Below are 57,671 nucleotides of genomic sequence, written 5' to 3' on the forward strand. Positions count from 1 at the left end.
AATGTTTTGCCGTTGAAGACATTAATCCACTCGTCGGTTTGCTTCAGATAAGTTTGTGCTTGAATCGGTTTGTTGTATTCCGACGGGAGAGCCGTACTTTTGTTCTTTCGCCAGTAACAGTAATATTTCCATGAGAAATTAGCGGACGGGGCATTCACGAACATTTTAATCTCGTAGCGGGTGAGGGCTTCGACGGGAACATCTTGGTATAGATAAGTCTTTCCTTGCAGGAATACCGCTTGTTTTCCCGAGCGTGTTTTATCCCCGTTTACTTTTATTGCGCAGCTATCCCGCCCGTCTCTAAAGAAACGCCAGTGGTCGGGTTCTTTGTCGGGAGCTTTCCATGATTCAAATCCCCCGTTTTCCAATAGATTGATGCCATTTCCTTGCAATCCTCCTTCTTCCAATTCAAGAAAACTGCTTTCCACCCGGATGATTCGGTTCGTGTCTATGCTTTCCGTGAACGGGATGATTTTGCGTTTTTCTTTATCTCCCGTGCGATAGGTGACGGACAGGGTTGCTTCTCCTTTTCCGGCGGGAAAAGTCAAGAGTTCGACATGCCCTTGATTTGCTTCCCGATGCATCGGTTTCGTGATTGTCCCGAATGTATTCGTGTTTGAGCCTGTAAAATTGATGGCGGAGGGGACGAATGACAGTTCAAAATTCACATTATCGACCTCTTCGGGTATATTTTCCAGCCTCACTTGCAATTGAGCCACCCTTCGATAAAGATTTACGGTAAAGACGGCGTCTTTATTTTCCGAGATACTTACACTTTGGAGAGATGTCAGTATATCATCCGCCTCTTCAAAAATCTCTCCTTTTTGAGGTAAACGGAGTAGTATATTTTCCAGTGTTTCTCCTGTATCAAAATTTATATCCGGGCAGTTAGCCACGCAAGCGAGGCGATAGCGTCCGAAGGGAAGTTTTGCCCGTAGCGTGTTTTCATGCAAATCATTTCGGGTGAAATGTTCGTGACGGACAACACGGTTATCCCGGTCTATGGCGAACAGAGCCAGCGTTTCGAAAGCCGGGGTATGGAGAGATGCGTTACCGGGCGTGTAACTTTGGAACAAAAGTTGTGTTTCTTTTCCCGTGATTTGTTCGTCCCGGTTACAAGAAAAAAACAGCAATAGCCCAAAGAAGATGATTTTCCTCATAAACGCTAATTTATCCTTACTTAACAAAAGTAAGGAATAAGCGCGAGAAAATCAAGAATTATATATCTTGATTAGAAAATAGAAATCCCGATATTCGTGGTGAATCTTTCGAGTGTTTCTATACCCATGTACGAGTTCCCGTGTTCGTTTAGTTCAGGGCTCCACACGGCGATACTGAGTTTACCCGGGATAATGGCGACCACTCCCCCGCCTACGCCACTTTTACCCGGCATACCAACCCGGAACGCGAAATCTCCCGATTCGTCGTAGAAACCGCAGGTAAGCATTAAGGCACTGAGGCGCTTCGAGCGGCTGACCGTCAGGATTTGTTCGTCGTTGTGCGGGTTCACCCCGTGATTTGCCAGAAAGAGAAAAGATTTTGCCAGATCCTCGCAAGTCATGGCAAGGCTGCATTGATTGCAATACACGTCAATAAGCGAATCCACGTCGTTGTCGATGTTTCCGAAACTTTTCATGAAATATCCCAAGGCTTGGTTACGGCTGGCGTGTTCCTGTTCCGATTGGGCTACAATTTTGTCAAAATAAATATCTTCCGAGCCGGCGACTCCCCGCACGAACTGGAGTATCGCTTCTTTGGGACGGTGGTAGAGGTTCATCAATTTGTCCGTGACCACGAGAGCCCCGGCATTGATGAACGGGTTACGGGGAATGCCGTGTTCATGTTCAAGCTGGACGAGCGAATTGAAAGGAGTTCCCGACGGTTCCCGTCCCACGTATTGCCACAGGTCACTTCCCATGTGGCGCACGACCATGGCGAGCGTGAATACTTTAGATATACTTTGGATGGAAAACTTGGTCTGGTAATCTCCCGTGCCGATGATTTGCCCGTCCATGGTAGCTATGGCAATCCCGTACTGTCGCGGGTTCACGTTTGCCAGTGCCGGTATATAATTGGCGACTTCTCCTTTCCCGAAGAAAGGTTTTACCTCGTTATATATATTTTCGATAACTTCCTTGTAGTTCATAAGTTCAAAAACTTTGTTTTTGAGTTACAGGTTGCAAGTTGGCAGGTTACAAGTTGAGAAACCGGAAACTCGCTGGATTGCAACTCTAATTTGTATGTTTTTTGTGCGGCAAAGATAGAAAAGTTTTTGTTACATTAGTTTTCGGATGACTTTTCCCGAGTAAGTTTCCGTGAAATGTTCCCGGAAGTAAATCTTTTTAGGTACTTCGTATGGGTGTAATAGCTGTTTCAGTTGTTCCTGAAGTCGTTTTTTTCCTGCCTTATCCCATGGTATATCTTCAATGACGAGAACGGTTCGTTGTCCCAGTCGGGTATCCTCCTCGGGCATAATAAAGAAACGTTGTTTCACGAGGAGGGCAATCTTTGCTTCGATTTTCTCGGGGAATAATTTTATGCCTCCGGAATTAATCACGTTGTCATGACGTCCCAGCCATTCGAAACGTGTCGTGTCGACGAGATTAACAATGTCATTAGTGGTAAAGGTTTGTTGATGCAAATGTGGGGCGTGGATGATTAGGCACTGCCTTTCGTCTGTTTCGAAATGCACGTCGCCTAAGGCAAAGTAGTCGGGTGATTTCTTTACGCCGTTAATATCCCGCAGGGCAACGTGTGACACGGTTTCAGTCATGCCGTAGGTGGAATAACAACGTGTGGGGACTTGTTGCAGGCGTTCTTCCAGTACCGGGGAAAGGGCTGCACCCCCGATAATTACTTGTTTGATTCGGGAGAATTTTTCTGCTGTTTCCGGGGTGGCAAGACAGGTTGCTACCTGCATGGGAACCATGGCGGCAAAGTCAATGTCTTGTTCTAAATTCTTCAACGGGGATGACGAGGGGGGAACTACAATTAAATCGGCTCCCGCGAGAATACTGCGGACAATCATCATCTTCCCGGCGATATACGACGGGGAGAGGCATAATAATAAACGGGATTCGGAATGGATATCGAAGTATGCGTTTGTAATTTTAGCTGACGCCAGCATGTCCTGCTTTGACAACCGGATAGTTTTCGGTGTTCCCGTGGAGCCGGAAGTATGTCCGGTCACGTGGTCTTTATCGTCATACCATTCTTGCAGGAATGTGACTACATCCGGATTGTTGATAGCCTGCAATGCTTCCGGCATGGTGTAGCGAATACCGTTTATTTTGATTGTCATAATCTAAAATTCTATCGGGGTTACATCCCATGAACATTGCGGGTTATACCGGATAGTCGAACCGGTTTGTTCCAGCGGGGCGGGAATATTATTCGTGTAGAGTTGTCCGGTTCCCAGTCCTTGGGGCATACCCGTCGGGTGGAAATTCAATATATAAGCAGTCCATTGTGCGATGGCGTTGAGTCCGATATTGGATTCCAGCGCGGAAGTAATCCACCAGCCGATACCGCGTTCCCGAGCACGTGCTATCCATTCCCATGAGCCGGAGAAACTTCCTGTTAAAGATGGCTTTATTACAACATATTGGGGATGAATCATGTCAAGTAACTCACCTTTTTCACCTGTTTTGTTAATTCCTATCAATTCTTCATCCAGAGCAATCGGGATAGGGGTATTTCGGCATAAAGCAGCCATCTCTTTCCACTGTCTTTGGCGGATAGGTTGCTCTATTGAATGGATGTCATAGCGTGACAGTTCTTCCAGTTTACGGGGAGCCTCCCGCGGGGTAAAAGCCCCGTTCGCGTCTACTCTCAACTCGACGGTTTCTTTGCTGAATTGTTTTCGGATATAGCGTAATAAATCTAATTCCTCCTCGAAACCGATAGCCCCGATTTTCAGTTTGACACAATGGAATCCGGCATCCAGTTTTTCGATAATCCGTTGGCGCATGGTATCCTTATCACCCATCCAGATTAAACCGTTAATCTCGATGTCTTTTTGTCCTTCGGTAAAAAGACCGGGATAGATAATGCGTTTGCCTCCGTTTTTTAAATCCGACAGGGCGGTATTCACTCCGAAGCTGATAGAACTCCAGTTTCGGAAGTAGTGTATATGGCGTATTTTGCCAATATCCCGGCAGGTTTCTTGTAGTTTCCTCTCGTATTCGGGGCGGTCGTCTGCGCTTAATCCTCGGAATAAAGCACATTCCCCCAGTCCGTATATTTCGGGGTGTTCCGAATCCCAGATTTTAATGAACCAAGTCTCTTTTTCCGTGAGAATGCCGCGGGAGGTTCCCGCGGGTTGTTTGAATTTCAGAATATATCTCGTGTACTTTGCTTGTAACATATCATTCTTCGGTTTTGTACAAGCAAAAGTAAGATATTCTGTAAATGAAAGCAAGGAAGAGGCTAAAAAGTCGGTTTGTACGAGCTCCCCCCTCCAACACCCCCTTACACAGGGGGAGAGAAACCGCTTCGGTAATTACTTCTCTTCGTGAATAATAATTAACCAAGCTGTTTTCCCACCTGTGGAGGGAGGCGTTAGGGTTAAATATTAGGAAGAGCGTTTAAAATCTTTTCGGCGTCCGGGGAAGAAGGACGGACAGCTTTGGGGGTAATAATCTTGCCATCCGGATCAATAAGAATGAAATGAGGGATGCCGTTGATATTATAATCCCGTTGGAATTGACTCCCTCGCCCAAGCAAAAGTTGAACGCCGGAGAGTTCTCCCGATTTGACCATTTTTTCCCATGCCGCTTTGTCCTCGTCAGTGGAAAGACCGAGGAAGGTGATGTTTTTCCCTTCCATTTTCTTTTCCAGTTCTTTCAGGTAGGGCATTTCTCTTTTGCAGGGACCGCACCACGTTGCCCACATATCGATATATAAATACTTCCCTTTGAAATCCTTCAAGGAGTAAGTTTTGCCGTTAATGTCTTTTGCTTTGAAGTCCGGGGAAAGTTTTCCGGCAACGGCAATATTCCATTTGTCGTACTCTGTTTTATAGGCAGCCCGTAAAGTCGGGTCTGTCACGTAGGTATTGTAAATATTTTCCATTTCGGTGATATTATTAATACCGTTTTTCTTTATCTGTCTGACTGCAATCTCGTTAAGAAGAGATTGTTTTAGCTTGTCATTTTTGAAATGTTGAGCGATATATTTCATTCGGGCAACATTTTTATTGTAAATGTCGGAGATTTCTTTATCCTTGCTTCCAAGTATAAGAGCGGACTCTATAATAAATTCCCTGTAAATGTCGAGGTCAATCAAACTCTCATCCTCTTGTACATATTGTTCCAACGTTGAATAATACTCCTCGTTCGGGCGATAAGTCGTGTCGAACATGACATGCCCCATGGGATACATAACCAAACTAACCAGATATGAATATTTAATTCGTCCCTCTTCCAGTTTTACAAATTCGGGATTTGTCGTTTCCAGTTTTCGGGCTTTCAGTAAGGCGGTAGCCTCGTCTATCTTCTCGTTGGCAAGACTCATAATCCCGTCCAATGAACGCTCGTAATCGGGGGGATTTATCGGGGCATAAGTGATAGAATTAAGGTATTCTATCGCCGGAGCATTCTTTCCCTCGAATTTCATGCCGTCCTTAAAATTGTTGGCATCAAAAGAAATCGTTACACGATCGCCTTTCCGGAAAAAAACATTCTTGGATTCCTCGCCATAAAACAGCCGGGCATATATCACATTGCCCTGCAATGTACAGGTGGCTTTCCCGTGTTTGTCCAGATCCATTTCCTTGATTATTTCCGGGCTGACAACAATGGCGATCTTGGAATAGGTCATGTTTTGCACTTTGAAGTCCACGACAATATCGTCGTTGTTCTTCTGTGAACAAGAGCAAGCGAGCGAGAGTAAAATAATAAATATAAAGCTTCTCATTTCAAGTATATATTAATAATTAATCATAGATTTCCTGCATGGCAGCATCCAGCCATCCGCCTCTTGCGTTTACGTTAATAATCTTTCCCTTGTCGTCTACAAGGATAGAGGAAGGGACTCCGGTCAGGTTATATCCTCGGAATGCCGTTCTGTCTTGATCCAGTAATTGTCCCCAAGGCATTTTTTCCTCTTCCATGGCTTGAAGCCAATTCTTGGGCTCACTGTCAATGGAGATACTCACGATATTTAACCCTTTGGGATGGTATTTACTGTACGTGTTACGCATGTGGGGAATTTCCGCACGACAGGGATTGCACCAAGATGCCCAAAATTCGATCAATGTAGTACATCCGGGTTTCACGAAATCCGATATCTTCTTTTTGCTTCCGTCCGGTGCCGTGAGTTCCATATCGATGAAAGCACTTCCGATAAATACCTGTCTGCCTTGAATTGTTGCCCGAAGAGCCTGCCCCATTTCCGAATTTTGCATTTCGGGCGATAGGCTGGTGAACAATCCTTCAATTTCTTTCAGGGAAAGGTCGGAATTTCTGTCGGAGAGTTCTTGCGCTATCTTAACGCTGATGGCGGATTCGGGGTGCGCTTTCAGGTATTTCATTTTAGCCTCTCTGATCGCGAGTCTTTTTTCCGTGACAAGTTTGGCAAGGTCAATCGCTTTCGCTAAATCCTTCGTGCTGTAGTAGGCTTCCCCGTAAGCGTGGAACGTTTTACTCCGGTCATCTTCCATGGGTTGTATTTCGCTCAGGTAGTTCTGGTATTCAGTTTGTGTGCCGCTTCCGGAGATTTGGAACACGGGGTGTTTGCCGGAATAGTCGCAAGTGGCTTCTACCGCTGTGCTGTCGATAAATAACGAGAAGTTTATAATTTTACTACGGGTCTGTCGGTCATTGGGATCAAGGTAAATGTTAATCGTGCAATAATGCGGAACTTCGAATTTACCTTGGAATTTGAATTTGCCTCCCGATATTTTCGTGCTGTCGATAAAATGAGGTTGATTTGTATCATCCAGTGCCAGAAAAACGGGTTTCCCTTCCCATGCTTCGGGGACGTGTCCCGTGAGGGTATATCCGTCGTGTTTTGCACAACTGACGACGGATAGAATGAACGCGATAAATAAAATGTATTTCATTTTTTATTCTTGAGTTATAGGTTCTTTATAGATAATATCCACGATTCTGCCGAAACCGGAATGATATTCTTTGTAATCGGTTATTTGTGCAAGGTTATCAATGGCTTCGTACACTCTGAGTTCACCTCCGTCAGTACCGCCCTTGTCGCTGCCCACGATCAGATCGTAAGAACGTCTGGCATTTTCTGCGTTCCTGTATAGATAGAATTTCAGACAAGTAATTTCTCCCGGTACGTCAAACTGGAATTCGGCAGAAGGGGAACTCGTGTCCAAGTTCACCCGATAAACCTTTCCGTCCACGGCATAAAACATCTGATTGTTCAAGGGGCTGAATGCAAAATGTTTTGCTCGTGTGATATCGGTACAATTGGAGAGGTCTGCGTAGTGGGTTTTTGTGTAGGGGGCTGTCGCCATTCCCACCATGAACATATAATAATCGTTTAACGAGATCCCGTAGAGATGATAAATGCCGTTATTCTCCAGAATCGTAAAAGTGATGTTATTAAAGCCGCCCATGGCGCCTTCCGTATATTGACGTCCGGTATTTTCCATGTAGATGTAGTTGTATCCTATTGGGAATGAAAAAGAAGCATCTATTCCGGCTTCATCATCGCTCATGTTCACGCAACCGACAGTCAGATCTTGGATCAATGCCCCGTACATACCTCCCGGATGGTAAACAAATCGTTTATGGTCTAAATCATAAAACATGAAAATAGGAGCCATTTGTGCCGGATTCGTGATATTACATCCCACGTATGGTGCGACTTGTATATACTCTTTCGTGTTATCGCCATTACGGAGATAATTCAATTTTGATTCCCACAATGCTTCGGTTCCTGAACCGAAATTACTACTATGTATTCCATCCGGTGTTACCATCATCCGAAAATATCCTGCTGATGTGATATGAGTAGGTTTGGCATCGCTCATGTCCCCCATTTCGTATTTCATAAGATACTCTTCTTTCCATTCGAAAGCATCTTTATGCAACCGGGTAGTTCCTTCTTCGGTAAGCAAATAAAATGGAGATATAGGGTCTACTTGCGGGGAACTTTCTTCGTTTCCGGGGGCAAGAGCGATGAACGCCAATGGCCCTTTCTTGAAAGGCATATCCGAATCGGCAAGCATATCTTTTGAATGTACCTCTTCTCCTAACACGGTAGAAATCATATCCAGACGGACATTGCCATTCTCGGAACAAAGAAGAACCCATCCTTCGGAAGTTGTCGTGACAACGGAAAGATTAGCCTGTTGTTGGTAAAATACGTCCAGTTGCTTGTCCTTTACCGTGTAAATCAATTTATAAGGACCGGGGCGTAAAGATATAATATCATTAAATTCTTTTGTGGTTGCCAACACTTCGCTTGCGGCATCATTTTCATCTTCTGCCCTGAATTGGCGGATAGCCTGCCACTCGTATTCATATCGGTTTTCATCGGCTTGCAAGCCGTCTAACTGCACGGGGATAGACAAATTCTGGTATGCCAAAGCCGTAATGGAATTACCGATACCTTCAATTTTCACTTCCGGGATATCATGGTAATTGTAATTACCTTTATCATCCGCACAAGCACTGATTCCACCTGCTATTGCAACAAGTAAAAAAAGTGATTTTATTCTATATAATATCTGTTTCATAATCTGCTTTTTTTATGTTGTTAAAAAATCGTATTTCCGTCCTCGTCAAAGATTTCCGGATCGGGATTCTCCAGTAACAATTGTTCTCCTACATATTTTACCATTTCAGATATAAAATATCGGAATCGGGCGGTCGGGATTTTTGATCTATCATTGAAATCGGCTCTCGGTACATCCATTACCCGGCAGGTTAAAAAGAAACGCTGAGGGGTAAAATCAAATATTTGAGTAACCCAAGCGGCAGGCGCTGCAGTGAATAATTCCGAAAACTCTATTTTATGGCGCATGGTCGTGACATCCGTACCGCTTTGGATATCCGTGATCTCGTGCGTGATAATCGGTCTGAAATACTCGTTCTCTTCAATGGCAATCTCGATTGTTTTTGCTTCTTCCTGCAGGATAGTCGAACGCTTTAACGTAATCTCATAATTGAACGAACTGGCACCCGCGGGTAATACCGGGTTGACGGGTAACACGAAATCGTCCCCTTCCTTTGCACTTCCCCCGACAACTTTAATGTTTACCGGGCGAGGTTCATCGGTAGCCCTCCCGACTAATTGAACCGGAATAGATACGGTTGCCTCGTTCTGTGATTCCTCGATATACACGAACGTGAAATTCGTGCTGTCCGTCAGTATATTCCCCACTCTTATACGTTGGTTGAAATAGATACCTTCCTCTGCACTATAGGTATTAACTTCTTCTTCTGAACAAGCGGTTAATCCTAGAATGAGCATAATCCATATAAATATATTTCTTGTTTTCATGATTCGCGTATTATTGTCTGTTATTGATTTCAGTGTCGGGTAAAGGCACCACGAAAACTTGAGTAGATGCCGCTTGGCCTGCAGGTTTACTTCCACTGCTGTTCGTTTTGTTTAAGATTGTTGTAAACGTCCGTTTATAGAAATAGAATAATTGTCCTTCACCATACAACTCGCGCATGTATTCGTAGGTCAGGTTCGTTACGGTTAGTGAACCCAAATTCGTGATACCTCTTTTATTTCTCAACGTGTTGATATATGGAAGTCCGTCATCCAAAGTTTCCGATTCGCTTTCCGCGGCGATCAGATACATCTCTCCCAACCTTAACATCGGAATCATCGTGTTCTGTATCAGTCCGGTGGTACTCATATCATTGTATTTATAGAAATACCGGGCACCGCTTGTCAATCCGGGAAGAGTAGCCTGTTCCCAGTTGGCTTCAAAACGAGTGTCGCTCGTGGTAGAGGAACCCGACGCCGAGTACAGGAAATTCAATAATTTTTCATCCATGGTAAATATAAACGACGGGTTACGGGACGGGTCGTAGTAATTCTTGAATAACAAAACCCGATTCGTGTTCGTTAAGGCAAACAATACCTCTGACGAGAAAATCCGGTCACTCTTTGCTTCCGTCCTTTCCGTGAACGGGAATGTCCCCGCTTCTGCCGCCGTGATCACTTTCTTGGCGTAAGTGGAAGCATTGGTTTTATCCCCGGCATAGAGATAAGCCCGTGCCATGAGCCCTTGTACCGCGTAGTAATTCATGCGCAATGCCCGGTAACGCAGGAAATTGGATTCATTCTCGGCAGACTCCATCAAAGTACCTTTCGTGATGATCGGGTCATTTGCCAACGCTTTCTCCGCTTCCTGCAAATCGCCGATGATATATTCCATTACCTTGTTCGCGGGTAACAAATCATTCACGTTCGGTGATTGGTGCAGATAGTAGGGGATACACACGTTTTCCGGGTTATTCATGTAAACCGGTCCGAACAGGCGCAACATATCGAAGTGCAACATGGCACGCAGCGCCAAGGCTTCCCCCCGGATAATATCGTAATTGATCCCCGTGAAGAGTGATTCCCGTCCTTCTATGTTATCGAGAATCTTGTTACAGTTCATGATCAACGCGTAAGCCTTCTCCCAAACTTTATCCAAACGTCCCCGCCAGTATTCCGTGCTGTATTTGTAACTGTTCAAATCAATATAATCCCCCCATTTCGCTTGGTCGTCGCCGATCTTGTAGGCTCCGCCCATGAGTTCGAGCATCTCCACCATGAGGGTACTTCCGTAAAGGTTCTCGTCGTTCAACTCGATGTACACGCCGTTCAGTAATTTCTGGAAACCGGCTTCCGAGTTTAACAGGTCTTCTTCCGCTATCTGGTCGTAAGGCTTTACGTCCAACCAACTGTCACAAGCCCCGAAAACAAGGGAGCAACATATAAGCGTGATTAATTGTATTTTTCTTTTCATAATTCTTCCGTTTAAAAGGTTGCAGATATAGAGAATGACATCGTGCGCGCAAACGGGTAGTCAATGCCTCGCTCGCTCTTTACCGACGAAACTCTGAAAATATCGTTCATGTTAGCTTGCACGGTTAATGTGGACAACCCGACATGCTTGATGAAAGGTTGGGAAAACTCGTAACCGACGTTGAAAGACTCTCCGCTCAGCGTGTTCTCGTCCATCACGAATCGGGAAGAAGTTTCGGTCGTTTGGAAAAGAGAGATTCTTTTGAATTTAGCCTCTTGTCCCGGGGTACTCCAACGGTCGTACAAAGCCCGTTTATCCTGATTATAATTGATCCCTTCCCGGTTGATATTTTCCACTTTTTCGTAGAGAGCGCTATTGAAAACCTGACCTCCTAACCGGTAACGCAGGTAACATCCGAACGAGAAACCTTTATAGTAAAGGGTTGTGCCGAGCACTCCTTCCAGTTTCGGTTCGGTATTTCCGACCACCACCTCGTCATTCTTGTCATACGCAAAGGTGTAAGTCCCGTCTTTCTTGATAAATAAATCCTGACCTGTTGCCGGATCGATACCTGCCGATCTTACTGCCCAAATATCGGTAGGACTACCGCCGTCATAGTATCTGGTCGTGTTCAGGTTCTCTTGATTCTGTTCGTTCATCGACTGTAACCTATTCCCTATCTTGGAATATTTTGATTTGGCGTGCGTCCCGTTGAGGCTGATATTCCATACAAAACGCTCTTGCGGGCGGTAAATGGGAGAAACTTTTAACGTTACTTCAATACCGTCTGTTTTCAGTTGTCCCATGTTCATCATAACACTCTTCACCCCGATAGAGCTCGGTGTCGTGATGGCTGCTACCAGCGGATCGGTCTTTTTCCGGTACAAATCCAAGGTGAGGTTCACTCGCTCGTTGAACATCGTGATATCGGTTCCCAAACTGTAATTGATAGTTTCCTGCCATGCCAGATCGGGATTGCCCAAGCCTTCGAGAATAACCCCCGTGCCGAAAATATTGCTCATCCAATGCGTGAAAGCGTAGGTCGAGAATGCTTGGTAAGAAGCGAAATTCTGGTTCCCCGGGTTTCCGACCGAGCCTCTGAGTTTTAATAACTGGAAGAAATCGCAATTCTCCATGAATTTCTCGGCATGTATGTTCCAGCCTAAACCGACAGACCACGTGTTCCTGAAACGGTTGTTTGTCCCGAACACGGAAGTACCGTCACTGCGGTAGTTGAAATCAAACAGGTAACGGTTGTCATAAGCGTATCCCCCGTTGATATAGAAACTGGCGGCACGTGTTTTGCTTTCCGTGTAAGTCGGTTTAGAGCCTGCCGGGTAACTGTTCGTGAAAGACGGGGCATCAAATTCATCTTCCGTGAAACCGATAGCCTTATAACCGTTTTTGGAATTTTCCTTGGTGCTGAAATTGAATCCGGCAACAGCATTTACCATGTGTTTTCCCGCGAATAGGCGTCCGTAGGTAACCGAAATATCTCCTTCGTAATTTAGTTTTTTCGTTTGAGCATTCGTGTAAAGTCCTTTCTCCGTCTCGCTCATCTCATCAAAATCACTGTGTTGCGGGGAAAGACGTACCTCGGCTGTCGAATTGTTTTTAGTAATTCCGAACTTGGCTCTTGCACGCAAGTCATTCGTGGCAAACCATTCGAGGATAAAATTATTCGTGAACCCGAATTGATCCTGCACGTCGTAATTATTCAAGTGAGCGTTCCACAAGGGATTGGGTACGGAATATTCTTCGGGATCTTCCGTGTAGTATAAATATTTGTCGATACCGCCTTCGCTGTTGTATTTTCTGAAATAAGGGTTGGCCTTCGCGTATTCAGAGAAAGGAACAGCCGGGTTATTCGTTTTCATGTAATCCAGTATAAATTTATTGCTGAACTGGAATTTCCCGGTACGGTAAACCAAGTCGATATTTCCGCTTATCGTTTGACGGTCGGAACCTTTCATCACTCCTTGCGTGTTGCCGTAACTTAATCCCAGCCCGTACCGGATGCGTTCCTCGCCTCCTTCGGCATAAAGGTTGTGTTTTTGCACGAAACCCGTGCGAATCGGTTCGCTGAGCCAGTAGGTGTTAACACCGCGTTCGATGTCTTGTAAACGTTGGTTCCTGAGATTGTCCATTGCGATTTGGTCCATCGGGTCGCCACTGGTACTGGTGTACCTGCCCGCTTTGGTTTCAAACTCCAGTTTCTCCCGCGCGTTCATCAGGTTGTAGTCCGACAAGTCAGCCATGGTGACGCTGAAATCACCCTTGTACGAGAGGGAAAGCACTCCTTTTTCCGGAACTTTCGTTTCGATAACCAATACGCCGTTGGCGGCTCTCGAACCGTAAATTGCCGTGGAAGCGGCATCCTTCAAAAGTGTTACGGATGCAACCCGGTTCATGTTCAAATCCATAACGGTCTGCAAATCCGTTTCGAAACCGTCCAATATAAACAACGGTTGGTTCGGGTCGGTACCGTACTCTTCTTTCAATCCCATGACACTACTCTTGCCCCGTATCTCCACGTCCGGCAGCCGGTTCGGGTCTGATCCGAATTGATTATTGACATTAATCTTGAAAGAGGGGTCGAGAGTTCTGATACTTTGGAGTACATTTTGCGTTCCGGCGGCTTTCAAGTCTTCCACCTTATACGTGCTTGCCGATCCCGTGAAACTCTCTTTCTTTCTCCGGTAGATTCCGGTCACCACCACGTCTTCAATTTTCTCAACGGCAGGTACAAGCACGATTTTCTGAAAATCCGCCATATTGCTTCCGGTAAATTTCTTTACTTGACGCTCGTAACCGATGTACGAGAAAATAATATTATACTCGGCAGAATCGAGAGGAAACGTGAATTGTCCGTCTGCGTTAGTGGCAGTCCCTTTGGTTGTCCCTTCGACCATGACGGTTACTCCCGGTAACGATTCCCGCGTGTCGCCGTCCACGACAACCCCTTTCAATTCGATGATTCTCGTTCGGGGCTTTTGAGGTTCCGCCGGACGTTGCGTGATGATAATCGTCTTATCTTCAATTTTGAATGTAAAAGGAGTTTCGTCCAAAACGTATTCCAACGCCGCCTTTAACGGGGTGTTCTTGAATTCTCTCGTGATTCGTTTATTGGAAGTAGTGATTTGTCCGGCATTATAAAAGAATTCCATTCCCGTGGCAGTCCCGATTTTCTTCAAGGCATCCAGCAACGTGGAATTTTCCAGTTTTAAATTTAGTTGTGCCTCTTGAGCGTAACTTACCCGCGTAAAACTGCAAAGCACTATAAGCAGAAATACCGGCAGGAGAATCTTCCCCCGAAGTTTATCCCGGGGTATCATCCGGCTCAGACTAAATGATTTGTCTTTTTTCATGTTGATTTAGTGTTAATTGATATTTATTTATACTCGAGTTTTCATTTTTTTTAAGCATACAAAATCTTGAACTTTATTTTTCAATAAAGTTTTATTCTTGATATTGAGGGAGTTCCTCTAACTATGATTTATTAATCGTTATCTCCTTTCTTACCTACTTTAAATATATAATCCCGTTCTCAATAATACATTTGATATTACTTGTCGTTGTTACTAGCCTCGTGATGTAGTCGATTCCCCGCTCGTGTCGGATCATCCCCGAAAAACGGGAATCGTGGTGTTCCTCCGATACCTGAATATCGATACCGTACATTCTGGATAATTTTTTAGCTAACACGCTTAGTTTCTCGTTGTTGAAATAGATCACGCCCTCTTTCCACATGGCGTATTCCGCGGCATCTACCTCGTGTTTTTTTACCTTGTTCGTTCCTTTGTCCACGCGAATTTGCTCGTTCGGTGATAAAGTCACCGTTTGGTTGTTCGCCGGAACGTGATAAGCTATTTTACCGGAGAGTAGCGTGGTCACGTTTTCCGTGTTGTCTTCATAAGCCGATACGTTGAAACAGGTACCGAGTACCCGGATCGATTCCCCGTTGGGAATTTCCACGTAGAAAGGTTTCGTCGTATCGCTTTTCACTTCAAAGAATCCCTCTCCGTTGATTTTCACCCTGCGTTCCGATTGGGAGTCAAACGTCGAGGGATACTCGAACCACGTGTCGGCGTTTAACACGATACGTGTGCCGTCAGTTAATTCAAGATTGAAATGCTTGCCCGAGGGGACGTATATTTTCAATACTTTAGCCTCTTGCAGCATAATCTTTTTCCCGTCGGCGGATTGCAGTGCGACATTCGAATGTTTGTCTACATTTATCTTCGCGTCGCTTCCCAAGTTTGAAACGGCAGAATCCCCGACAATTAACTGCACCTGTTCGTTGCAAACGGATACTCCCATGTTATCGAGTTGGGCGTATACCGGAACATCCTGCAAGGCAGTAGGACGGAACAACAGAAACAGGAACAGGAACACGCAAGCCGCGGCAACACTGCCGGAAATCCAATACATCCGGCGGGTATTTCTTCTCCGGCGGATTCTGCTTTTCACGTCTTGGTAATTCTCGTTCAATATATGTTCCTCGCACTCCTCTTCCGGGAGAGAGTTCCAGATTTCATCCAGCAACTCATCTTCATTTTCCCCGATGGGGCGATTCAAATATTTGTCTGTATCTGTTTTCATTCGCACTATTCACTAAAGTATATATATAATACCTGACTTCCCGAAACTACGTATTCGGAAATACTATTTTTTTATTTTTCCCCGAAGTTTTTTCATTGCTTGGTAGAGGATGGTTTCTACCGTTCGGACGGAAATGCCTAATTCTCGGGCAATGTCGGCACTTTTCTTGTTCTCGATATGACTCATGATCACCACTTGTCGGCTTCTTTCCGGTAATTCATTCAGTAAAGCGGATAATTGTTGTTCGGGATCGGGATATTCTTCGTGTCGGATCACGTTTTCTTGTTCCTCTTCGCTTTTTTCCTTTTTGAGGTTTTCTTGATGTTGTAGGTGGAGAGATTGGGTTTTGAGATAACGCAAGGAATTGTTGTGTGTGCTGCGAAGAAGGTAATTGCGGAGAGATTTCTCCCGGTCGAGATTTTTACGGTTTTCCCATAAGGCGACAAAGATATTTTGAATAATCTCGTAAGCCGCGTCGGAATCACCCACGATAGAGGCAGAATAGTTTCGAAGGAGAGCGAAATAGCTTTTATATATTTTCTCGAAAGCCGCTTCCTCTCCTTTGATTAATGCGTCCAATAGTGATTGGTCTATCTGAGCCTTTTCATTTTTAGCATTTTCAGTCGTATGACTACCTTTTTCTATCATTATCAATGTACTACCATGTGTAATTCTATATTATTAAACGTTCGTTTATTGATATTGTTTTTTGTGTTCTTTACTTTTTGATTGAATTTTGAATATTTGCTTATTTTCAATGTATTACGTTTGTAACTACAAAATATCTTTTTTCGTTTAATAAACGAACGGATATTGATACTTGATGATGACAAATTTTATAGCCCCTGCTGTCAAGGAAACTTGGGAAATTGTTGGAAATCCGGGTCCCTTTTCTCCAAAAAGGCATTTTTACCCTCTTGTGCCTCTTCCATCAGATAATACATGAGGGTGGCATCTCCGGCAAATTCCATTATCCCGTGTTGTCCGTCGAGTTCCGCGTTCAATGCCCGTTTAATCATGCGGATTGCCATCGGACTCCGTTGCATGATTGTTTTGCACCATTCCACGGTTTCGTCTTCCAGTTGCTCGAAGGGAACCACTTTATTCACCATACCCATCTCTTCGGCTTCTTTTGCCGTGTACTGGCGGCACAGGAACCATATTTCCCGTGCTTTCTTCTGTCCCACGTGACGGGCAAGATAAGAGGAACCGAATCCTCCGTCGAAACTCCCCACCTTCGGGCCGGTCTGACCGAAACGGGCATTCTCGGAAGCGATAGTAAGGTCACACACCACGTGCAGCACGTGTCCGCCCCCGATGGCGTAACCGTTGACCATGGCAATCACGGGTTTCGGAAGTGAACGGATAGCTTTGTGTAGGTCGAGCACGTTCAACCGGGGTACCCCGTTCTCGTCAATATACCCGCCCACGCCTTTCACTTTTTGGTCGCCTCCCGAGCAGAAGGCTTTATCCCCTGCCCCCGTGAGTACCACCACCCCGATATCACCGCGTTCGCGGCAAATATTCATGGCATCCAACATTTCGAAATTGGTTTGCGGGCGAAAAGCGTTATACACTTCCTGACGATCAATCGTGATTTTGGCTATTCCCTCGAAGAACTCAAATTTAATATCCTCGTATTCTTTGATAGTAGTCCAGTTTCGTTTTGACATATTCTTATGGTTTTAATATTTACATACTGTAAGCTAGATTATTCATACTCTCCTCTGAAGTGATAGACAAGTTGTTTGAAAGAATCAAGTTTGGTGCCTCCCACTAAAATTTCTTTAGGAGAAACATTGAACATGATAAAATTAAAGGCTTTCTCAAAATCACCGCCGAACGTGTCGGCGAGGACTATCGTAATGTCCGGCGTGTTTCCATTGGCGGGAATGACAATGTTTTCCGGAATAAGTACAAAATGCACGGAGTATCCATCGTTGTCAATTTGTAAAAATTCGTATTCGGCTTTGACTTCCACTTCTTCAATGTCACGTAGGGTCTTAGCAACCTGCTTGTCGTCGATGATGTCGGCAATGGGTGCAAGCGGCATCACGAATGAAAGTGAATTGCGTGATTTGGCTTTGGCGTTGTCAATCTTTTTGATTTCATCCCCGTGATAAAATGCAACTTCAATGGAACCATGATATGTCCCTTTCATATCGAATAGAGCTTGTCGGATTTGCTTGGCGCTAATCTTTTCTTCATCATCATTACACCCTGATAAAAGGATAACGAGAGAAAGAATGCTTAAAATCTTTAATCCGATTAATTTCTTTTTCATTTCCACGATTTAAAGATAATAAATTACTTCCAAGTCTATTTCAAAGCCTCGAAATATTTTTTCAGAATCTCGCCGTTTATTTCCCCCGGGGTCTCGACAATCAATACCGCCGGACGTTGTGACGGTCCGTAAAAAACGGGTAGGATTTCCCGTAAAGCAGCTTCATTGTCGACCTTGTAAACCTCGAAATTATGGGTTTTTGCCAATTGTTTCAGGTTCACCTTATGCGGTGTTTCGAAATACTTTTCCACCTCCTGCAATGCCGACGGTCCCGGAAGGAAACGGAAGATTCCGCCTCCGCCGTTCTGCATCACGATGATTCGCAGGCGGGCTGGTATCTGTTTCATCCAAAGAGCGTTCGAGTCGTACAGGAAACTGTTATCCCCCACGATGAGGGTTGTCGTCCCGTCAAAAGAACAGGCTGCCCCGATAGCGGTAGAGGTACATCCGTCAATGCCGCTGGTTCCGCGGTTGGCATCCGAACGGGATACTTGGGAATAGCGGAAAAGCTGGGCGTAACGGATGGGAGTACTGTTCCCGAGTTGCAGGTGGCTATCGGCGGGCAACGAGGGCATCAACACGGAAAATGCTTTCAGGTCACACCACGGGATGCGGTTTATATATGCCTCGTGTTTGGTTGTCGCCGATTCCGCTTTTTGCAACCATTTCCACGCGTAGCCGGAAGCGGATATCAAGGGAAGCGGTGTTGACAGGAATTGTTTAAAAAACTCCCCGGTATTTGTTTGCAGATGCCGTGTCATGGACTTGTACGTGTCCGGCGGGGTGGCACGTTCGTCTATATGCCAATGTACGCGGGGCGGGTGCTCGCGGATAAACGCCTTTATCATGCGGGAGATAATGGCACCCCCGAACGTGATGAGTAAATCGGGAGCGTATGCCCCGGCTTCCCCCGGACGCACGGTCGAGATAATGCGATCGATCGTCGAGAAGGAACAAGGAGTAGTCAAGTTAGCCACGCTTTCCGTGAGAACTACCGTGTTCGGGAATCCCGCGAGTTGTTCGATATGTCGCTGTAAAACCGGATCGGGTGCTTGAAATCCCGCGATGATCATCACGTTGGTCGAAGACGCGAACTCCTGCCTCAGTTGGTTTATAATTTCGTCCGGGAAAACATTCCTTGAAGGAGTCGTTTCAATAACACGTTCCGCCGGAAGTGTTTTTTGGTGAAACTCGTACAAGGGCTCCCGCAGGGGAATATTTATATGGACGGGACCTTTGCGGGGAAGTCTCGTCAGGTTGATAGCCTCGTTAATCACGCGGTTCGTGTACCAGTGCTCCTCTTCGCTTGCAATCACCGCGGGCAGTTGGTAGCTTTTCTTGACAAAACGGTCGAGTGCGCCTTGTTGCCGGATTGTCTGGCTGTCATCCTGATCAATCCATTCCGCGGGACGGTCGGCCGAAATGACGATAAGCGGCACTCCTTGATAATAAGCTTCTGCCACGGCAGGTGCGTAATTCAACAAAGCCGTACCCGAAGTACAGACAAGTGCCACGGGTTCACCACTTTGTTGTGCCATCCCGAGGGCAAAGAAAGCAGCGGAGCGTTCATCCGTGATAACACGGTGGAGTATGCGTCTTTCTCGGGCGATTGACACCACCAATGGTGCGTTGCGGGAACCGGGAGAGAGGACGACGTGGCGTACTCTTTTTTGCACGAGCAGGCTCACGAGCATGCGAACGCTCTCGATATCAGAATGTAGTTTTTCCATAGTTGATCTGGCGAATCAAATTGAGTAATGTATCGGCTTTTTGACAAGTTTCCTGCCATTCTGTTTCCGGGTCGGACAACGGGGTGATACCTCCGCCCACGTATAGTTTCAAGGCATCGTCGAATACCTCCATCGTGCGCAGGTTGACAAAAAGGTCAAACGCCCCGGTTGCCTGTAACGGGCCGAGGTACCCGGCATAATATCCCCGTTCCTGCTTCTCGATTTCGGTTATCACTTGCATCGCCCGTTTCTTGGGAATACCGCAAACGGCTGGGGTAGGGTGTAATTGTGTGACCAGTTCGTCGATCCGGTCGGGTGGAATCTGCTCGTCACTTCTGAAAAAGGTGCAAAGGTGGAACACGTTGCCCGCTTGAAGCGTGATCGGTCCTTCCGTTTCGAGATGGCGGGTGAAAAATTGCTTTAAAGTATTTTGTATATAATCGGTTACTATTTGTTGTTCCTCGATGTCTTTCTCTCCCCATTGCGGCGGGTTCTGTGCGGTAGACACGGGTTGCGTGCCGGCAAGCGACATGGAGAAAAATCCGTTGCGATCGTATTTCAAGAAAGTTTCCGGCGAAGCTCCCATCCACGCGCATTTGCCGGGAATGGCGGCAAAGAAAAGAAAGGCATGATGGTATTGCCTCATCTGTTCAAACAACACGGGAGCTATCCGCAGGGAATCACACGGGATGGTGATCGTGCGGGATAGTACCGTTTTCCGCATTCCCTCCCGTTTCAACGTGGCGATTAGGGTGCGCAATTCGTCCAGATACTCGAAATGCTCGCAATCCTGCTTGGTGAAAATACGTCCCGGCGTGTTGAACACGGTATTCCGGAGATTAACGATAGCTTCCTGATCCGTGAGATAATCCGTGAACGTCAGGTCTGCCTGTATGAAGAAGGGGAAACTCCATGACGCGGGATTAAAAGGGGTGATGATGAAGCCTTTCTCGCCCCGGTGTTTTTCGAATCCTTTAAAAAGGCGGATGTTATTGGTCAGTTGTGCCCCGAATACGACTTCACGCGAACCGGGCAGGCGATAAGAGTAGAAAGGAATATTATTCCTCAAGCAAATGGCTTGTGCTTCTGCCACGGATAATCTATTTTCTGTTTGTAGTGTCATGATGTACCCTAATCTTTACGCGAAAGTAACCAAAATTCTTCTGCGTTGCTTCATGATTCAAGTAAAAACTAACTACTTTTGCGAATTGTTGTGGCCGCGCCACGTTGCAAGTTACAGGTTGGCAGGTTACAAGTTTCGGGTAAACGAGAGAACTTGTCCCAGTAAACGAGAAAACATGAAAAAAAATAGCGGCGGACATAAATTTTTGGGCGGTTGGCGAGAGCTTCGTGAGTTATTGCCGAATAACTCGGGGGCTTTCTCCCAGATATTCGCGTCGCTGAAGAATCGTAATTTCAGGCTTTATTTCGGGGGACAATGCGTGTCACTCGTCGGAACGTGGATGCAGCAGATAGCCATGAGCTGGTTGGTATTCCGCCTGACGGGATCCGTGTTCCTGTTGGCGACGGTCACGTTTATGGCGCAAATCCCCGTGCTGGTCGTGACTCCTTACATGAGTGTCTTTGTCGATCGTTTCAACCGGCGGGCTTTGCTGGTCGTGACGCAATCGCTGTCTATGGTGCAAGCCTTGCTGATGGCATTATTGACGCTAACGGGCTGGATCGAAGTGTGGCACATTATGGTGTTGAGCCTGCTTATCGGGTTGATCAATGCTTTGGATAATCCTACCCGCCAGTCGTTCTACCCGAGTCTGGTGCCTGCGGAGAAATTGGGTAACGCTATCGCCTTGAATTCCGCCGTGATCAACGGTTCCCGTTTGATAGGTCCTGCCGTGGGAGGTGTGCTGATCGGCTTGTTGGGCGAAGGGATATGCTTTCTGTTGAACGGTGTCAGTTATATCGCCGTGATTATCGCCTTATTGATGATGCGGATAAAACCGAACCGGAAAACCGTCGTGAAACAACGGGTGTGGGAAGATATGCGGGATGGATTCCTGTACGTGGCACACGATATGCCTATCCGTTCGCTGTTGTTGTTGATGAGTGCGATTAGCTTTTTCGGTTTGCCGTTGATGACGTTTATTCCCGCTTACGTGAAGACTGTTTTGGGCGGGGAGAGCGAGATGCTGGGGTTGTTACTGTCGTGCGTGGGTGTCGGGTCGTTTATCGCGGCTTTATATCTCGCGGCACGGAAGAGCGTGTTGGGATTGGGAAAAGTGGTTATGCTCTCCGGCGCGTTGCTGGGAATCGGTCTTGTCGTGATGTCTTTCGTGACCGTGCCGTGGGTGGCGGCTGTCTTGTGTGTGCCTGTCGGGTTCATGATTATTGCGGCGGTAGCTTCCATCAACACTTTGTTGCAAACGCTGTCGCGGGAAGATAAGCGGGGACGTGTAATGGGGTATATGGCTATGGCATTCACGGGTATGGCACCCGTGGGAAGTATGGTGTTGGGGGCTATCGAGAAGTTCGCGGGATTGCAGAATATTATCTTGTTGTCAGGTGCCTGTTGTTTTATAGCTTCTTTGATTTTTGAACACTACCGCCCGATAGTACGGAAATATGCCCGTCCGGTTTACGTGGAAAAAGGTATAATCAAAGAGATTGCCGAAGGTATAGGTTCTGTTGAGGAATACAAATTCTAATTTCTTTTTTTTGTCTGATATTCAGTGGGAAGTTATGAGGAAGTACTATCCATTATATAGAAGAAATCAACTATAGTAGTAGATCACTTCCGGTTCATTTCCGGTTGAAATATTATTAATAAGCTTTTAATTCCCTATTAAAACGCTATTATAATATAGGGTTTTAATAGGGAATTAATAGCGTTTTATACGGAAGTGAACCGGAATTAATATACTACTATTACGGAAATTACTATTGTATTCTTATTGTTTCGGGTATATTTTGCTTTTTAACTCGCGTATGTTATCTTTGTAGGACTTACTCTATCACTTTATGGACGAAAACGATATTTTGCTCGTGAAACAATTAAAGAACCGGGAGGAGAAGGCTTATGTTTTCTTGTTCGAGCAATATTATAACCGTTTGTATCGTTTCGCTGCCAATTATTTATGTGATCCCGAGGCAGCTCATGATATCGTGCAGGATTTGTTCACGGATCTTTTCGAGAAGAGCGAGGTGTTGAATATAACGACTTCGGTAAAGGCCTATCTGTTTATGGCAGTGAGGAATCGTTGTCTGAGTTTCCTTCGGAATCTGAAAATCAAAGACTCGTATAAACAGAATGTACTGGAAGCCCACCTGTATTCGGATACCGTGGATGCGATAGAGGACGGCTCCGTGTTGGACGAGTTGCAGGTAATTGTCGATAAGATGCCCCCGGGGATGAAAGAAGTTTTTCGTTTGCGTGTCACGGAGGATTACAAATTTAAGGAGATAGCCGAAAAATTAGGAATTTCGGAAAATAGTGCTAAGGTTCAGATGAACGGGGCTATCCGGATGATCCGGGAAAAATTGCCCTATCTGAAAGATCGTTTATTGTTGTTCGCTTTGTTTTAAGGGGCTAGAGTCGCTTTCGGCGAGTTGCAACTTGCCTTCTGCAAGTTACAAGTTGCTCCTCTAGTGTTTAAGACTGTATCCCAGCTCCTCCTCTGTTTATAGAGGAGGTGGCAGCGTAGCTGACGGAGGAGTTTATTAATTCAGTGATTGAATGATTCCAGCCACACAAACGATGTTTCATTAATTACTGAATCGGCAATCACTGAATCACTAAATCGAAGAATTCCCTCTATAAACAGAGGGAGAGTTGAGTTACTCTTTGTCTTCGGTAACTTTTTTAATCCGATTTTTTTATTTGCTAATTAGTTGTTAATTAGTGTTTTGTTTATTGGTGTGCGCTACCTTGAAAATTTTTATCAAAAAATAATGATATTTTGTCTTAACCTTTTTCTCTTTTGAGGCGTCTTAATAAAAATTAAACCCGAAAACTATGGAAAATAGAAACGATGAATCTTTGGAATGGACGCTAATTAGGAAGAGTCTTGCAGAGGATTTGACAAAAGAGGAGCAGGAGCAATTGAATGCTTGGTTGGAGGCTTCTCCGGAGCATCGGGCTTTTTACAATCGGATTTCTAAGTTTGACCGTTCGGAAGGTATCGCGGGATTGTCCGGGGAAACGTATCAACGTGACCGGAACTGGTACGTGGATAAATTTCGGCAGAATAAGCGGAAAAACAGTAAACGACGTCTGGTATATTTCACTCGCTACGCGGCGGTGTTTATCATGTTGTTGGGTGTGGGGCTGTATTTCTGGTACGCGAACGGTTCGCGGGAGGTGATGCCCGAGAACGTGTTGCCCGTGGCGGTTTACGGGAAAGCGCAACCGATTCTGGTAACGGGGGATGGAACACGGGTGAATTTGGCGAAAGAGAGCAATTTGTTGAAACAACTCGCGGGCGGAGTGGTTTCTTCGGGAAAGGATGGAATCGCTTACACGGAATCGACAAATCAGGGAAAGAAAGCGGATCACCATACATTGATCATTCCTCGCGGGGGAGAGTTTCGGGTAGAGCTTGCAGACGGTACTGTCGTTTGGTTGAATTCCGAGTCTGAATTTACTTATCCGGTGATTTTTAATGACACGACGAGGGAGGTTTCTTTGAAAGGGGAGGCTTATTTCGAGGTGGCGAAGGACAAGAAGCCGTTTAAGGTGAGCGTGAACGGGGTGGAAGTGAAGGTTTACGGGACACGGTTTAACGTGAACGGCTATGACCTGCGGCAGGTACAGACCGTGCTGGTAGAGGGACGAGTGGGAGTAAGGTCTTTGGAACATGCTTCGAGAGAACGGATGATGAGCCCGAACGAGATGGCGGAGGTGAATACGGAAACGGGGGAATGTGTGGTGACGGAAGTGGATGCGTCGGCGTACGTGGCATGGAAAGAGGGATATTTCTCTTTCGAGGGTGAAAGTCTGGAGCAGATTATGGAAAAATTGGGACGCTGGTATGATGTGGAGGTGGTGTTTGCGGCTGATGATGCCCGTTCCCAACGGTTCTCGGGACGGGTGGACAGGAGCGAGGATTTCCGGGACGTGTTGAATTTGCTTCAGCGTACGCTATTAGTGAAATTTGAAGTGGATGGAAATAAAATAACCATTACTAAATAAAGAGACGGAAAGTGTTACCAGCACTTCCCGTCGTAAATAAGTTAACTGCCTAAATTGGAGGTTTAGGCAATTGAATCATCAATTAATTTACAAGAGTATGAAAAATTTGCGAGAAAAGAAAGCTTTTGCGGGGATTTATTGCAAAGTGTTCGTGATTATGACGCTGTGTTTGTGCATGGTAACGAATCTTTGGGCTAATTCCTCTTCTGCATCACCGCAACGGGTGACTATTAATCTTAAGGATGCGGCGGTCAAGCAAGTGTTTGCCGAAATCCGTAAACAAACGACTTACAATTTCGTGTATAGCGACGATCAGATGGATAAGTTGAAGCCGGTGACGTTGAACGTGACGGCGGAGACGGTGGAGAACGTGCTGAACAAGGTGTTGGAAGGGACTCCTTACATGTACACTATCGAGGGAAATTCTATCGCGATAGTGGCGAGAGATAACGTGAAAAAGGAAGTGAAAGAGATCCGGGTAACCGGTAACGTGAAAGATAAGGACGGTCTGCCCCTGCCGGGAGTATCCGTGATCGTGAAGGGGACAACGGTGGGTGTCGCTACCGATATCGACGGGAATTACACGCTGACTTTTGCCGAACGGCAGGATGTTACGCTTGTCTTCTCTTTCGTGGGAATGCAAAGCAAGGAAATTCCTTACACGGGACAGAAAGAGATCAACGTGGTTCTGGAGGAAGAGCAAGTGAGTCTGGGTGACGTAGTCGTGATCGGTTATGGTACGAAGTCGAAACATGACGTGACGAGTTCGGTATCTTCGATTAACGCGGACGAATTGAAAAAGTATTCCAGTAGTGCCACTTCCTTTGATGGTATGTTGGGCGGAGCGATCAAGGGAGTGCGTGTTATTCAGAATAATGGAGCCCCGGGTGCGGCCGCAACAATTAACGTGAGAGGTGTTACTTCACCCGTGTCAGGAAGCACGAACGAGCCTTTGTATGTTATTGATGATGTTCCTTTCTTTTCCGAGCGCGGAGGTGTGAATCCGTTGTTGATTATTTCCCCGAATGACATCGAGAGTATTGACGTGTTGAAGGATGCCGCGGCTACCGCTATTTATGGTTCCCGGGGTGCAAACGGGGTGATTATCGTGAAAACCAAGGGCGGGAAAAATAACGAAAAAATTAATGTATCAGCCGGTTATTCCGTTACGGTCGGTAATCCGGTGAAACAGTATAAACCGTTGAACACGGCAGAGTATAAAGAGGTGCAGGATTTGTTGATAAAAAACACGATGTCTGCCATAGATCGGGGGCAAATTGATGCCTACTCGGGAGTTTATTTTTTTATACCGATGTTAGAGTTACTCGGGAATTTTTCGGAGATCGGTTTTGATGACGAATTGTTTATCCCGAAGTACGGGTACGACGGTTTGAACGAAGATGCTTTTGGAGAAGCAAACACGAATTGGGAAAAAGAGATTCAGAATAAGAATGCTTTGAATCAACAATTTGACCTTGGTATCCGTGGTGGCGGGAAAGCTATAAATTATGCTTTTTCTTTCAACTCTGTGAATCAGGACGGTATTTATATTAATGACGGACTGAAGCGTTACGGGGTGCGTTTGGCTGTCGATGCTAATATTAGCGACCGTTTGAAAAGTGGTGCCACTTTAGGATATTCATTTTCAAAATTCCGGGATGCTACAAGTATAACGGATGGAAACACGAAACCTTGGCTGGTGCGTCCGGATTATCCCGCGAAAGACGAAAGCGGGGAATTTGTCCGGTTGCCCGGTTCTAATTATGGTGACGTGTATTATGCGGCGAATCCGGTCGCTCAAAGAAAGGTCAAGAACCGTACGGATGCCCGCCAGTTTATAGGTAGTGCTTACGCCCAGTACCGGATATTGGATAATTTGAAACTCCGGGGAGATTTCAATCTGGCTTCTTTCCGCGATGACGGAAGTTCTTTTGTGCCTAAAGCGGCGATGGATGAATACACGTATTATGAAACGTTGTCTAATCTGACAGAGTCGCAGAGTGATATGACAACTACTTCCATTAATTTCAGGGCGGATTATAATTTGGATATAGAGGAACATCGCCTTTCTTTTATGGTGGGGTACGGTTGGGATAGAACATTCCGTAAAGGAGGGTATCAAATGTACGAGGACTTCGCGGATGACCAAATTCTGAATAATCCGGCTTCCGCGGCAAAAGTGTCCGCTTACTATTCTTCAAAGTCTACAACGGGATTGAATTCCGTTTATGCCCGCATGGGGTATATTTATAGTGACCGATATTTGGCGGAGTTTAATTTCCGTTCGGATGCTTCTTCTAAGTTCGGTCCCGGGAATAAACGCGGTTATTTCCCTTCGCTCTCGTTGGGGTGGAGAATAAGTAACGAACGATTTATGGCGAATTTTTCCAGATTGGATGATTTGAAATTACGTTTGAGTGCGGGACAAACCGGTTCGACGAACTTGGATGATTTTGTTTACAAGCAATTGTTCGGGAGGACTTCAAACAATTTGTGGGAGGGTAAACCGACAATCGTGCCGAAGAGTAATTTCCCGAACCGGGATGTAAAATGGGAGATGACAACCGAATATAATATCGGTGTTGATTTTTCTTTCTTTAATCGTCGTTTGTACGGTAGTTTGGATTTGTATTACCGTTATACGGACGGGGCATTAACTCCTTCTCCTGTTGCATTGGAAACGGGTTCTATGACTTATTATTCTAACTTGATTGATTTGTCGAACAAGGGAATCGAGTTTGAGGTCGGGGGCGATATTATACGGAAAAGTGACTGGCAGTGGACTTCTAAGTTTAATGTCGCTTTGAACCGGAATAAAATAGAGAATTTGAACGGGGCCACGCTGGCTTCTTACCAGTTGGATTTTTTCACGAAAGGGTATCCGGCAGGTGCTTTGAAAGGGTACGTGGTAGACAGGATATTCCAGTCTGACCGGGAGGTTAACGCCTATAACAAGTTTTCAGAGATTATAAATGGAGAGGGTAGTTATTACCAGAACTCATCGACTGGGGCTGGAGATTATAAGTTCCGGGATTTGAATGGGGACTGGAAGATTACGGCAGAGGACAAAAAGGTGATTGTGAATCCGGAACCGGACTTTTTCGGGGGATGGTTTAATTCGGTTAATTACAAGAATTTGAATTTGTCCTTTGTATTCCAGTTCTCGGTAGGGGGAGAGGCTTTCCTGAATGATTTGGCTAACAGTGCGACGGGAGTTGTCGGGAATAGCATACAACGTAAGATGTTCCGGGATACGTGGACGGAGGATAATAAAGACGCTCGTTACGCTCGTTTGGTTGCTTTGGATTATAGTGGTAATTCAGCTTATTGTGACAAATATGTGTTTGAAACTTCTTATCTGAGGTTGAAGAATATTTCGTTATCTTATGTTTTACCCAAAGAATGGTTGAAAAAAATCAATTTCCAGTCTGTGCAATTGTTTGCCAGCGCATCCAATTTGTGGACATGGACGAATTGGCCGGGGCTTGACCCGGAACTGGTGGGAGACAGAACGCTGGCGGGGACCAATCCTTTGCAGGAAGGAGTTTTCAGTAATGACGCCTATCCGCTGAGTAAAACATTCACGTTTGGTATAAGAGTAGAATTTTAAATAATAAATGAATATGATGAAAGCGTTTAAATATATAGTTTATTCCTTTTTGGGTGTTATGGGGTTTACCTCATGCGACTTGGTCGGGAATATCAATGATATTAAGCCCGAGTATATTTTGGATGAAAAGACATTGATTCGGGATGCCAGTTCGGCAGAATTGGCTTTACGGGGTGTTTACGAGCAATGGCGGGACAAGGGATTGAGTTTAATATTGCCTAATATGTATTTTTTGTCCGGTAGTTTAACGGGTAGTGGTACTGATGCCGGTGTTTTCTTAAATAACGAAGTGAAACCGGAAACAAGTGTTATTGCCAATTATTATACTTCTTTGTACCGTATCGTGAATTATGCTGATATCGTGATGGAACAATTGGAAGCCGGAAAAGCCGTGGGATTGGATTCGGTACGCATGGTGGAGATGATCGGAGAAACGAAAATACACCGTGCGATGGCGCATTTCTTTTTGTTGAGGGCTTACGGGCAATTCTACGATGAAACATCGCCTTACGGTATCGTGTTGGTAGAGGAGCATATGCAAGAGACGAAAGCAGCGCCGAGAGATTCAGTGGCGGCAGTTTATACCTCTATAAATAGAGATTTGGATGATGCCATTGAGACCGCTCCCGAGAACGTGTCGACACATTATAGCATGAGTCGAACTACTGCAAAAGCATTGAAAGCTAAGGTGTTGTTGTACCAGAGGAAATATAAAGAAGCAGCGGATTTGGCGAATGAGGTTTTAAGTGAAGCGGAAGGACATGGATATGTCATAGAAAATAATTTTATCGATGTGTTTAAAAATAGTTGTTTTTCTTCCGAGGCGCTGTTTTGTCCTTATACTTACGGGCGTATTGAAAGGTTGGTATTGAATATTAATGCTTTGATTCCGGGACGTTATTTAACCAAAATTGCAGACGATTTTGTTGCGGGAGATGGGAATATGACTACCGGAGAGGGATATGATAAGCGTTTTGCGGAAACTTTTGCTTATAATTTGAGAGGACAGAATAATAACGGGAAATTCCCTCATAATGATATGCTGGATGGTACGAAGAGTAATACGGTGTTTTATATGCGTTTGGCAGAAGTGTATTTGATTCACGCGGAAGCAGCCATACGCGGATATCGGGATTATGCCGGTGCCCGGACAAGTTTGAAGAAGATTACGGATAGGGCCGGTTATGATGAGAATTACGTGAATACAATTGCCGATGGGGATTTGTTGGAGATGGTACGTAAGCATAAATTGTTGGAATTGGTATCAGAGGTTTATGAAGAATGGTTCGATCTGGTACGGTATTATAAAGAAGGGGATTTGAATATCACGGATGTCAAGAGTACAATTACTTCTGATAATCAATTAATTTTGCCTATTCCGCAAACAGCATTGGCCGGAAATAATTTATTAGAACAAAATCCATTATAAAAAAAGTATATGAGGACAGTAATTATTGTTTTAGCGTGTTTACTGGCAGGATATTCCTGCCAGAAGGCACCCCGTTACGTGATTAACGGGAAAATCTCCGGTAATGCGGAGGGAATGAAAGTCGTGTTGAATAGAGTGGATTACCCGCAATCGGAATTGATTGACAGCACGGTGATCAAGGACGGGAAATTTGTGTTCGAGGGAGTGGTCGCGGAGCCGGGGTACTACACGATACAGATTGATAGAAATCCTAAGGGAGGGGAATTCTCACCGAGAAATGTCACGAATAGTCCGTTCTATCTGGAAAATTCCGTGATTAGTTTTTCGGGGAATATTGATAGTCTGCCCACTATGTACTGGAGTGATAAACCGCGAAAGGCAGCGAAAGTGAGCGGGTCGGCGATGGAAGACCTCTACAAGAAATTTCAGGCGGATGGACGGGAGTTGAGAAACCGTTTGGGTGATTTGCATGGACAGTATTTGGAGGAATATCACCGCCCGGCACTGGATGGTGTTTTCAACAAGAAGAAGGGGATCGAGTTGGCTCGTGCCATGGAGAAGCTGGAAAAGCAATTGGCTGACATGAAATGGGAATTTGTGAAGAATAATATCCAGACCGTGGTGGGTTTTGATATGGCTAAACAGTATTTTCAAGATATGTATGTCCGTATCACCCCGGACCAGATAGATGAATTGGAGGCCTTGGTGGAGAAGGCATGGCCGAACACGGAGAAGGCTACCGAGTTCAAGAAAATGGCGGAAGTCGGAAAGCGTATCGCCGTGGGAGCCAAGTACCCGGATATCGAGTTGGTGAATCCGGAGGGGAAGAAAGTGAAGTTGTCGGAGTACGTGCCCGCGGGGAAATACGCGATGCTGGAGTTCTGGGCTTCGTGGTGCGGACCCTGCCGGGGAGAAATCCCTCATCTGAGAGAGGTATACAAGGAATATAAGGATAAAGGTTTCGAGATTATCAGTATCTCTATTGACCGGAACGACGCGGATTGGAAAAAAGCCATGAAAGAGGAAAATATGGTTTGGACGCAATTGAATGATCCGGGAGAGTTTGATGGTCCGGTAGCTAAAGTGTATAACGTGCAGGGTGTTCCCACGTGTATTCTTTTGGATAAGGAAGGACGTATTTTTAAAACGGATATGCGGGGTGCGCAATTGGATGCCGTTTTGGAGGAGATTTATGATTGATAATACAACAACTCGTTTATTATAAATATGCTTTGTTATCCCGCTACCGTTCGGTAGCGGGATAACTGTGTTATAAAGTGGTTTGTGGTAATAAATTGTGTCACCATTGTTGGGAAATAATTATATTCTTTATCTTTGTCCGTGGATAAAGTGTATATACGGTGAAAAGTGAGTTCGACATATTATTTGAGAAGTATTACGAGCGTCTTGTCTTGTTTGCCGAGGGGTACGTGGGGGATTTGAAAACGGCGGAAGATATGGTGCAGGATGTTTTTTTGGCACTTTTATCCCGAAAGGATTTAAAGGATGTGGAGTATAGCCGTTCCTATCTTTATAGTTGCGTGAAGAACGGGTGCGTGGATTACCTGCGTAAATTAAAGATTACCGATCCTTTGGACGTGAAGTTGTTTGATGCGGCTTACTACACGGGAGATTTTGACGTGTTGGAGCAGGAGAAATTGATTTGCAGGGTCGAGGAGGAAATTGAAAAATTACCGGAGCAACGGCGGGAAGTGTTGAAGTTGAGTGTCTACGAGGGGATGAGTTATCCGCGGATCGCGGAAGTCACGGGATTGTCTGTCAATACGGTAAAAACTCACATGAAAAAAGCATATCAAGATTTACGAGAGACTCTTTCTGATCAGCATGTACATCTTTTTTTGTCTTTTGTTCTGCTGAAGATGAGACGAAAAGCAATTTCAAAGTTATTCAATCCATAATTTTTTTCATTTTTCGTTCACCCTGTTTTTCCATTTTTACGTCATAGGTGTAAAAATTTAAACAGATGAGTGAATCGGAGTTTATAAATGTATCTCTTCTTTACCGGAAAATGACGGGGGAACTTCTTTCCACCGAGGAGCAGAAGGCATTTGACGCATGGTACGCCGAGAGCAAGGAACATCGGTTGTATTATAAACGTTTTTGCCGGCAACAGGAGAAGATTATGGAAAGACAATGTTCCCGTGTCGATGTCCGGAAAGGATATGCTAGTATTCGGGGAAAGCGACGTCGTTCTATGAACCGATGGACTTGGGGAGGAATTGCCGCTTCTTTGCTATTGTCCGTGATGCTCGGAACGGTTTATTGGCAAAACGGTCGCACGAAGAATGTTCAAGAAGTTAATTCGGGTTCCCGGTTTTCCCCCGGTCATAAGAATGTGATACTTTCATTGGGAGGGGGACAAAAAATCGTTATTGATTCCACGTTCTCGGAAAAAACCGTCGGACAGGATTGTGTAGCGATTCAAGTTGAGAATGGCGTTTTGCGTTATCGACAAAACACGGTTATTACGGAGGCTCCTGTTTTTAACGAGCTGGTTGTTCCGCCTTCCGGAGAGTATATCGTGGAATTGGTTGACGGCACGAAAATATACTTGAATTCGGATTCCCGTTTGCGTTACCCGACGTCTTTCACTGGAATGAATGAACGCAGGGTATTTCTGGAAGGAGAGGCGTATTTTGTTGTTTACAGAGATGAGAAGAGACCTTTTATCGTTGAAACTTTGCAGGAAGAGGTGAAGGTATTCGGAACGGAGTTTAACGTGATGGCTTATCGGGATGAGGATGTCGTGCAAACAACCTTGGTGAAAGGAAGCGTCGGGATAAATGTAAAAGGAGAGAGGAAGGATGTGTTCCGGAGAATAGTACCGGGAGAACAATTCCGTTTGCATAAACAGTCCGGGGAGGTGAGAATAGAGACGGTGGACGTATTCTCTTACGTGGCTTGGAAGGATGGGCTGTTTGTTTCCCGGAATGATGATTTGGAATCCATTATGCGGAAGGTGGCACGCTGGTATGATGTAGAGGTGTTTTATCAAAATCCGGGTTTGAAAGAGAAACGTTTTTTCGGTATCATGAAAAAACAGACTTGTTTGGATGAAGTGCTTGAAATTATAGCCAAAGCGGGTGATGTGCAATTTAACGTGAGTGGTCGGACGGTTATCGTGAAAGAGTAAAAATAAAACAAGAAGTTGTTTGCAGCAACTTCTTGTCAATAACAAATAGGGAACAAACATTTTGCAGGTGTTGTTCCCGGTAATGTTTCATTTAAGAATAACAAATGTATGAAAAAAAATCGTTGGAACGTTCCTATACGGGGGAACTGTTTTCGAAAAATGTGGCTTATGACAAGATTATTGACAGTTTTTTTGTTCGTGATGTCGATGAATGTATCGGCAAGCCTCTATTCTCAGAATAAGACGGTCAGTCTTAAATTGAACGGGGCGACTTTGGAAGAAGTGATTCAATCGTTGAAATTGCAAACGGATTACGGGTTCTTTTATAACATTGATAACAAGGATATCAAAAGCGTCAGGAATATTTCTATCGACGTGAAGGATATGGCTTTGGAGGATGTGTTGTTGCACGTGTTGAAGGGTACGAATCTGACGTATTCCATCGTGAATAACGTGGTTATTCTTAACACGAAAAACCCGGTTGTCACGAGGGATTCGGTTCAAAAAGAGCACGTGTTGGTCGGTAGAGTGATAGACGAGAAGAAGGAGCCTATACCGGGCGTAACGGTGAGGTTGAAAAACACGAATATCGGTACGGCAACAAATAATAAAGGGATTTTTGTTTTCCGGTTGCCGATCACGAAAGGTGCGCTGGTATTGAGTTTCGTCGGGTTTAAGACGAAAGAGCTGGAATTCAAGCTCCCCTCTGATACGCTTAGAATCACGTTGGAAGAGGATTTGGCAAGTATTGACGAGGTAACCGTGGTGGCTTACGGGGAACGGAAAAAGCGGGAAGTAGTGGGTGCTATATCTTCCGTGAAGGCGGATGATATAAAAGAGGTTCCGACGGCTAGTATCGAGAATCTTCTGCAAGGTCGGATGGCGGGAGTCGAGATCAACACGCAGAGCGGTGCTCCCGGTGGTGGCGGTAGTGTTGTTGCTATCCGGGGATATAATTCCCTGTTCGTGGGGGACGGTCGCGATTACGGGGAACCGTTGTACGTGATTGACGGGGTTCCTGTACATTCGTTTACTTCTCCAATCACGGGGACGAATGCGTTGGCAGAGATTGACCCGTCGACAATAGAGTCCGTCGAGGTATTGAAAGATGCAGCTTCTGCGGCAATCTACGGTTCTCGTGCCGGAAATGGAGTGATCCTGATTACCACGAAAAAGGGTAAAGCCGGTAGGGCCAGTTTTTCTGCAAATGTATCCTATTCTTACTCTATATTACCCGAGACTCCGGTACAAACGGGAGGGCGAGGCGAGAGGGCTTTTAATTTTGACGTGATGAAGAATGAACATATGGCCGGGTATAATAACGGGGAATATATATTCCCGCAGAATTATTTGGATTCTAAAACCGGTTTGGGATTATATGACCGTTGGTGGTACAACGCGATGAAGCGCACAAGCGGGAAAAGACAGTTACAGGATTCCTTGAATCCGTATTATAATAATTCCACGGATTGGTTCCGTTATGCATTCCGTGCCGGGGAAATCGTAAACGCGAATATTCAAGCAAGTGGGGGAAGTGAAACGATAAATTACCTCGTGGGGGCCGGCTATTATACTGAAAAGGGGATCATGTACGGGAGTGATTTCTCCCGTGTAAATCTGATTGTAAATTTAGGTACGCAACCTGCCCGGAATTTGAGTCTGGATACAAGGTTGTATTTTGCGTATACAGACCGTAGCCGCGGGGCCGGTACCGGTGGTACCATGTCCGGGTCAAAAATCGAGAGGTTGACGGTAGATCCCAAAACTACTTCCTCTCTTCTTGCCGCCGGGGGGATAAATGAGGAGAAATTGCTCGAAGAGTTGAATACTTCCATTGAGAAGAATGAATCTTACCGTTTGCGTGCGAATCTGAACTTAAGATACCAGTTGTACAAGGGATTGAATTTGTCTGTACTTGGTTCCTTGGATTACAATCAAGGAATGAGAAATAATTTTCGACCCAGTACTTTGGATCCGACAAACGGTCTGAGTTCTTCTATCGGGGAGGTCGACCGGAACTTGTTAATTTTGAACGAGAATATGTTGACCTATAAAACCTCTTTTAACGAGAAACACAATATAGACGCGTTGTTCGGTATTTCTTACCAGTCTGATCAGAACGATTATATTGCGGCGAAAGGATTGGGGGGAGCCAGTGACAAGATTCATTATATCGTGGACGAGGGAACATCTGTTGAGGTTAATGGGCAGACCATATACCTGAAAGAAGCTAAAACGGATCGGACAGAAAAAGTGTTGGTCAGTTATTATGCCCGTTTGGCGTATAATTATATGCAACGCTATCTTTTTGAAGCAACTTGGCGTAAGGATGGTTCTTCCGTGTTTGGGAATAAGGTGCGTTGGGCTACATTCCCGTCGGCGGCTGTCGGATGGGCTTTTTCAGAAGAAAGTTTTCTGGAAGACGTGTCTTGGTTGAATTTTGGTAAGATTCGTGCTTCTTGGGGACGTTCCGGGCAACAGTTCGGGCAGGCATACTTGGCGCACGGCGTGATGGTTCCGAACGGGACTTTCTTGGGACAAACGACAATTTCTCCGAATCCCATGGGTGGAATGATTAATCGTCGGTTGACATGGGAAGAGAGTGACCAGTATGATTTGGGGCTGGATATGGATATGTTTGATTATCGTATAAAATTTAAGTTGGATTATTATTATAAGTTGACGAAAGGTCTTTTGTATTACGTTCCCTTGGGCGGTAACTGGAGTTTTATGACGAATCAATGGCAGAACGCCATGCGGGTTTCGAACGAGGGATTGGAACTGGAGCTGGAGGCTGATATCTTCCGTGAAACAGCCGTTTCTTGGAGGATGAAATTTAATATTTCCCGTAACTGGAATCTTTTCAAGAAGAGTTACACGGGGCGTGACGTGGAAAAATACGTTATCGGACGACCGCTTTATTCTATTTTCTTGTACGAGGATGACGGTTATTATCAGACGGATGATGAGATTCCTTATGTTTATGACCAAAGAGGTTACAAGCATAAAATGTATGTAGGTGCAAACGGAAGCGGTAATGCTGCTACCCGTTATGAGGAGGGAACAAGGAGAATTTTGGATATTGATGGGGATGGCATGATCGGTGCGGGAGATATGGTTTACCAAGGTAGTGCCTTGCCTTTGGCTTATGGAGGCTGGGTGAATGAAGTTAAATGGAAAGGGTTCGATGTGAATATTCTTTTCACTTACTCTCTTGGACGTAAGATGTATAGAACTTATAATCATAAATCTTTAACAGGAAACCCGGATGTTCCGATTCTGGAGAACGTGGGTAAAGTATCTTTTTGGGAAAAAGAGGGGGATATTACCGATTACCCGAGAAAGGCTGCTTATAGTGATATTTTGCAGCAATTTGGGGGGACTTTGGCTTCCAACTTGGAAAAGGTAAGTTATATCAAGTTGAAACAATTCACGATAGGTTATGATGTGCCTAAACAGGTTGTAAAGAAATTGAAGCTGTCCGGTGTGCGATTGTTCTTCACGGGCGAGAATCTTTTCACATTGACGAATTATTCCGGTTTAGATCCGGAGGTTGTGGATATGTACTCGGGGATGGATGATTTTAATTACTACCCGTTGGCCCGGAAGATATCTTTAGGACTTACCGTAAATTTTTAGATGAATAGGTTATGAGAAAATTGATAAGATTATTGGCTGCAATTGTGTTGTGCTTGAGTATTTCATGCAGCAGTATGTTGGACGTTGAGCCTGAAAATTCTGTTACCTTTACTAATTTTTATAAAAATGAACAGGATATAGCTGCGCTGACTCGCGGAATGCACGCGATACTGGCATGGTCGTTTCGAACTTTTAATACGTTGGAATATGCGGGGGTGAAAACGGATGCTTCTCCTTCCGGTCATTTCCCATCTCCCGATGTTTTTATGCGTTTTCATTTATGGAATTCTGTCGGGACAAGTTGGAAGAGTTTCTATGATGCGATTTATCAATGCAATTTGTTGTTTGATAACGTCCAACAACCCGTGTGCGCTCAAGATCGGATGGATTTTTATTATGGACAGGCAAATTTCATAAAAGGGGTATGTTATCTGCAATTGGCCCGTTATTGGGGAGATGCCGTTATTTCCGGACATACAGAGGATACTCAAGCTCGTCCTAAAAAGCCGATGGTGGAGGTTTTGGATACGGCATTAGCTTGTGCGGAAAGAGCTTTCATGTTATTGAAGAAGCATGAAGAATTGGTGGATTATGCCGGAGCCAGAATTACCTCGAAGCAATACGGTAGTAAAGGTAGTGCGGCAACTTTGATAGCACACATCTACGCGTGGAAAGCTGCGATGGGGAAAGGTTTGAGTGATGAAGAAGTGCGTGCATGTTGGGAAAAGGTGGATACTTATGCATCCAAAGTGATCGACACGGACGAGTGCGGGTTTTATGAATTGGAGAATAGTGCCGAGTTATTGGTTGCGAATACTTTAAATACACGTAATGGTAAAGAGAGTATTTTCGAGATAGAATTGAACGCGCAAGATAAAACATTGGATGGGACTGTTTTTACATCCGCTCGTTGGTTTGTCGGTTTTCCTGTTGTTCCGGGAGCACTTCCGGGAGATATTAATAGTAATCAATGGAAATTGAAAATTCAAACGGTTCTCGATATGTACCCGGGAGCAGATGAACGCAAGAACGCTTTTTTTTATAAACCGGAATTATATTCAAATGATCCGGACAGCGCACGCGCCTGTGGCGGATATGCTTTCGAGTATAAATACAGAAAAGGGTTGTACAGTACTTCCACGACTTCTGAACAGACTTTAGAATTTGTGAATTTCGACGTGAACAGGATGGTTTGGCGTTTGGCCGATTTGATTCTGTTGAGGGCGGAGGCACGGATGCATTTAGGGAATACAAACGGTGCCGTGCAGGATTTGTGGAGAGTTCAGCGGAGATCAAAAGCCGTTGAATACGCGGGTGGTGATTTGCAAATGGCGATCTTCCGGGAAAGAGAAAAAGAATTGATTTTTGAAGACCACCGTTACTTTGATATCATGCGAAATAAAGGATATTATAAAACAGAATTGCCTAAAAATAAAGTGTTTGTTCCTTTCCCGTTCCCTCACGAGGAAGAGGAGGAAGTGTATAGTTTATTGACGGATCAGGAAGTGGCGGATGGTGCTCTTTTTTTACCGATAGGGGATGGAGCGTTCTTTTTGAATCCTATGATGATTCAGAATACATATTGGTTTAATAGAAAATAAAGTTATAGCCATGAAAAAATTAATTATTGGACTGTTGTTAGCCACGTTTTGGGCTTGTAATACAAAATATAATTATATTGATACGGGTATTTCAGATGGAGTTCATGATTGTTCTATGCTGGAGTACTTGAAAGGGGATTCATATAATTGGGATACCATTGTACGTGTTATTGAACGTGCCGGGTTAACTTCTTTGTTTGAGGGAGAGGGACCCGGGGAGCAGATAACGTTTTTGGGACCGACCAATCATTCTATCCGTAATTGGATGTATGACAGCGCGTACATTGATGTAAACAGTATCCCCGCGGATACGTGTAAGAAAATCGTGTTGCGCCACGTGATTAAAGGCCGGTACATGATGACGGATATTCCTCGCGGCAGTATCGGCACGAGTGCCTCTTCCGGACGTGACGGTGGTGTTGAAATGCCAACTCTGGGAGGAGGAAAGGTGTGGCTTTACACGGTGTCTACTCCTGCTCACGGGGTGGAAGATGCCGGTCCGCTGACTCTTTATTGCGTTTCTTTGGATTTTCAAAAAAGTATTCCGTTGGCTTGTCCGGATATTCAAACGAATACAGGTGTCGTGATTTCCTTGGATTACAATTTTTATTGTGGTGAATTATAAATGAATAGAATTATGGGAAAATATATTGCTGGTTTTTTATTGCTGGTTGTCGTGGCGATGTCATGTCATGATGTGAAAATTGGCTATTTGGAAACGGAAAATGCTGTTTATGTTCCGGACTCGTTGGTGGTGAATTTGGAATGGACAGTGGAGGAGTACATACGATGGGAGAATGAATCCGATTGGGTTTCCACGGGGATACAGGGGGTGTTGGGAACGGCTCCGATTACTTATCGGGTGGCAGATGTAAAGGTGGACGGAGAAGGTGATGCCGAAGCTATGAAAGCGGCTTGTGCAATTAATGGCGGCGGGATTTTTACTATCCCGTTTCATCACGAAATCCCCAAGGGTGTGTATATATTATCAATAGAAATAAGTAATGAAGATTATCATTTCGTAAAGGATGATATTTTCAGGATTATAGTGAAATAGATATTATCGTAGACGTGCAAAGCTCGTAGTGACCGAGAAATAATGTGCTTGGAGTTGTATCTTATGGAATACAATTTCAGGCACATTTTCCCGCTTTATATTAATGATCTTCATGCCCTTTCAGTACCGGGAGGCTGATATGGTATTTTACAGCGACAACACGAGCAAGGATGACGCTTCCGGCTGTGACGATTTGCGTGGTGACGTGACCGATGCCGAGGGCATCACAGGCGAAGTAGATAAAGCCGCCGAGAATACAGGCGATGGCGTAAATATCTTTTCGGAAGATAAGGGGTACCTCGTTGATGAAAATGTCGCGAATGACTCCTCCGACGGCTCCGGTAGTCATACCCATGATGATAGCTACCCACGTGGGGAATCCGGCGAGTAAGCTCTTCTCGATGCCGACCACGGTGAATAGCCCCAGACCGATGGCGTCGAAAATGAAAAAGGTATTATTTAGCCGGATCACGTGTTTCCCGAACATGATGACGAACAGGAGGGCAAGTCCCGTGACAATCAGGTAGGATGGTTGGTGCATCCAGAAAGGGGTGACACCCAGTAATAAATCTCGGGTTGTTCCACCCCCGATAGCCGTGGCTGCTCCCACAACATAAGCCCCGAACCAGTCAAAACGTTTGGCAGAAGCAAGACGGATACCGCTGATCGCGAAAGCGAAGGTCCCGATATAGTCGATAATGGTAGTGAAATCTATATGCATAATCCTATTTTTGAGGGGACAAAAATAGTAATAATGTATGTCGATTGCTCTCGTTATAAGATGTTTTACAACAGGATACTACATCCAATCTTCGCTTTTTACTTCTCCTTCCACGGAAAGGATAATTCGTTTGACCGGGATGTTGCGTGAGGCTTGTTCTCTTGCCTTCAATGCCATTTGGAATAGTCCGCCGCAACAGGGAACTTCCATGATTACCACCGTTAACGTGTTGATATTGGCATCGTCAATCATACTGCGAAGTTTATCCACGTAGGAGTTCGTGTTGTGGTCGAGTTTCGGGCAGGCGATTGCCAGAATCTTGCCTTTCAGGAAACGTTCGTGAAAGTTTCCGGCGGCGAATGCCGAACAGTCGGAAGCAAGGAGTACATCCGCGTTTTGGAAATACCCGGCTTGCGGGTTAAGCAGATGTAATTGAACGGGCCATTGTCGGAGTTCCGAATTTCCGGCACAAGCGACCGGGGCGGCTTTCGTGACAGGTTTCAGTTCTCTTGCCATGGAGCCGGGACACCCGCATCCCAGTTTTTGGGCGGGATGTAATTCTTGCAGGTTCACGGGAATGTTATGGCGTTTCAGGTATTCCATTCCCTGTTTTAATAATTCTGTTTCTCCATGTTCTTTCAAATGGTGTAAATGAGCTAGTATCACGTGTTGCCCTTTAGGAGCGATACGCTCCATGACAGCCTCTTCACTATAAGGTTCCGCTTCTCTCTCTTCCAGTTCAATAGCGCCGACGGGACATTCCCCGATACACGCACCTAGCCCGTCGCAATACAAATCGCTGATCATGACGGCTTTCCCGTCTATTAACTGTAACGCTCCCTCGTGACAACCTTGTACGCATAAACCGCAACCGTTACACTTTTCCTCGTCTATCTTGATTATTGTTCGTTTCATCTTGTAGTTGTTTTTGATTTCTGATACAAAGATAAGGCACGAGGGAGAGATATTTTGTAATGATTATTACAATAGGGGAATAAATGTTTTCTTTATTCGTTCAAGTCCTTCTTTTACCGTGGCAAGAGGACAGCCGATGTTCATGCGGAAGAATCCTCTGCCTTCTTCGCCGAAATCGGTTCCGCTATTGAGCCCTATTTTTGCTTCCTTGAGTAATTTTTCCCGCACCTGTTCGTGTGTCAATCCGGTATCCCGGAAATCCAGCCAGAGCAGGAATGAGCCTTCCGGGGGAATCATTTTTACCCGGGGAAGTTCCCGTTGCAGGAATTGGTCCGTGTAGGTAATGTTCTTTTCGAGGTAGCGGAGCATCTCGTCCAGCCATGCATCGCCATGTTTATAGGCTGCTTCCAACGTGATATGCCCGAAGATATTTCCTAAATCCAAGTGTAGGCATAATATTTCCTTTTCAAAACGGCGGCGTAGTTCGGGAGATGAAATCACGATAACGGAATTCATCATTCCGGCGATATTGAATGTTTTACTGGGAGCCATCATGGTTACCGTAATGTCGGCAATTTCGGGTGATAGGGCTGCCATTACCGTGTGCTTGTGTCCGAACAAGGCAAGGTCGGCATGTATCTCGTCGGAGAGAATGGTTACCCCGTGTTGCAGGCAAAGATTACCCACGCGGGTGAGTTCATCTTTCGTCCATACTCTGCCTACCGGGTTGTGCGAGTTGCTGATGATAAGCAGTTTCACTCCTTCTTGCAGTTTCCGCTCGAAATCTTCCCAGTCGATGCGGTAATGTCCGTCTTCTACTTTCAGCGTGCTGCACACGAGTTCCCGTTGATTGTCTTTCACCACGGCATGGAATGGCGGGTAAACAGGGGTAAAAATAAGTACTTTATCCCCTTTCCCCGTGTACACTCGCACGGCGAGGGACAATGCTGTCACGATACCCGGGCTACTTAATATCCACTCTTGTTTTACCTGCCAGCCATGGCGACGCACCGTCCAGTCAATGAAAGCCTGTTTTGCTTCATCCGTTCGGAACGTGTACCCGAAAACTCCTTTTTCACAACATTGGCGTACGGCTTCCAGAATTTCAGGTGCTGCCTGAAAATCCATATCTGCCACCCACATGGGGTGGATATCCGTAACCCCGAACACGTTTGCCAGATTATCGTATTTTGCGCAAGCCGTGTTCCGGCGATCTATTATTTGGTCAAAATTGTACATATCGTTTGTTTTTAAGTTGCTGCAAGTTACAAAACTCTTTCGTGAAATCCATATTTATCGGCTTTTGAAAGCTGGAACAATTACTTCGTGTTTGAGTAACAAGTACTTAACAATACTATGCTTCTTTTGTGATTCGGCACCAGTTCGGTGCCGAATCGGAATCTATTACCACTATTCCTGTCGTCGTCTCCATCGCCGTTTCACCCGGGCGACAACGATGGAGCTAATCACTCCGCCCACGATACTTACTACCCCGGCGAAAAAATGATCCGCCATTTGCGACAACACTGAATTTAAACTTAGCGTCGAAAACATTCCTATCATAAAATAATTCATACAATTGAAAATTGAAAGTTGAAAATGAAAGAGGATTCAGCCACACAAAAGCAAAGCCCCGTGCGGCAGGAATCACCTAATCAGAAATCATAAATCAAGAAATCAGTACGCTGTCCGATGCTCCTTTCCCGTTCTTCAGCATGGCGAAGCAATACACTTTCACCTTCGTGCTATCCCAGTCTTCCGGGAGCGCGTAACTTGTACTGCCACTCTCGCCGCGGGCTCTCAACATCACTAGCCTTGACCTGTCCCGTTCCGTTTCGTACAACACGCCGTACACCTTGTCCTCCGCGGAAGCGTACCCGTCTTCCTCTTCCTGTACCTCCTGCGTGAACTGGTACTTCTTACTCTCCTCGTCGTACGCCATTGTCACCTTCGGCGGAGTAAGTAACCCCGTTGCCACCCGCAGCCGCTCGAAGTCCACCGTTGCCACGTTCTTGTTGTCCACCAAGATCGCCTCTTGATTCGTTGCCACGAATGCGTTTGACGTCGAACCTTTCCCGATACCTGTGAATCCTTTGCGGATCACCGGTAAAAGATTCCGTCCCAGTTGCACCAATGCTTTCATCCTTGCCCGCTGTGCCAGTATCTCCGGTGTCGGGTTGTCTTTCCTCGAGAACACCTTCGCCTTCGCGATGTTCTTCCCTTTCGTGTAACACAACGTGATGTTACCAACTGATTTTCTCGCTTTACCTAACAAATAAGAATTAAATTCTGCCATAAAATAATTGAAAGTTGAAAATTGAAAATGAACTGCTCCCTCAACTTCACGAACCAAATAATATAAGGTAATTCAGCTCTCCCTCTGTTTATAGAGGGAGTACGGCGAAGCCGGGAGGGAGTTCAATCTAAAATTTAAAATCTAAAATCATAAATCATTCCCTCAGCGCGGATTCCAACGCCGGTCCCGGGTCGATTTTCCTTGTCGTGATAGCCGAATGTCCCACCACGTCTTTGATCGGGTAATATTCTTCCAGCACTTCGCATACCTTCATCAATGCTTGTACCTGTACCCTCGTGTAACGATGCCAGTAAGTTAATTTCCCGTTCGAGTCATGGGTGTAAACCTCCTCCGGCGGAACGCTCCGTCCACACTCGGCAATAAACAACCCTTCACGTAACCGCAATAAGCCGAGATTATCCAGTTCGATCCCTATGGAATAACGATTCAGTCCCGAACGCCCCGCGTACCAACTCCGTCCGGCATGCCACGCTTCCGTGTCAAACGGCACCAGTTGAATGATCTTTCCCTCCCGCCCGATCACCAGATGTGCTGAAGCGCTTACGTCAGGTCTTGTCAGATAAATTGCCGCCGCCTCACTACCCGCTGCCGCCGTGTAATGTAAAACAATCATATCCGGTCCTACAAGTTTACGCGTGTTCTTCGCGCACACCAGATGCCTTACCCCGTCTCCCACCAAACGGTGGTTAACAATTGAAAATGGAGAATTGAAAATTGAAAATGAACTCATAAATCGTAAATCATAAATCAAAAATTAGAAGCGTTTTTTTCCCGTGAAGGCTTGCACGATTTTTTCCCCGCTTCTTCCCACCACGTAGCCGCCTAACCCGATTTCCAGCAAATCCCAAAAGCGGGAGGTGTCGGCGAGCATGGGCAGGCTCGTGAATGTCCCCGCGAGAACAATCAAGGCGAATGTCAACATCACCAACGGACGCCACGATCGTTGTAACCATGTACCCCGGGCTTCTTCTGTCAGCACTGCCGCACGGGCTTCCATTACCCGCTTTTCCCACTCGATAAAGATTCGCAGCAAATCCGTTTCCAATTGCTTCTTCTCCCTCGCCGGGAGCGTCAGTCGGTCGATCACCCCGCCGACCGCACTGACAACGCCCTTTACTCTTTCCACCATCTCAATCCCGTGACAATACTATTCTTGATCTCTGCCTCGAAGTAAAACTTCTTGTTCCCCACTCTCCGCACGGGAATAGCGAACAACTTCTCGTAACGGCGCAAGGTGTGGGCGGAGATATTCATTGCCTTGCAAACTTCCGCCGCGGTCATCAATCTGTGCGATACGTTTGCCGCCGTTTCTATCGCTAACCTTACCTCCTGCCGGTATTCTTTCAGTTGCCGCAGTAATAACAGGGTTATTTCTTCTCCTTTTTCGATGTTGTTAATCACTCTCTTCATGTTAATTGAAAATTAAAAGTTGAAAATTGAAAATGTAAATCACTGAATCAATAAAATCATAAATCTTAAATCATAAATCTTAAATTCGAATGTATTGGCTCGCCGAATACGCCTTCCCCTCCTTTTCCTTGAAAAAGTTGTATAAATGGGCTGCCGTACCTTGTTTCCGTGTCAGGCGGAATATTGCCTTCCCGCCCCCTCGCGTTGCGCTGTCCGTATCGATAAACACGGGCGAGAAAGAGCGATTCGCGTACAGTACGACTACCACCAAGCCGTCATTCTCCCGTGCCGAGGGCACATCCATACCCTTCTCCCATGTCAGTGTCACCGTGTCGTCGTCTGCGACCGTGGCTTTCAGGTGGTTCGCTTTTTGCAACAGCCCCACGGACAATTGCAGGCGGGAGAAATCCCCGATCTTGCCGTCCGACCGGAACACCGTCATGTTCAGTTTCATGAATGCATTGTAACCGTTTATCCCGGAGCCTCCCGCCGCCACTTTCCATGCCTCTTGTAATATAGTCCCCTTCAGGTGTTGATAAAAACGTACTGCCACTCTCAGGCAGGAACGATTTGCCCGCTGTTTCACCGTGTCCGCGTCAATATAATTTGACGCCGTACTTCTCACCCGGGTTTCGTTGCCTACCCGGTAAAATACCGTGTTTCCAACTTTCCCTCGAATAGATTCTTCCGTTTTTGCCATTCTTCGTCCTTTTTAATTCATTACTACTATTTTTCTTTCCCCTCCGTCCTTTTCTCCCATTGTCCGGGACAAAGATATTGCCTGCTACTACCGTGTTGCAACTCTAATTTAAAAACGACGTTATCTTTTTAAATTCGACGATTTAACGTCGAATTCCGACAAAAAACCGCTCACCCCGTAACTTCTTTCGATATCCCGGGGAAGAAATCGGGTAGAAAAAAATCATTCCCGCGGCACTCCCGGGTCAAAGACCTTTCGCCTACGCCCCCGAACGTCTTTGAAACGTCTTTGTATCGAAGGTGAAACGTCTTTGATCCCTTATTACACCCTTATTTCATCGAATGCACTTCGGTTCTACACCGGGTATTGTTCCCGGGATTCTGAATATAGTGAAGGGTAAACTTTTCCACGGAATCCCGCCGATAAATATACCCGCGAGGTGTGGTTATTATTTTAGATTATTGATACTATGATTCTGTTTTGCGGGTTTTCCGGGAAATTTCCGAGAAATGTAACGTTCCCTGCAAACGCTTCTGGTAAGCCCTTCCGACGGGGAACCACTCGCTCCCTATTTTCACCGAATTTCCTACCAGCGTGTCGATAAAATGCCAGTTAAGGATAAAACTCTGGTGTACCCGGACGAAACTGCTCTCCGGTAACGACCGTTCGGTTATTGCCAGGCAGTAGGAAACAATTATTTGAGTTCCGTCGGTGAAGTGGAATGTACTGTAACTGCCCGATCCCTGCACGTAAAGTATATCCGCGTACAAGGCTCGCTTGCAATAGCCTTCACCCCAGATAAACACGTGTTCACCCCCGTACCGGGGTTCGTTGGATGATGTTTTTGTTCCTGTTTTTTTATTTTCCATATTATTGATTTTTATGCCTCGTGAAGAACTCACCGGCGGGCAATTTCGTTTATCATGCTTTCAATGAATAACCGTAAAAATCAATATTGCTTATCCGTATCCCGGGGCCTATCTTCTATATGCGTTTTTTTATTTTGGATAAAGTCGGGAAAATTTCCCGAGGTCGAGATTATAATGAGCTTTTCTTCTGTAAGCACGAGGGAGAGCCAAACAGGTCAGGCTCCCCCTCCACACAAACACCGACTATATAACAATTGTTGAAGACCGTTTACTTGATAATCTTTCCTTTTTTCACTTTGTAAGATGTGTTTCTCCGGGCAGAGTTGCCCCTTTCCAAGTCATTCCCAGTTGATAAATATAATTCACCTGTGTACCATGTTGCTTCTATCGGGTTTCCGTTGTTCCCGGGAAAAATGACATCAAGAGGGAGCGGCTGTCTGGATTTCGCTCCCCGGATCGAGATGAGGTAGAGTTTGCCATCCCGGATTTCCCAGTTAGCGGTATATCCCCGTAAACAAGAGGGAATGAACTCATCCCGCAAACGGGAACGTATTCGGGCATAAAGGTTCATATCATATTGGAGAGGGGTATTTTTTAACTTGTAGGTTTTCCCGTTCGCGGAAAGCGTGTCGATGAATGCCCAGTTGTCAAAAGAATTAGAACAGACATCCTTGCATCCCTTGCCTTCCCATATCCTCAATTCGCATCCCGGCATGGGATGCACTTGACCGCGGAGTTTCACGTAGTCCCATGCGGGTACAAGTAGCACACATTCTTTCAATTCTTGTATGTAGGGATTGGAAAAATCATTTTCTATCCATTGCCCGTCATCATCTCTCACTTGACTGATAGAGGATTTATCCGCTACCACGCGAATGGCAAGACCAAGGCTGTCGATGGAACCGTCAGGGCGGGGAATTACCTGTACTTTAGCAATCACGTAGTTATCTGCTAACTCGGGAAAGCGATCTCCGTTAAATAGGGTTTCTATTAAAGATACAATGTTGTCCGAAAGGGCTGTCTCCCTTCTTTCATTACGGTATGTCGTTTTAGATGCAACGCATCCATTTTCTACCCGGTATATCCATTGATCTTCGTAATCCGATCGGAATCCCATTCCTGCCTGATATATACACTCCCCACCTGCGACGTCCAACTCCCCGCTATACCACGAGGCAAAAATCTTTCCGTCTTGCAGGTAAGCATCGAATATGCCTTCTATATCCATTAAAACGGTTTTATGATTATCAGAACGTACGGTACTGTAACAATCCACGATTCTATCCAGAAATAACGAGTCATTCTGTAACCGCCACCATGCCACGTAAGGTGGCATATCCCGGATATAGTCACCCTCGGGTATGCGTTCATATACTTTGTCATGCAGGATTTGTTTTGCTTTTAAGGGGTTGGAGTACATTTCAAAAGAGTCTTGCCCGATAATCACTATGCTTTGTCCCGAAACTTCTATCGGGACGGTGATGCTGAAGCAAGCTAGAAATACAAATAAAATGATTTTAGATTCTTTCATGATTTCATAAATTGAAGTTAGCGATGATTTTACTCCCACCCATTCCAATGAAGGGGATAACGATATTCCATATCTCCTAAATAGGTCCATGAGGTTTTTTGGTCTACAATTTGTTTACGGTATATTACGATCCAGAACGTTTGTTCTGGAGGGGTTGACATGCGAGATTTTGTATAACCATGGAAGTCGTTAATTGAATTGTAGAAAACATAATCTTTGCTTATTTTTTTGTAAATTTGTGCGGAAAAATCTCCTGTTGACTCAATATAAATCTCGATGTAGTTATCTAATTTATAATGTGTTAGAATTACATAAGTGGGCATGTTATTCCACCATAATCTTTTACCTATAAAATCATTTGAAGGAAAATCCGGCATGGGATCTTCCCAAAGTCCCGTAAAAATAAGCGTAGTTTTCGTATATAATGGACCAAAATATTTTATTTTCCAATTCCACAATACGTCGTTTCCGAATCCCCATTTGAATGTTGCAGAACTTGCGTTTCCTCCTATATATGCCGTGAGTTTTTTAAATTCCTCTTTCAATTCAAAAGAGCCTCCTCCATTTGATTTAGAAACTCCGATTTTAGATGGTCCTTTGAAATTTGCATGTTCTTCTGGTATGATTCCGTCATAACGACCTGTAAATTCCTGCCTCCATAGTGGAGTTGCGTGATTGTAAGTTGCCCTTGATAACGGTTCTTCCTTGTCCTCAATATATTTGTAAAGTTCTTCGTTTCGAGTAAATGGTTCCCCGTTGTAAAATACAATTGCACCGGCCTCTAAATATCTTTCAAACTTTTGGTTCTCGTTTTGTAAATACTCGAGGAAATAGTTGTATTTCTTTTTAGGAATTCCTTGTTCCAAGGCTGAATTCAAATCTAGTATACAAGAGAGTTTACCTTCATTAAATTTTACGTTTTCAAGTAAAATATGATCATTGGGAGAGAGTTCTTCTTGTGTACAACAAGAATAGTCAATGTAGCCAATCTCTGGTTCCGAGACTTCAGGAATACTAGAACAGCTTATTAATAAACAGAGCCAAATAAGTAGATTCGATTCTTTCATAATTCATAAATTGTTGGTTGATAATGAATTTATGGCATCATCATTCTATAATGATAACGTTCCAAATACCATGTATCCATTTTGTTGGATAACACGCACTCTAGGTGTTTTACCAAATTCTAATCTGTAATGCAAAGGTACAAGCCTGTCTTTATATTTTGCCAACACATAAGGGTCATACTCGTCGTATTTTATTTTATACCAAAAGCTGACAATTATACGACCTCGTCGGGTTTCTGTTTGTTTGTAGTCCAAAATTCCATACTTAACGCTTCGCATGTGTTGTATATAATTTTTAGGTGGGAACGAACCCGGAAAAGGATTATCATATATCATGCAAGAGATTATAGAATCTCCGCACACTTGAAAATACTCCGGGATATACAAGTTTGTACCCTCTTCCCCGGTAAAAGCCTGAGGTGTTAAATCAATTCTATATTTCCGGCTATCTATTTTTGCACGGACAGCTTCTTCAAGTTCCTTTTTCGACAAGTTTTCATGTAACGATGCACATGACGATAAGCAGATCAATGTACTTATTACCAAAAATAGTAGTAGTAGTTTCATAATATTGGGAATTAGGTATTATTCATTGATAATTCATATCTATTTGGTGAATAGTTGTTTTTATTATTCCATAGGCAATAAATTTAATTAGTTAAACATTACTTTAGTGTACAAAATGAGCAAATTGAATTTTGTTTATTAACTATTCATTTTCAATATACTCTACTTTGTTTACTTGTTGTTCAATACGCTCGATACTCCTGAAGCTATGTATATTAATATATACTAATATAGCCAGCACTGTCAATATTATGGATATTATTAAAAAAACGACCTTTCTTTTGATTAATGCATTAAGGATGAAAATTATACCTATAAGCATCAGTATCGTTGTAATAAAATGTGATGGACTGAGAACAATTAATAAAGCACCCGCCAAAAAGACAACACTACCAAAAATTAATTTAAATTTCTTGTTCATAATCTTGATTTTTAGAGGTTGTTTAGAGTTATAAAACAGTGATTTAATATATTGCTTGTCATTGTGTCGGTTGAATACTATTTATCCAACCAATACAATGACAAGTATATACTCTAGTACTAATCCTTCTTCTTTTTCAGCATTTCCTCAATCTTTTTCTCGAGTTCTCTGCCGCGGAGGTTTTTAGCCACGATGCGGTTTTCCTCGTCGAGGATAAAGGTGCAGGGGATGCCTTTCACGCAGTATTCGGCGGCGATTTCGGAATGTTGTCCTTTTAGGTCGGACACGTTTTTCCAATTACAGCCGTCCTGACCAATTGCGGCTAACCAAGCGTGTTTGTTATCATCAATTGAAACACTGATGATTTCCAGTCCTTTCGGGCGGAAGCGTTTGTAGATTTTTATCAGGTTCACATTCTCCCGTCGGCAGGGACCGCACCAAGATGCCCAGAAGTCGATGACTTTTACTTTTGCCTTTGTTTCGTACAAAGAAAGTACGCCGCCATCGGATAGCGGGGCACTGAAATTGGGCGCAACAGCTCCTATCGCTATTTTTTGGATCTTTGCCAGTTCGGTAGCGATTTGTTTGCCGTAAATGGTTGCTTTTGCCTTTTCTCCCAGTATATCGTAGCGTTCTGCCAGTTTCGTTTCGTCAAGAGTTTGAGGCAATTTGGCTGCCACGACGTAGGCTGCCACGTACGTGTCGTTGTATTTTTTTAGTAATGCCAATTCTTCTGCCTCTACTTGTGTGATTATTTTTTTGAAATCCTGTTGCAGTTTTTGTGCTTGTGCTGGATTTGACCGGGCTTGTGCTTGCAGCTGTTGTTCGCTTTGTGCCAGATACTTGTCCAGATCGTTGAATTCTTTCCATATATTCTGGGCTTCACCGCTACTTTCCACGAGCAGTTCGTTGGTGCCCATGGTAATCGTGTAAACTGCGTTCTCCAACATCATGGCTGCCAATATAGTGTTTTTCTTGACCGGCATCAAGTAGACCAATGTCGTTTCCGGCATCCGGCCTGTAAACTCGAAAGCTCCGTTCGTGATCACGGCCTCGCCGATATCGATCATTCCGTTTTCCGTGTTGGCAACCAACAGTAATTTTCCGTTGACGGAGTTGTCTAACCGTCCCTCGATTTTGTAACTATCTCCTTGTGCCACGGATAACATGACACAACTGAATAACATGCATACGGTAAATAAAAACTTTTTCATCTTCTCGTTCGTTTTTAAAAGTCTCCCGTGTTGATTCGGATTGATTTTCACGGGAGATTTTTAGTTAAAAGGATAACTTGATTATTCTTGTTCCCGTTGTCTCGGGACTTTTAGTGCCGGTTCTTTTGCCGTTTTCGGGCTTGCCTTGTCGATTACCAAGCCGTCCACGATCATTCCGGCAGGATAGATCATAGAAGCGGGATAGTAATCCGGCAGGTAATTCATTACTTCTTCTTTTGACGATATTGCCGTGATTTTCTGCAATTTTGTCAAGTCGGGCATGCGGAATCCGGTGGTACGGACACGGGTTTCTTTTCCATCCTTGAGATCAACGCGGTAGACCACGAGTGCCGATCCGGCAATTCCTCTCACGATGTAGGCACACGATTGTCCGGCTTCTTTTGCCGCTTTGATCAGTATCTTCTTCATTTTTTCGTGGGAAGTGCCTTTCTCCACCTGCACGTGAATTGTTCCGGTTCCCGTTGTAACAGTCGGGCTTTGCGGTAATAGTATAAAGCGGGAACTGCCTGTTGTTTCCGGGGCTTTCTGTGTCGGGATGCGTCCGTTCAGCATCTTTTTGAACACTCCTTTCTCGACCAGAGTCATTTCTGTTTCCGGGGTAACACCGTCCCCGTCTATCTCGTAATGCCCGTACAACGGTGTACCGTTGTATTCTTTCATTGCCGTGTAATTTTTGACCGTCAGACGACCATCCATGATCTTGCTGCCGAATTGGTCTTCCAGTCCTCCCCGGGACGGACCGAGTGAACGGGCGGCGATCAATCCGCCGCGGTACAAGAGGTTGTTTGCCAGAATCGTTGCCACGGCTCCTCCCTCGAACATGATCGGTCCGTTGTAGTACTCTGCCACCGGGGGCGCAGCTTTCAATTGCATCAATCCTTCGGCAAAGGCTCTCACCCGTTTTTTTAACTCCTCGACGGAGGGGAGTTCTGCCGGACTCAGTAACGAGAGCGAGAAAGAATCTCCCACGGTTGAACCGTCGTCAGCACGGGCCTCTGCGGAAACCGACACGGTCACGTGCCCGCCGGGTTCTTTTAATTGCACACCTTCCGTGGTCAGCCGATAGAGGTCTATTTCAGTCCCGCTAATTGCCACGCTGGAGTTATAAATATCCTTGTACTCTTTGAATACAGCCGAGGCTTCGGTTACAAGCTGTTCCAAGGCGGCTTGATTGATCTCGAATTTTGTTTCCCGTTCCCGTACGTGGGTAACTGCGGGTAATTGTTGCATTTCCGCCAAGGCAGATTCCTCGGGTGATCGGGGATTTTGTTGCAAGTAATTCGCTTTCTGTGCCATCATTCCCAGCGAGTATTTGTACATCATATCCGATGCTTCCCAGAATCCGCGGCGAATGATGTCGTAATCCACTTCCGAGGGTAATTGTGCGGGAGCGATTTGTTCCGAATATTGTACATCGCTGTTATGTTGGTAATCCCCGAGCATCACTTGCGTACCTCCGTTCATTTGCCACGGTGAAACATTCGAGAACATGATGCCTCCTAATGAACCGGCTACCGAGAAGCGACGGTAACGTGCCACTGTGTACGAGATATAGTAAGGTTTCGGTCCGTTTGGTAAAATCAGTGCCGCGTTATTGCGCTCCAGCTCGGAACGCATTGCCGCGAAAATCGTTTCGTCCGTGTTACCGGTAACTTTATTTTCCGGTTTCGGTGAAGGTAAAACCGGGGCTATATCACGTGCTTGTGCCCGGCGTTGTGTTTCTATCTGGCTCACGAATATCGTGGGTGAGGTTGCCGTCACGGGTACCCAGCCTGACTCTGCCCCGCAAACGCCCGTGAACACGCTCGGTTTGTTGCCGGCAGCTGTGATGTTCGAGAACATTGACAGGGGAGTCCCGATCATATCCACGCCACGCACCAGTTGATCCGGGCGACCGTCCACGAATACCCTGTACACTTCCAAGGGAGTCACGTTGAACGAGTTCAGGCTTCCTCCCTCACCCGTGTACGTGAAACCACTTGTTACGGTGCGGAAATAATAACCGTATTCTTTTCCTTGCTTTTGGGCTTCTTCCACTAGCATGGCACGCAATTCGTCTTCCGTGTAGGGACGATTGGTTTCGATGATTAAATTAGATTGTCTGGAAACAGGATCGCCTCCCCCGGAGGTACGCCCGTGACCGTTGCTCACCGGAAAACCGTCTAACGGTACCCGGCTCATGAGGAATTCTTTCAGCACACCGTTCACCACGTTATCCACCCGGCGAGCTTTCACGCCTTCATCATCGTACACGTAATGACCGTACAAATCCGTGTCGGCATAACGCTTTTGTAAGGGGTCACAATACACTTGAAACTCAGCGGGCAATACCTGTTCTCCAACCATTTTTTTGAAGGTCTGACCGCCCGATTTCAAACGGTGACCTTCCAGACGGTGACCGAAAATCTCGTGAAAGAACACGCCGCTCGCGGGTCCCGAGAGAATGGCAGGTCCCGTGTACGGGTCGGCTACCGGTGCGTCACGCAGTGCCAGCAAGCGTTTGATCATATCTTGTGCATCTGCGACCATCCGGTTGTTATCCGGCAACTCGTCCGGCGTGTAGGCAAAATAATCCATGTTCAATGGTAACTCCATCCCATCAGCTGCTTTCAGTGATGCCATTAACATTACCCGAGTGGATACCCGGTTCTGCACGACCACGCTTCCTTCGCTGTTCACGAAATAGGTGCGTAATACTTGAAAACTAAAGCTGGCTGATCCTTGACGCAATTCGGGACAAGTCTTGAACACGGCGGAAACCTCGTCCATTCGTTGTTCCCAAGCCCGTTTAATATCCATTTTTTGTCTTCCGGCAGCCACGGGAGCTTCGTAGTAATGTTCCACGGGCGCTTCAGAGAAACACGGTGCTTTGTCTTCGTCCTCTACGCTTACCGTGGTGCGAGTCTTTGCCTGATCATACATGGTACGGGCATACTCGTAACGTTGCAGAGTTTCCCGCCAGATCGCTTCCCGGATGGCATCCGAAGCATTATCATCCAAGGGTAAAATTACGCCCTGTGCTCCTTGTGCGTTAGGTCCGGCAAATCCTCCCTGCATATTATACTTGAAATTGTCCAGTTCCGGGCTTCCCAAACGGATTTGCGGTACTAGAGTGCGTGTGCGGTTTGCGTTGGCGGTAGTTACAGCCCCGAACGAGCTTACCACCGTTATGGTGTAGTCGTCCATCGCCCGCATGTTCATGTAATAGGGGATATTTTCCTGTTTCTTTAACTCCTCCATGCTGTATTTCAATTCCTGCTTCATCAGTTGCAAGAGTTTATCCTCTTGCTCCTGACTGAATACACCGGAGAAGCTCAATAGTAGAATCCCGCTAAAAAAGAGTCTGGTTAAATGACTTATTTTTAACATACTTTTTGGTTGTGTTTGAATAACGACCGCCGGAGCGGTCGTTATTATGATATCTTATTTATAAATAAGAATGTCTCCTAAATTAACTTTACAACTTCCTTGGCTGTCAGCTTTATCGCGTAAATTGAACTTGATATAGCGTACTTGGCGTGTTCCCTCGTGAACAGGCATCAATGTAACCTCACCGGAAGCCTCTCCTAGGTCGTTGGCTTCAAAGAATGTCAGATTTTCCCATATTGCCCCGTCAATAGAAGTTTGTATGGAAATAACCGAAGGAACAAAATTAGAGGTAGCCGTGCTCCATGCATAATACATGGGTTGTGTCACTTTAACCCCGCGAATTTCGGTCAGTTCTTTAAATTCCATCAGCATTTCATAATTGCGCAATGAGTTGGTGGCGGTCGTTACCCATACAGTTTGAGGATTGTCGTCCAAAAGATTATCCAATTCAGCGTAAAGATCTGTCGGGATACAGGAGATTATATTTCCATCATTGAATGGCTTGAAGGCTTCTTTGTCAATAATATCCAGTTCGGGTAATTGGGGATATCCTTTGTATGTCATATATGGGAGGTCGTCCCCGCCGAAGTAGTGTGCTAGAAAACCCTCGTGTCCGTAATATTCAATCTCTAATCCTAACAATTCGTTGGCTTTATCCAATACTTGTATACTTTTTTCCATAGATCCCATTAATTGGCTTTGGCTTTGTTCCGAATTGGCGTCTTGTTTGAAATAACGATTTTTGCCTAACACAAGTTTTTTTAAGTTCGGACAATAGAGTATATCTTCAAAAGTTTCTATGTTGTAATCGATTTCCAATTCTTCGACTTCATTAATAAATTTCTCGAACTGTTCCTCGTTTTCTTTTGTGTCTATCGAGTAGCCGTAGCGTCGTTGAATGGCATACGCGAACCCTGCACTAAAGGTTTTTTTATGGTTTAGAACAATTGGCTCGAATTCTATTATATCCGGGCAATCCTCTACTTTCCCTTTCCGTAAAACGTAAATCGAATCCGCGGGATCTGTGCTCACGTCCATGATTGAGATGAGAGAGCCATAACTTGTTTTTTTGTCAAAACCGTATTCTTTGATTTCCTTTTGCGTATTCTTGTATCGAATTATTATTGTATCGATATTCTCGTTCCACTGATCGGAAAAGAAAACGATACTATTATCCAGAAAGTAAGTTTTTAAGACCCCTCTCGAGAACGCGAGCATTACTTCGTGATCTCGTGTATAGGGACGGGCGTAAGTTGTTTCTTTCAAAGATTCGTTTCCTTCTTTGTCTACCGCACAGATATCAAAACGGTAATTCCCGTCTATCAAATTCTTCAGTTCGAAAGAAGTGGTTTCTTTAGGAAGCGAAACCGAATCTTTGCGGTCTTCACACGACCACACTATTTTGATATTTTCTATAGTTGCATCCGTACCGTTTACCCACTCTACTACTAATCGTTCCCATCCGGGTATGGCATGAACATCTGTACATTTTGCCACGTAGTGGATATTTCCGTCCCCGGAATAATCACTGTACGTGTCTTCCAGACTTTCGCTGCATCCGACAAACAATGCCGCCGCTGCAAATAAGTTTAATATGTATTTTCTTTTTCTCATGGTTTAATTCTTTTTCACGAAAATTTCCAATTCATGTAACGTAAAATAAGCGTTCCTATTTGTATTGGTTGAGGATAGCCTTGTTCTGAATGTATCATGTACCATTATCTTCAAGTAACGGTAAGTGTTGTTCAGGGCTGGGAATGAAATATCCACATAGTAGGGATCCATTTTGTCAAGTTCATCTACAGTTTTTGGAGCATACATTAGTTCTAATGATTTATACGTCCATTTGTCTTTTTCAGTCGAGGCGTAGGGATCTTGGTTTAAACGTCCTAAATATTCCCATCCGGCGTCCTCCGGATCAGAGGAATTTTTATTACCGTAGACGGTTACTTGGCAGGGCAGTTTATCCTCGTAACAACCGTTCCAAGATGTTCCCAATTCTGCGTTAGGTCCTGCCGGTACGTTGGCATGCATGGGGCATAGGGCATACATACGAATCCATGCCGGTGTTTTTTGCTCTCTCAGGTCGAGTATAATGGGTTTGTCAAGAGCGTTAGGTCCTGCCAGATAAGAGGCAAATATTTCCGTGGACGGTTGTGTTATCGGATTTTGATGAGTGGAGGCAAGGAAGCGTTCTCTTCCTCTTAGTTCACCGTCAAACAAGTATTGCACGCCTGTTTTTGCTTTTGAATTTTCTACACTGGTGGGACCACTTATGAAATCCGATGCCGTCATAGTCCATTGTTCCGATAGGAAAGCGTCAATATCCGGATATACTTCCTGTCTTACCCGAAAACCTTGGAAATCCTCTGTACGAATGATAATTGTGTTTTTCGGTCTTTCTTGTTGCACTTTGAAAACTAAGGTGTCCCCACCCCGGCTGATTGGGAAGCTATTTACAAGAATAGTATCCGGTTCGTTAGTTAAAGGATTGGTACCAAGATAAAAAACGTGGGCCATTCCGGTTACGACCGAAGGGCTTTTGTAGATGACCTGAAAACCGCTCCATGCAGAAGCTACTTGTATATCGTTGAAAAAAGCCCAAGGTGCACTGTCTAGTGTTTTGAATTGATATTCACGGGATTCGGACTCCTCGTAGCTTCTATTCACGAAAGAAATATTGGCGGTAACCTCATGTGCTTGCGTGAAACCGTCCAGTAGCAGTGAATCACCACTGTAACCGCAGGTTTTCAATACCTTTTGTCCTTGAGAGTTCGTGTAGCGAACATTCATAGCAAAAATATCCCTATTGTCAGGTAGAGTGTAATGCATCATTGCTCCTCCTGCCACGGGAGTAAACTTGACTTCCAGACCTTCCGGCGATACATTAAAGAGTTTATCGTCGTCATTACAGGAATAAAGGCTGAATATCAGTAATAATAACCATATTGAATTTTTCATGATTCTATTTTTTAAGTAATAAATCTACAATCTAAAATTCATTTACCATCCCGGATTTTGAACCATTCCCGAGATTAATATTTCTTCAGCGTTGAGTGGATCAAAGTAATCTCGCGGAGCCACGAATTTATTCTTACTCCACACCACGATAGGTCCCTCTTCGTTGTTATAAAATGTTTGGGCTGATGTACCGAGGATGTTCCAACCATATTGTTTTTCGTTCATAACTTGTTGGGCTTTTAACCATCGACGTATGTTCCAATACCGGTGTCCCTCGAAAGCGAATTCGATATTATATTCCTGATGAATAATATCCCGCATCCCTACTTTTGAATCTACCTTTGCGGGGTTGTTGGAATAGGTGCGCCATGCTTCCCGTACCGGTAATATGCCT

The 57,671-nt window shown here is 45.0% G+C and carries 47 protein-coding genes (2 of these 47 cut by a window edge); 12 read left to right on the top strand and 35 right to left on the bottom strand.

What is annotated here, in order from left to right; genetic code table 11:
- The 16 genes from ACK8P8_RS14125 to ACK8P8_RS14200 all read right to left on the bottom strand — a co-directional run.
- Positions 1 to 1,160: the 5' portion of a FimB/Mfa2 family fimbrial subunit gene (locus ACK8P8_RS14125; protein WP_369860380.1), read on the bottom strand. It extends 115 nt beyond the left edge of the window; the window shows 1,160 of its 1,275 coding nt (coding positions 1–1,160); its start codon is at positions 1,158 to 1,160; its stop codon lies beyond the left edge, outside the window.
- A 71-nt stretch (positions 1,161 to 1,231) separates the two neighbouring features.
- Entirely contained in the window at positions 1,232 to 2,146 is a 915-nt protein-coding gene (locus tag ACK8P8_RS14130) for a glutaminase (protein WP_227216423.1), read from the bottom strand.
- 129 nt (positions 2,147 to 2,275) lie between these two features.
- Entirely contained in the window at positions 2,276 to 3,301 is a 1,026-nt protein-coding gene (locus ACK8P8_RS14135) for an AMP-binding protein (protein WP_369860379.1), read from the bottom strand.
- A 3-nt stretch (positions 3,302 to 3,304) separates the two neighbouring features.
- Complete coding sequence (locus ACK8P8_RS14140) at positions 3,305 to 4,366, bottom strand: o-succinylbenzoate synthase (protein WP_369860378.1); 1,062 nt, start codon at positions 4,364 to 4,366, stop codon at positions 3,305 to 3,307.
- Positions 4,367 to 4,566: 200 nt separating this feature from the next.
- Positions 4,567 to 5,916: a TlpA family protein disulfide reductase gene (locus ACK8P8_RS14145; protein WP_369860377.1), complete on the bottom strand. Its 1,350-nt coding sequence runs from the start codon at positions 5,914 to 5,916 to the stop codon at positions 4,567 to 4,569.
- A gap of 19 nt (positions 5,917 to 5,935) precedes the next feature.
- A complete protein-coding gene (locus tag ACK8P8_RS14150) occupies positions 5,936 to 7,063 on the bottom strand; it encodes a redoxin domain-containing protein (RefSeq protein WP_369860376.1) in 1,128 nt (375 codons plus the stop codon).
- Positions 7,064 to 7,066: 3 nt separating this feature from the next.
- Entirely contained in the window at positions 7,067 to 8,704 is a 1,638-nt protein-coding gene (locus ACK8P8_RS14155) for a PKD-like family lipoprotein (protein ID WP_369860375.1), read from the bottom strand.
- 20 nt (positions 8,705 to 8,724) lie between these two features.
- Positions 8,725 to 9,471 carry a DUF4843 domain-containing protein gene (locus ACK8P8_RS14160; protein WP_369860374.1) on the bottom strand — a complete coding sequence of 249 codons (747 nt, stop codon included), beginning with the start codon at positions 9,469 to 9,471 and terminating at the stop codon, positions 8,725 to 8,727.
- A 10-nt stretch (positions 9,472 to 9,481) separates the two neighbouring features.
- Positions 9,482 to 10,942: a RagB/SusD family nutrient uptake outer membrane protein gene (locus ACK8P8_RS14165; protein ID WP_369860373.1), complete on the bottom strand. Its 1,461-nt coding sequence runs from the start codon at positions 10,940 to 10,942 to the stop codon at positions 9,482 to 9,484.
- Between the two features lie 11 nt (positions 10,943 to 10,953).
- The gene (locus ACK8P8_RS14170) at positions 10,954 to 14,310 is read right to left on the bottom strand and encodes a SusC/RagA family TonB-linked outer membrane protein (protein WP_369860372.1); all 3,357 of its coding nucleotides are present in this window, start codon (positions 14,308 to 14,310) and stop codon (positions 10,954 to 10,956) included.
- A gap of 154 nt (positions 14,311 to 14,464) precedes the next feature.
- Positions 14,465 to 15,544, bottom strand: coding sequence for a FecR family protein (locus ACK8P8_RS14175; protein WP_369860371.1), 1,080 nt, complete (start codon positions 15,542 to 15,544; stop codon positions 14,465 to 14,467).
- Positions 15,545 to 15,607: 63 nt separating this feature from the next.
- Positions 15,608 to 16,192 carry an RNA polymerase sigma-70 factor gene (locus ACK8P8_RS14180; protein WP_369860370.1) on the bottom strand — a complete coding sequence of 195 codons (585 nt, stop codon included), beginning with the start codon at positions 16,190 to 16,192 and terminating at the stop codon, positions 15,608 to 15,610.
- Positions 16,193 to 16,395: 203 nt separating this feature from the next.
- The gene (gene menB / locus ACK8P8_RS14185) at positions 16,396 to 17,217 is read right to left on the bottom strand and encodes a 1,4-dihydroxy-2-naphthoyl-CoA synthase (protein WP_099291470.1); all 822 of its coding nucleotides are present in this window, start codon (positions 17,215 to 17,217) and stop codon (positions 16,396 to 16,398) included.
- A gap of 38 nt (positions 17,218 to 17,255) precedes the next feature.
- Positions 17,256 to 17,828 carry a DUF4840 domain-containing protein gene (locus tag ACK8P8_RS14190; protein WP_227216453.1) on the bottom strand — a complete coding sequence of 191 codons (573 nt, stop codon included), beginning with the start codon at positions 17,826 to 17,828 and terminating at the stop codon, positions 17,256 to 17,258.
- A 35-nt stretch (positions 17,829 to 17,863) separates the two neighbouring features.
- The gene (gene menD, locus ACK8P8_RS14195; RefSeq protein ID WP_369860369.1) at positions 17,864 to 19,558 is read right to left on the bottom strand and encodes a 2-succinyl-5-enolpyruvyl-6-hydroxy-3-cyclohexene-1-carboxylic-acid synthase; all 1,695 of its coding nucleotides are present in this window, start codon (positions 19,556 to 19,558) and stop codon (positions 17,864 to 17,866) included.
- A complete protein-coding gene (locus ACK8P8_RS14200; RefSeq protein ID WP_099291473.1) occupies positions 19,539 to 20,681 on the bottom strand; it encodes an isochorismate synthase in 1,143 nt (380 codons plus the stop codon). The genes menD and ACK8P8_RS14200 overlap by 20 nt, the downstream gene beginning before the upstream one ends.
- A 175-nt stretch (positions 20,682 to 20,856) precedes the next feature.
- Here ACK8P8_RS14200 and ACK8P8_RS14205 point away from each other — a divergent pair, with 175 nt between their 5' ends.
- The 12 genes from ACK8P8_RS14205 (at position 20,857) to ACK8P8_RS14260 (ending at position 39,194) form a co-directional block, all read left to right on the top strand.
- On the top strand, positions 20,857 to 22,221 hold the full coding sequence (locus tag ACK8P8_RS14205) for an MFS transporter (protein ID WP_369860368.1): 1,365 nt from the start codon (positions 20,857 to 20,859) through the stop codon (positions 22,219 to 22,221).
- Between the two features lie 313 nt (positions 22,222 to 22,534).
- A complete protein-coding gene (locus tag ACK8P8_RS14210) occupies positions 22,535 to 23,098 on the top strand; it encodes an RNA polymerase sigma-70 factor (RefSeq protein WP_099291475.1) in 564 nt (187 codons plus the stop codon).
- Between the two features lie 430 nt (positions 23,099 to 23,528).
- Entirely contained in the window at positions 23,529 to 24,704 is a 1,176-nt protein-coding gene (locus ACK8P8_RS14215) for a FecR family protein (protein WP_369860367.1), read from the top strand.
- Between the two features lie 97 nt (positions 24,705 to 24,801).
- Positions 24,802 to 28,314, top strand: a complete 3,513-nt coding sequence (locus ACK8P8_RS14220; protein WP_369860366.1) for a TonB-dependent receptor — start codon at positions 24,802 to 24,804, stop codon at positions 28,312 to 28,314.
- Positions 28,315 to 28,327: 13 nt separating this feature from the next.
- On the top strand, positions 28,328 to 29,743 hold the full coding sequence (locus ACK8P8_RS14225; protein ID WP_369860365.1) for a RagB/SusD family nutrient uptake outer membrane protein: 1,416 nt from the start codon (positions 28,328 to 28,330) through the stop codon (positions 29,741 to 29,743).
- Positions 29,744 to 29,752: 9 nt separating this feature from the next.
- Positions 29,753 to 30,943 (top strand): redoxin domain-containing protein, encoded by a 1,191-nt coding sequence (locus ACK8P8_RS14230; protein ID WP_369860364.1) that lies wholly within the window; start codon positions 29,753 to 29,755, stop codon positions 30,941 to 30,943.
- Positions 30,944 to 31,104: 161 nt separating this feature from the next.
- On the top strand, positions 31,105 to 31,662 hold the full coding sequence (locus ACK8P8_RS14235; protein ID WP_186976084.1) for an RNA polymerase sigma-70 factor: 558 nt from the start codon (positions 31,105 to 31,107) through the stop codon (positions 31,660 to 31,662).
- 65 nt (positions 31,663 to 31,727) lie between these two features.
- Positions 31,728 to 32,897 carry a FecR family protein gene (locus ACK8P8_RS14240; RefSeq protein ID WP_369860363.1) on the top strand — a complete coding sequence of 390 codons (1,170 nt, stop codon included), beginning with the start codon at positions 31,728 to 31,730 and terminating at the stop codon, positions 32,895 to 32,897.
- 168 nt (positions 32,898 to 33,065) lie between these two features.
- Entirely contained in the window at positions 33,066 to 36,536 is a 3,471-nt protein-coding gene (locus tag ACK8P8_RS14245; RefSeq protein ID WP_176554992.1) for a SusC/RagA family TonB-linked outer membrane protein, read from the top strand.
- A gap of 11 nt (positions 36,537 to 36,547) precedes the next feature.
- Complete coding sequence (locus ACK8P8_RS14250; protein ID WP_186976082.1) at positions 36,548 to 38,137, top strand: RagB/SusD family nutrient uptake outer membrane protein; 1,590 nt, start codon at positions 36,548 to 36,550, stop codon at positions 38,135 to 38,137.
- A gap of 10 nt (positions 38,138 to 38,147) precedes the next feature.
- Complete coding sequence (locus ACK8P8_RS14255; RefSeq protein ID WP_186976081.1) at positions 38,148 to 38,762, top strand: fasciclin domain-containing protein; 615 nt, start codon at positions 38,148 to 38,150, stop codon at positions 38,760 to 38,762.
- 12 nt (positions 38,763 to 38,774) lie between these two features.
- Positions 38,775 to 39,194, top strand: a complete 420-nt coding sequence (locus tag ACK8P8_RS14260) for a hypothetical protein (protein WP_186976080.1) — start codon at positions 38,775 to 38,777, stop codon at positions 39,192 to 39,194.
- A 100-nt stretch (positions 39,195 to 39,294) separates the two neighbouring features.
- Here the strand turns inward: ACK8P8_RS14260 and ACK8P8_RS14265 are convergent, their stop codons facing one another.
- The 19 genes from ACK8P8_RS14265 to ACK8P8_RS14355 form a co-directional block, all read right to left on the bottom strand.
- Positions 39,295 to 39,915 carry a trimeric intracellular cation channel family protein gene (locus tag ACK8P8_RS14265; protein ID WP_099291486.1) on the bottom strand — a complete coding sequence of 207 codons (621 nt, stop codon included), beginning with the start codon at positions 39,913 to 39,915 and terminating at the stop codon, positions 39,295 to 39,297.
- 78 nt (positions 39,916 to 39,993) lie between these two features.
- Positions 39,994 to 40,830, bottom strand: a complete 837-nt coding sequence (locus tag ACK8P8_RS14270; protein ID WP_369860361.1) for an ATP-binding protein — start codon at positions 40,828 to 40,830, stop codon at positions 39,994 to 39,996.
- Positions 40,831 to 40,896: 66 nt separating this feature from the next.
- The gene (locus tag ACK8P8_RS14275) at positions 40,897 to 42,069 is read right to left on the bottom strand and encodes a MalY/PatB family protein (protein ID WP_410025991.1); all 1,173 of its coding nucleotides are present in this window, start codon (positions 42,067 to 42,069) and stop codon (positions 40,897 to 40,899) included.
- A 171-nt stretch (positions 42,070 to 42,240) separates the two neighbouring features.
- Positions 42,241 to 42,405, bottom strand: a complete 165-nt coding sequence (locus ACK8P8_RS14280; protein WP_410025992.1) for a hypothetical protein — start codon at positions 42,403 to 42,405, stop codon at positions 42,241 to 42,243.
- Between the two features lie 94 nt (positions 42,406 to 42,499).
- Entirely contained in the window at positions 42,500 to 43,126 is a 627-nt protein-coding gene (locus ACK8P8_RS14285; RefSeq protein ID WP_227216510.1) for a DUF6266 family protein, read from the bottom strand.
- 154 nt (positions 43,127 to 43,280) lie between these two features.
- Positions 43,281 to 43,877, bottom strand: a complete 597-nt coding sequence (locus tag ACK8P8_RS14290) for an N-acetylmuramoyl-L-alanine amidase (protein ID WP_410025993.1) — start codon at positions 43,875 to 43,877, stop codon at positions 43,281 to 43,283.
- A 24-nt stretch (positions 43,878 to 43,901) separates the two neighbouring features.
- Positions 43,902 to 44,276, bottom strand: a complete 375-nt coding sequence (locus tag ACK8P8_RS14295) for a 3TM-type holin (protein WP_227216520.1) — start codon at positions 44,274 to 44,276, stop codon at positions 43,902 to 43,904.
- Complete coding sequence (locus ACK8P8_RS14300; protein WP_186976072.1) at positions 44,261 to 44,557, bottom strand: MerR family transcriptional regulator; 297 nt, start codon at positions 44,555 to 44,557, stop codon at positions 44,261 to 44,263. Before ACK8P8_RS14300 ends, ACK8P8_RS14295 begins: the two co-directional genes overlap by 16 nt.
- A gap of 79 nt (positions 44,558 to 44,636) precedes the next feature.
- Positions 44,637 to 45,257 (bottom strand): DUF6266 family protein, encoded by a 621-nt coding sequence (locus ACK8P8_RS14305; RefSeq protein ID WP_410025994.1) that lies wholly within the window; start codon positions 45,255 to 45,257, stop codon positions 44,637 to 44,639.
- Between the two features lie 467 nt (positions 45,258 to 45,724).
- Complete coding sequence (locus ACK8P8_RS14310) at positions 45,725 to 46,126, bottom strand: LytR/AlgR family response regulator transcription factor (RefSeq protein WP_186976070.1); 402 nt, start codon at positions 46,124 to 46,126, stop codon at positions 45,725 to 45,727.
- Between the two features lie 268 nt (positions 46,127 to 46,394).
- The gene (locus ACK8P8_RS14315; RefSeq protein WP_186976069.1) at positions 46,395 to 47,657 is read right to left on the bottom strand and encodes a hypothetical protein; all 1,263 of its coding nucleotides are present in this window, start codon (positions 47,655 to 47,657) and stop codon (positions 46,395 to 46,397) included.
- Positions 47,658 to 47,686: 29 nt separating this feature from the next.
- Entirely contained in the window at positions 47,687 to 48,724 is a 1,038-nt protein-coding gene (locus ACK8P8_RS14320) for a hypothetical protein (protein WP_186976068.1), read from the bottom strand.
- A 45-nt stretch (positions 48,725 to 48,769) separates the two neighbouring features.
- Positions 48,770 to 49,291, bottom strand: coding sequence for a hypothetical protein (locus ACK8P8_RS14325; protein ID WP_186976067.1), 522 nt, complete (start codon positions 49,289 to 49,291; stop codon positions 48,770 to 48,772).
- A 142-nt stretch (positions 49,292 to 49,433) separates the two neighbouring features.
- A complete protein-coding gene (locus ACK8P8_RS14330; RefSeq protein WP_186976066.1) occupies positions 49,434 to 49,712 on the bottom strand; it encodes a hypothetical protein in 279 nt (92 codons plus the stop codon).
- A gap of 119 nt (positions 49,713 to 49,831) precedes the next feature.
- Positions 49,832 to 50,926 (bottom strand): TlpA disulfide reductase family protein, encoded by a 1,095-nt coding sequence (locus ACK8P8_RS14335; protein WP_186976065.1) that lies wholly within the window; start codon positions 50,924 to 50,926, stop codon positions 49,832 to 49,834.
- A gap of 81 nt (positions 50,927 to 51,007) precedes the next feature.
- Positions 51,008 to 54,316 carry a metallopeptidase TldD-related protein gene (locus ACK8P8_RS14340; RefSeq protein WP_410025995.1) on the bottom strand — a complete coding sequence of 1,103 codons (3,309 nt, stop codon included), beginning with the start codon at positions 54,314 to 54,316 and terminating at the stop codon, positions 51,008 to 51,010.
- A 54-nt stretch (positions 54,317 to 54,370) separates the two neighbouring features.
- The gene (locus ACK8P8_RS14345; protein ID WP_186976063.1) at positions 54,371 to 55,930 is read right to left on the bottom strand and encodes a DUF4998 domain-containing protein; all 1,560 of its coding nucleotides are present in this window, start codon (positions 55,928 to 55,930) and stop codon (positions 54,371 to 54,373) included.
- A 3-nt stretch (positions 55,931 to 55,933) separates the two neighbouring features.
- A complete protein-coding gene (locus tag ACK8P8_RS14350) occupies positions 55,934 to 57,277 on the bottom strand; it encodes a DUF4959 domain-containing protein (RefSeq protein WP_410025996.1) in 1,344 nt (447 codons plus the stop codon).
- Positions 57,278 to 57,319: 42 nt separating this feature from the next.
- A protein-coding gene (locus tag ACK8P8_RS14355) for a RagB/SusD family nutrient uptake outer membrane protein (RefSeq protein ID WP_410025997.1) crosses the window boundary here: on the bottom strand, positions 57,320 to 57,671 show its end. The gene runs 1,574 nt beyond the window's last position; only the last 352 of its 1,926 coding nucleotides appear in the window; its start codon lies off the right edge, out of view — the gene reads right to left on this strand; it ends in the stop codon at positions 57,320 to 57,322.

The sequence above is a fragment of the Butyricimonas muris genome (genome assembly GCF_046365375.1).
In the GTDB taxonomy this organism is placed as follows: Bacteria; Bacteroidota; Bacteroidia; order Bacteroidales; family Marinifilaceae; genus Butyricimonas; species Butyricimonas muris.

Excerpts from the sequence above, each read along its gene's own strand:
- ACK8P8_RS14130 (WP_227216423.1), bottom strand. The coding sequence starts at position 2,146 with ATGAACTACAAGGAAGTTATCGAAAATATATATAACGAGGTAAAACCT.
- ACK8P8_RS14135 (WP_369860379.1), bottom strand. The coding sequence starts at position 3,301 with ATGACAATCAAAATAAACGGTATTCGCTACACCATGCCGGAAGCATTG.
- ACK8P8_RS14140 (WP_369860378.1), bottom strand. The coding sequence starts at position 4,366 with ATGTTACAAGCAAAGTACACGAGATATATTCTGAAATTCAAACAACCC.
- ACK8P8_RS14145 (WP_369860377.1), bottom strand. The coding sequence starts at position 5,916 with ATGAGAAGCTTTATATTTATTATTTTACTCTCGCTCGCTTGCTCTTGT.
- ACK8P8_RS14150 (WP_369860376.1), bottom strand. The coding sequence starts at position 7,063 with ATGAAATACATTTTATTTATCGCGTTCATTCTATCCGTCGTCAGTTGT.
- ACK8P8_RS14155 (WP_369860375.1), bottom strand. The coding sequence starts at position 8,704 with ATGAAACAGATATTATATAGAATAAAATCACTTTTTTTACTTGTTGCA.
- ACK8P8_RS14160 (WP_369860374.1), bottom strand. The coding sequence starts at position 9,471 with ATGAAAACAAGAAATATATTTATATGGATTATGCTCATTCTAGGATTA.
- ACK8P8_RS14165 (WP_369860373.1), bottom strand. The coding sequence starts at position 10,942 with ATGAAAAGAAAAATACAATTAATCACGCTTATATGTTGCTCCCTTGTT.
- ACK8P8_RS14170 (WP_369860372.1), bottom strand. The coding sequence starts at position 14,310 with ATGAAAAAAGACAAATCATTTAGTCTGAGCCGGATGATACCCCGGGAT.
- ACK8P8_RS14175 (WP_369860371.1), bottom strand. The coding sequence starts at position 15,544 with ATGAAAACAGATACAGACAAATATTTGAATCGCCCCATCGGGGAAAAT.
- ACK8P8_RS14180 (WP_369860370.1), bottom strand. The coding sequence starts at position 16,192 with ATGATAGAAAAAGGTAGTCATACGACTGAAAATGCTAAAAATGAAAAG.
- menB (WP_099291470.1), bottom strand. The coding sequence starts at position 17,217 with ATGTCAAAACGAAACTGGACTACTATCAAAGAATACGAGGATATTAAA.
- ACK8P8_RS14190 (WP_227216453.1), bottom strand. The coding sequence starts at position 17,828 with ATGAAAAAGAAATTAATCGGATTAAAGATTTTAAGCATTCTTTCTCTC.
- menD (WP_369860369.1), bottom strand. The coding sequence starts at position 19,558 with ATGGAAAAACTACATTCTGATATCGAGAGCGTTCGCATGCTCGTGAGC.
- ACK8P8_RS14200 (WP_099291473.1), bottom strand. The coding sequence starts at position 20,681 with ATGACACTACAAACAGAAAATAGATTATCCGTGGCAGAAGCACAAGCC.
- ACK8P8_RS14205 (WP_369860368.1), top strand. The coding sequence starts at position 20,857 with ATGAAAAAAAATAGCGGCGGACATAAATTTTTGGGCGGTTGGCGAGAG.
- ACK8P8_RS14210 (WP_099291475.1), top strand. The coding sequence starts at position 22,535 with ATGGACGAAAACGATATTTTGCTCGTGAAACAATTAAAGAACCGGGAG.
- ACK8P8_RS14215 (WP_369860367.1), top strand. The coding sequence starts at position 23,529 with ATGGAAAATAGAAACGATGAATCTTTGGAATGGACGCTAATTAGGAAG.
- ACK8P8_RS14220 (WP_369860366.1), top strand. The coding sequence starts at position 24,802 with ATGAAAAATTTGCGAGAAAAGAAAGCTTTTGCGGGGATTTATTGCAAA.
- ACK8P8_RS14225 (WP_369860365.1), top strand. The coding sequence starts at position 28,328 with ATGATGAAAGCGTTTAAATATATAGTTTATTCCTTTTTGGGTGTTATG.
- ACK8P8_RS14230 (WP_369860364.1), top strand. The coding sequence starts at position 29,753 with ATGAGGACAGTAATTATTGTTTTAGCGTGTTTACTGGCAGGATATTCC.
- ACK8P8_RS14240 (WP_369860363.1), top strand. The coding sequence starts at position 31,728 with ATGAGTGAATCGGAGTTTATAAATGTATCTCTTCTTTACCGGAAAATG.
- ACK8P8_RS14245 (WP_176554992.1), top strand. The coding sequence starts at position 33,066 with ATGACAAGATTATTGACAGTTTTTTTGTTCGTGATGTCGATGAATGTA.
- ACK8P8_RS14250 (WP_186976082.1), top strand. The coding sequence starts at position 36,548 with ATGAGAAAATTGATAAGATTATTGGCTGCAATTGTGTTGTGCTTGAGT.
- ACK8P8_RS14255 (WP_186976081.1), top strand. The coding sequence starts at position 38,148 with ATGAAAAAATTAATTATTGGACTGTTGTTAGCCACGTTTTGGGCTTGT.
- ACK8P8_RS14260 (WP_186976080.1), top strand. The coding sequence starts at position 38,775 with ATGGGAAAATATATTGCTGGTTTTTTATTGCTGGTTGTCGTGGCGATG.
- ACK8P8_RS14265 (WP_099291486.1), bottom strand. The coding sequence starts at position 39,915 with ATGCATATAGATTTCACTACCATTATCGACTATATCGGGACCTTCGCT.
- ACK8P8_RS14270 (WP_369860361.1), bottom strand. The coding sequence starts at position 40,830 with ATGAAACGAACAATAATCAAGATAGACGAGGAAAAGTGTAACGGTTGC.
- ACK8P8_RS14275 (WP_410025991.1), bottom strand. The coding sequence starts at position 42,069 with ATGTACAATTTTGACCAAATAATAGATCGCCGGAACACGGCTTGCGCA.
- ACK8P8_RS14280 (WP_410025992.1), bottom strand. The coding sequence starts at position 42,405 with ATGAATTATTTTATGATAGGAATGTTTTCGACGCTAAGTTTAAATTCA.
- ACK8P8_RS14285 (WP_227216510.1), bottom strand. The coding sequence starts at position 43,126 with ATGGCAGAATTTAATTCTTATTTGTTAGGTAAAGCGAGAAAATCAGTT.
- ACK8P8_RS14290 (WP_410025993.1), bottom strand. The coding sequence starts at position 43,877 with ATGAGTTCATTTTCAATTTTCAATTCTCCATTTTCAATTGTTAACCAC.
- ACK8P8_RS14295 (WP_227216520.1), bottom strand. The coding sequence starts at position 44,276 with ATGGTGGAAAGAGTAAAGGGCGTTGTCAGTGCGGTCGGCGGGGTGATC.
- ACK8P8_RS14300 (WP_186976072.1), bottom strand. The coding sequence starts at position 44,557 with ATGAAGAGAGTGATTAACAACATCGAAAAAGGAGAAGAAATAACCCTG.
- ACK8P8_RS14305 (WP_410025994.1), bottom strand. The coding sequence starts at position 45,257 with ATGGCAAAAACGGAAGAATCTATTCGAGGGAAAGTTGGAAACACGGTA.
- ACK8P8_RS14310 (WP_186976070.1), bottom strand. The coding sequence starts at position 46,126 with ATGGAAAATAAAAAAACAGGAACAAAAACATCATCCAACGAACCCCGG.
- ACK8P8_RS14315 (WP_186976069.1), bottom strand. The coding sequence starts at position 47,657 with ATGAAAGAATCTAAAATCATTTTATTTGTATTTCTAGCTTGCTTCAGC.
- ACK8P8_RS14320 (WP_186976068.1), bottom strand. The coding sequence starts at position 48,724 with ATGAAAGAATCGAATCTACTTATTTGGCTCTGTTTATTAATAAGCTGT.
- ACK8P8_RS14325 (WP_186976067.1), bottom strand. The coding sequence starts at position 49,291 with ATGAAACTACTACTACTATTTTTGGTAATAAGTACATTGATCTGCTTA.
- ACK8P8_RS14330 (WP_186976066.1), bottom strand. The coding sequence starts at position 49,712 with ATGAACAAGAAATTTAAATTAATTTTTGGTAGTGTTGTCTTTTTGGCG.
- ACK8P8_RS14335 (WP_186976065.1), bottom strand. The coding sequence starts at position 50,926 with ATGAAAAAGTTTTTATTTACCGTATGCATGTTATTCAGTTGTGTCATG.
- ACK8P8_RS14340 (WP_410025995.1), bottom strand. The coding sequence starts at position 54,316 with ATGTTAAAAATAAGTCATTTAACCAGACTCTTTTTTAGCGGGATTCTA.
- ACK8P8_RS14345 (WP_186976063.1), bottom strand. The coding sequence starts at position 55,930 with ATGAGAAAAAGAAAATACATATTAAACTTATTTGCAGCGGCGGCATTG.
- ACK8P8_RS14350 (WP_410025996.1), bottom strand. The coding sequence starts at position 57,277 with ATGAAAAATTCAATATGGTTATTATTACTGATATTCAGCCTTTATTCC.